General features: G+C 73.9%; 63 protein-coding genes and 1 pseudogene (2 of these 64 cut by a window edge). 27 read left to right on the top strand and 37 right to left on the bottom strand.

What is annotated here, in order from left to right; all coding sequences use genetic code 11:
- Positions 1–537, bottom strand: partial view of a CGNR zinc finger domain-containing protein gene (locus tag CHF15_RS31850; RefSeq protein WP_089227368.1) — the 5' portion only. 99 nt of this gene lie to the left of the window's left edge; the window shows 537 of its 636 coding nt (coding positions 1–537); its start codon is at positions 535–537; its stop codon lies off the left edge, out of view.
- A 62-nt stretch (positions 538–599) separates the two neighbouring features.
- Between CHF15_RS31850 and CHF15_RS31855 the strand changes: the two genes are divergently transcribed.
- Both CHF15_RS31855 and CHF15_RS31860 read left to right on the top strand, forming a co-directional pair.
- Positions 600–1,532 (top strand): 2-dehydropantoate 2-reductase, encoded by a 933-nt coding sequence (locus tag CHF15_RS31855; protein WP_089227369.1) that lies wholly within the window; start codon positions 600–602, stop codon positions 1,530–1,532.
- Positions 1,533–1,607: 75 nt separating this feature from the next.
- Positions 1,608–1,868 carry an acyl carrier protein gene (locus CHF15_RS31860; protein WP_089227370.1) on the top strand — a complete coding sequence of 87 codons (261 nt, stop codon included), beginning with the start codon at positions 1,608–1,610 and terminating at the stop codon, positions 1,866–1,868.
- 42 nt (positions 1,869–1,910) lie between these two features.
- Here the strand turns inward: CHF15_RS31860 and CHF15_RS31865 are convergent, their stop codons facing one another.
- The 3 genes from CHF15_RS31865 to CHF15_RS31875 form a co-directional block, all read right to left on the bottom strand.
- A complete protein-coding gene (locus CHF15_RS31865; RefSeq protein ID WP_089227371.1) occupies positions 1,911–2,702 on the bottom strand; it encodes a class I SAM-dependent DNA methyltransferase in 792 nt (263 codons plus the stop codon).
- A gap of 158 nt (positions 2,703–2,860) precedes the next feature.
- Positions 2,861–4,264: a Si-specific NAD(P)(+) transhydrogenase gene (gene sthA / locus CHF15_RS31870; protein WP_089227372.1), complete on the bottom strand. Its 1,404-nt coding sequence runs from the start codon at positions 4,262–4,264 to the stop codon at positions 2,861–2,863.
- 163 nt (positions 4,265–4,427) lie between these two features.
- On the bottom strand, positions 4,428–5,672 hold the full coding sequence (locus CHF15_RS31875) for a glycoside hydrolase 5 family protein (protein ID WP_089227373.1): 1,245 nt from the start codon (positions 5,670–5,672) through the stop codon (positions 4,428–4,430).
- Positions 5,673–6,115: 443 nt separating this feature from the next.
- On the opposite strand from CHF15_RS31875, the gene CHF15_RS31880 reads away from it, so the two are divergent.
- Positions 6,116–7,147, top strand: coding sequence for a LacI family DNA-binding transcriptional regulator (locus tag CHF15_RS31880; protein WP_179280058.1), 1,032 nt, complete (start codon positions 6,116–6,118; stop codon positions 7,145–7,147).
- A 25-nt stretch (positions 7,148–7,172) separates the two neighbouring features.
- Here CHF15_RS31880 and CHF15_RS31885 read toward each other — a convergent pair whose 3' ends face one another.
- A complete protein-coding gene (locus CHF15_RS31885; RefSeq protein WP_245939142.1) occupies positions 7,173–7,694 on the bottom strand; it encodes a hypothetical protein in 522 nt (173 codons plus the stop codon).
- 68 nt (positions 7,695–7,762) lie between these two features.
- Complete coding sequence (locus CHF15_RS31890) at positions 7,763–8,248, bottom strand: winged helix-turn-helix transcriptional regulator (RefSeq protein WP_089227374.1); 486 nt, start codon at positions 8,246–8,248, stop codon at positions 7,763–7,765.
- A 98-nt stretch (positions 8,249–8,346) separates the two neighbouring features.
- On the opposite strand from CHF15_RS31890, the gene CHF15_RS31895 reads away from it, so the two are divergent.
- Together CHF15_RS31895 and CHF15_RS31900 are read left to right on the top strand one after the other, a co-directional pair.
- Positions 8,347–9,939 (top strand): MFS transporter, encoded by a 1,593-nt coding sequence (locus tag CHF15_RS31895; protein ID WP_089227375.1) that lies wholly within the window; start codon positions 8,347–8,349, stop codon positions 9,937–9,939.
- 38 nt (positions 9,940–9,977) lie between these two features.
- Positions 9,978–10,394 (top strand): PaaI family thioesterase, encoded by a 417-nt coding sequence (locus tag CHF15_RS31900; protein ID WP_089227376.1) that lies wholly within the window; start codon positions 9,978–9,980, stop codon positions 10,392–10,394.
- 58 nt (positions 10,395–10,452) lie between these two features.
- Here the strand turns inward: CHF15_RS31900 and ddaH are convergent, their stop codons facing one another.
- From ddaH to CHF15_RS31915, 3 genes are all read right to left on the bottom strand, one after another.
- On the bottom strand, positions 10,453–11,289 hold the full coding sequence (ddaH, locus tag CHF15_RS31905) for a dimethylargininase (protein ID WP_089227435.1): 837 nt from the start codon (positions 11,287–11,289) through the stop codon (positions 10,453–10,455).
- A 123-nt stretch (positions 11,290–11,412) separates the two neighbouring features.
- Positions 11,413–11,916, bottom strand: a complete 504-nt coding sequence (locus tag CHF15_RS31910; RefSeq protein WP_089227377.1) for an Lrp/AsnC family transcriptional regulator — start codon at positions 11,914–11,916, stop codon at positions 11,413–11,415.
- 15 nt (positions 11,917–11,931) lie between these two features.
- Positions 11,932–12,903, bottom strand: coding sequence for an ArsR family transcriptional regulator (locus CHF15_RS31915; RefSeq protein ID WP_089227378.1), 972 nt, complete (start codon positions 12,901–12,903; stop codon positions 11,932–11,934).
- Between the two features lie 74 nt (positions 12,904–12,977).
- On the opposite strand from CHF15_RS31915, the gene CHF15_RS31920 reads away from it, so the two are divergent.
- Positions 12,978–14,192, top strand: coding sequence for an MFS transporter (locus CHF15_RS31920; protein WP_089227379.1), 1,215 nt, complete (start codon positions 12,978–12,980; stop codon positions 14,190–14,192).
- Here CHF15_RS31920 and CHF15_RS31925 read toward each other — a convergent pair.
- From CHF15_RS31925 to CHF15_RS31950, 5 genes are all read right to left on the bottom strand, one after another.
- Positions 14,146–14,832, bottom strand: coding sequence for an alpha-ketoglutarate-dependent dioxygenase AlkB family protein (locus CHF15_RS31925; RefSeq protein ID WP_089227380.1), 687 nt, complete (start codon positions 14,830–14,832; stop codon positions 14,146–14,148). The genes CHF15_RS31920 and CHF15_RS31925 overlap by 47 nt on opposite strands.
- Positions 14,829–15,665, bottom strand: coding sequence for an Ada metal-binding domain-containing protein (locus CHF15_RS31930; RefSeq protein ID WP_245939143.1), 837 nt, complete (start codon positions 15,663–15,665; stop codon positions 14,829–14,831). Before CHF15_RS31930 ends, CHF15_RS31925 begins: the two co-directional genes overlap by 4 nt.
- Positions 15,662–16,399, bottom strand: coding sequence for a 2OG-Fe(II) oxygenase (locus CHF15_RS31940; RefSeq protein WP_089227381.1), 738 nt, complete (start codon positions 16,397–16,399; stop codon positions 15,662–15,664). Before CHF15_RS31940 ends, CHF15_RS31930 begins: the two co-directional genes overlap by 4 nt.
- Before the next feature lie 11 nt (positions 16,400–16,410).
- Complete coding sequence (locus CHF15_RS31945) at positions 16,411–16,926, bottom strand: methylated-DNA--[protein]-cysteine S-methyltransferase (RefSeq protein ID WP_089227382.1); 516 nt, start codon at positions 16,924–16,926, stop codon at positions 16,411–16,413.
- Positions 16,927–17,053: 127 nt separating this feature from the next.
- The gene (locus tag CHF15_RS31950) at positions 17,054–18,517 is read right to left on the bottom strand and encodes an AlkA N-terminal domain-containing protein (protein ID WP_089227383.1); all 1,464 of its coding nucleotides are present in this window, start codon (positions 18,515–18,517) and stop codon (positions 17,054–17,056) included.
- A gap of 271 nt (positions 18,518–18,788) precedes the next feature.
- On the opposite strand from CHF15_RS31950, the gene CHF15_RS31955 reads away from it, so the two are divergent.
- Together CHF15_RS31955 and CHF15_RS31960 are read left to right on the top strand one after the other, a co-directional pair.
- Positions 18,789–19,310, top strand: a complete 522-nt coding sequence (locus CHF15_RS31955) for a hypothetical protein (RefSeq protein WP_089227384.1) — start codon at positions 18,789–18,791, stop codon at positions 19,308–19,310.
- Positions 19,311–19,405: 95 nt separating this feature from the next.
- A complete protein-coding gene (locus tag CHF15_RS31960) occupies positions 19,406–20,371 on the top strand; it encodes a YihY/virulence factor BrkB family protein (protein WP_089227385.1) in 966 nt (321 codons plus the stop codon).
- Positions 20,372–20,432: 61 nt separating this feature from the next.
- Here CHF15_RS31960 and CHF15_RS31965 read toward each other — a convergent pair whose 3' ends face one another.
- A complete protein-coding gene (locus CHF15_RS31965; RefSeq protein WP_245939147.1) occupies positions 20,433–21,527 on the bottom strand; it encodes an NAD-dependent epimerase/dehydratase family protein in 1,095 nt (364 codons plus the stop codon).
- A 169-nt stretch (positions 21,528–21,696) separates the two neighbouring features.
- Positions 21,697–22,863: a MalY/PatB family protein gene (locus tag CHF15_RS31970; protein ID WP_089227386.1), complete on the bottom strand. Its 1,167-nt coding sequence runs from the start codon at positions 22,861–22,863 to the stop codon at positions 21,697–21,699.
- A 149-nt stretch (positions 22,864–23,012) separates the two neighbouring features.
- Between CHF15_RS31970 and CHF15_RS31975 the strand changes: the two genes are divergently transcribed.
- Positions 23,013–23,669, top strand: coding sequence for an SAM-dependent methyltransferase (locus CHF15_RS31975; RefSeq protein WP_089227387.1), 657 nt, complete (start codon positions 23,013–23,015; stop codon positions 23,667–23,669).
- Between the two features lie 70 nt (positions 23,670–23,739).
- Here the strand turns inward: CHF15_RS31975 and CHF15_RS31980 are convergent, their stop codons facing one another.
- Together CHF15_RS31980 and CHF15_RS45155 are read right to left on the bottom strand one after the other, a co-directional pair.
- A complete protein-coding gene (locus CHF15_RS31980) occupies positions 23,740–24,855 on the bottom strand; it encodes an SRPBCC family protein (protein WP_089227388.1) in 1,116 nt (371 codons plus the stop codon).
- A gap of 4 nt (positions 24,856–24,859) precedes the next feature.
- On the bottom strand, positions 24,860–25,645 hold the full coding sequence (locus CHF15_RS45155) for a histone protein (RefSeq protein WP_179280059.1): 786 nt from the start codon (positions 25,643–25,645) through the stop codon (positions 24,860–24,862).
- 112 nt (positions 25,646–25,757) lie between these two features.
- Here CHF15_RS45155 and CHF15_RS31990 point away from each other — a divergent pair, with 112 nt between their 5' ends.
- From CHF15_RS31990 to CHF15_RS32025, 8 genes are read left to right on the top strand one after another with little or no spacing between them, the layout of a single operon-like run.
- Positions 25,758–26,096: a gas vesicle protein GvpO gene (locus tag CHF15_RS31990; RefSeq protein ID WP_089227389.1), complete on the top strand. Its 339-nt coding sequence runs from the start codon at positions 25,758–25,760 to the stop codon at positions 26,094–26,096.
- Positions 26,097–26,122: 26 nt separating this feature from the next.
- Positions 26,123–26,593 carry a gas vesicle structural protein GvpA gene (locus tag CHF15_RS31995; protein ID WP_089227390.1) on the top strand — a complete coding sequence of 157 codons (471 nt, stop codon included), beginning with the start codon at positions 26,123–26,125 and terminating at the stop codon, positions 26,591–26,593.
- A 2-nt stretch (positions 26,594–26,595) separates the two neighbouring features.
- Positions 26,596–27,309, top strand: coding sequence for a GvpL/GvpF family gas vesicle protein (locus CHF15_RS32000; RefSeq protein ID WP_179280065.1), 714 nt, complete (start codon positions 26,596–26,598; stop codon positions 27,307–27,309).
- A gap of 40 nt (positions 27,310–27,349) precedes the next feature.
- Positions 27,350–27,604, top strand: coding sequence for a gas vesicle protein GvpG (locus tag CHF15_RS32005; RefSeq protein ID WP_089227392.1), 255 nt, complete (start codon positions 27,350–27,352; stop codon positions 27,602–27,604).
- Positions 27,605–27,634: 30 nt separating this feature from the next.
- Positions 27,635–28,090, top strand: a complete 456-nt coding sequence (locus tag CHF15_RS32010; RefSeq protein ID WP_089227393.1) for a gas vesicle protein — start codon at positions 27,635–27,637, stop codon at positions 28,088–28,090.
- Entirely contained in the window at positions 28,083–28,910 is an 828-nt protein-coding gene (locus CHF15_RS32015) for a GvpL/GvpF family gas vesicle protein (protein WP_089227394.1), read from the top strand. Before CHF15_RS32010 ends, CHF15_RS32015 begins: the two co-directional genes overlap by 8 nt.
- Positions 28,907–29,122, top strand: a complete 216-nt coding sequence (locus CHF15_RS32020; RefSeq protein WP_089227395.1) for a gas vesicle protein — start codon at positions 28,907–28,909, stop codon at positions 29,120–29,122. Before CHF15_RS32015 ends, CHF15_RS32020 begins: the two co-directional genes overlap by 4 nt.
- Positions 29,119–29,517, top strand: coding sequence for a gas vesicle protein K (locus CHF15_RS32025; RefSeq protein ID WP_089227396.1), 399 nt, complete (start codon positions 29,119–29,121; stop codon positions 29,515–29,517). The genes CHF15_RS32020 and CHF15_RS32025 overlap by 4 nt, the downstream gene beginning before the upstream one ends.
- 16 nt (positions 29,518–29,533) lie before the next feature.
- Here CHF15_RS32025 and CHF15_RS32030 read toward each other — a convergent pair whose 3' ends face one another.
- Positions 29,534–30,298: a YqjF family protein gene (locus CHF15_RS32030; RefSeq protein ID WP_089227397.1), complete on the bottom strand. Its 765-nt coding sequence runs from the start codon at positions 30,296–30,298 to the stop codon at positions 29,534–29,536.
- 415 nt (positions 30,299–30,713) lie between these two features.
- Between CHF15_RS32030 and CHF15_RS32035 the strand changes: the two genes are divergently transcribed.
- Complete coding sequence (locus tag CHF15_RS32035) at positions 30,714–31,151, top strand: ATP-binding protein (protein WP_089227438.1); 438 nt, start codon at positions 30,714–30,716, stop codon at positions 31,149–31,151.
- Between the two features lie 171 nt (positions 31,152–31,322).
- Positions 31,323–32,534: a PP2C family protein-serine/threonine phosphatase gene (locus tag CHF15_RS32040; RefSeq protein ID WP_089227398.1), complete on the top strand. Its 1,212-nt coding sequence runs from the start codon at positions 31,323–31,325 to the stop codon at positions 32,532–32,534.
- A gap of 205 nt (positions 32,535–32,739) precedes the next feature.
- Here CHF15_RS32040 and CHF15_RS32045 read toward each other — a convergent pair whose 3' ends face one another.
- The 3 genes from CHF15_RS32045 to CHF15_RS32055 all read right to left on the bottom strand — a co-directional run bounded on the left by CHF15_RS32045 (position 32,740) and on the right by CHF15_RS32055 (position 34,319).
- Positions 32,740–33,186 carry a winged helix-turn-helix transcriptional regulator gene (locus tag CHF15_RS32045; protein WP_089227399.1) on the bottom strand — a complete coding sequence of 149 codons (447 nt, stop codon included), beginning with the start codon at positions 33,184–33,186 and terminating at the stop codon, positions 32,740–32,742.
- Between the two features lie 90 nt (positions 33,187–33,276).
- Positions 33,277–33,915 (bottom strand): SRPBCC family protein, encoded by a 639-nt coding sequence (locus tag CHF15_RS32050; protein WP_089227400.1) that lies wholly within the window; start codon positions 33,913–33,915, stop codon positions 33,277–33,279.
- Positions 33,912–34,319, bottom strand: a complete 408-nt coding sequence (locus CHF15_RS32055; protein ID WP_089227439.1) for an ArsR/SmtB family transcription factor — start codon at positions 34,317–34,319, stop codon at positions 33,912–33,914. Before CHF15_RS32055 ends, CHF15_RS32050 begins: the two co-directional genes overlap by 4 nt.
- 398 nt (positions 34,320–34,717) lie before the next feature.
- On the opposite strand from CHF15_RS32055, the gene CHF15_RS46470 reads away from it, so the two are divergent.
- Together CHF15_RS46470 and CHF15_RS32060 are read left to right on the top strand one after the other, a co-directional pair.
- A complete protein-coding gene (locus CHF15_RS46470; protein WP_265737416.1) occupies positions 34,718–34,840 on the top strand; it encodes a hypothetical protein in 123 nt (40 codons plus the stop codon).
- 160 nt (positions 34,841–35,000) lie between these two features.
- Positions 35,001–35,216: a hypothetical protein gene (locus tag CHF15_RS32060; protein WP_143681691.1), complete on the top strand. Its 216-nt coding sequence runs from the start codon at positions 35,001–35,003 to the stop codon at positions 35,214–35,216.
- 5 nt (positions 35,217–35,221) lie between these two features.
- Here the strand turns inward: CHF15_RS32060 and CHF15_RS32065 are convergent, their stop codons facing one another.
- The 8 genes from CHF15_RS32065 to CHF15_RS32100 form a co-directional block, all read right to left on the bottom strand.
- Entirely contained in the window at positions 35,222–35,785 is a 564-nt protein-coding gene (locus CHF15_RS32065) for an Rv1733c family protein (protein ID WP_143681692.1), read from the bottom strand.
- Positions 35,786–35,881: 96 nt separating this feature from the next.
- Positions 35,882–36,835, bottom strand: coding sequence for a DMT family transporter (locus CHF15_RS32070; RefSeq protein WP_143681693.1), 954 nt, complete (start codon positions 36,833–36,835; stop codon positions 35,882–35,884).
- 67 nt (positions 36,836–36,902) lie between these two features.
- Positions 36,903–38,519 carry an alpha/beta hydrolase gene (locus CHF15_RS32075; protein ID WP_089227404.1) on the bottom strand — a complete coding sequence of 539 codons (1,617 nt, stop codon included), beginning with the start codon at positions 38,517–38,519 and terminating at the stop codon, positions 36,903–36,905.
- 216 nt (positions 38,520–38,735) lie between these two features.
- Positions 38,736–39,647 carry a hypothetical protein gene (locus CHF15_RS32080; RefSeq protein WP_143681694.1) on the bottom strand — a complete coding sequence of 304 codons (912 nt, stop codon included), beginning with the start codon at positions 39,645–39,647 and terminating at the stop codon, positions 38,736–38,738.
- Positions 39,648–40,060: 413 nt separating this feature from the next.
- A complete protein-coding gene (locus tag CHF15_RS32085; protein WP_089227406.1) occupies positions 40,061–41,005 on the bottom strand; it encodes an endonuclease/exonuclease/phosphatase family protein in 945 nt (314 codons plus the stop codon).
- A 125-nt stretch (positions 41,006–41,130) separates the two neighbouring features.
- Positions 41,131–41,643 (bottom strand): molybdenum cofactor biosysynthesis protein, encoded by a 513-nt coding sequence (locus CHF15_RS32090; RefSeq protein ID WP_089227407.1) that lies wholly within the window; start codon positions 41,641–41,643, stop codon positions 41,131–41,133.
- 47 nt (positions 41,644–41,690) lie between these two features.
- Positions 41,691–42,500 carry a DUF427 domain-containing protein gene (locus tag CHF15_RS32095; RefSeq protein ID WP_089227408.1) on the bottom strand — a complete coding sequence of 270 codons (810 nt, stop codon included), beginning with the start codon at positions 42,498–42,500 and terminating at the stop codon, positions 41,691–41,693.
- Between the two features lie 99 nt (positions 42,501–42,599).
- Complete coding sequence (locus CHF15_RS32100) at positions 42,600–43,571, bottom strand: LysR family transcriptional regulator (protein WP_089227409.1); 972 nt, start codon at positions 43,569–43,571, stop codon at positions 42,600–42,602.
- Between the two features lie 30 nt (positions 43,572–43,601).
- Here CHF15_RS32100 and CHF15_RS32105 point away from each other — a divergent pair, with 30 nt between their 5' ends.
- Positions 43,602–44,498, top strand: a complete 897-nt coding sequence (locus tag CHF15_RS32105) for a serine hydrolase (RefSeq protein WP_089227410.1) — start codon at positions 43,602–43,604, stop codon at positions 44,496–44,498.
- Between the two features lie 83 nt (positions 44,499–44,581).
- Positions 44,582–45,592, top strand: coding sequence for an MBL fold metallo-hydrolase (locus CHF15_RS32110; RefSeq protein ID WP_179280060.1), 1,011 nt, complete (start codon positions 44,582–44,584; stop codon positions 45,590–45,592).
- Positions 45,593–45,608: 16 nt separating this feature from the next.
- Here the strand turns inward: CHF15_RS32110 and CHF15_RS32115 are convergent, their stop codons facing one another.
- A complete protein-coding gene (locus tag CHF15_RS32115) occupies positions 45,609–46,118 on the bottom strand; it encodes a DinB family protein (protein WP_089227411.1) in 510 nt (169 codons plus the stop codon).
- 139 nt (positions 46,119–46,257) lie between these two features.
- On the opposite strand from CHF15_RS32115, the gene CHF15_RS32120 reads away from it, so the two are divergent.
- A complete protein-coding gene (locus CHF15_RS32120; RefSeq protein ID WP_089227412.1) occupies positions 46,258–46,641 on the top strand; it encodes an ArsR/SmtB family transcription factor in 384 nt (127 codons plus the stop codon).
- The gene (locus CHF15_RS45160) at positions 46,638–46,793 is read left to right on the top strand and encodes a DUF6126 family protein (RefSeq protein WP_179280061.1); all 156 of its coding nucleotides are present in this window, start codon (positions 46,638–46,640) and stop codon (positions 46,791–46,793) included. Before CHF15_RS32120 ends, CHF15_RS45160 begins: the two co-directional genes overlap by 4 nt.
- Here CHF15_RS45160 and CHF15_RS32125 read toward each other — a convergent pair.
- From CHF15_RS32125 to CHF15_RS32140, 4 genes and pseudogenes are all read right to left on the bottom strand, one after another.
- Positions 46,781–47,170 (bottom strand): annotated as a pseudogene (locus CHF15_RS32125) (glycoside hydrolase family 3 C-terminal domain-containing protein); the annotation flags it as partial. The gene CHF15_RS45160 and the pseudogene CHF15_RS32125 sit on opposite strands and share 13 nt — an antisense overlap.
- A gap of 9 nt (positions 47,171–47,179) precedes the next feature.
- The gene (locus CHF15_RS32130) at positions 47,180–47,590 is read right to left on the bottom strand and encodes an ATP-binding protein (protein ID WP_089227413.1); all 411 of its coding nucleotides are present in this window, start codon (positions 47,588–47,590) and stop codon (positions 47,180–47,182) included.
- Positions 47,591–47,601: 11 nt separating this feature from the next.
- The gene (locus tag CHF15_RS32135) at positions 47,602–48,048 is read right to left on the bottom strand and encodes a pyridoxamine 5'-phosphate oxidase family protein (protein ID WP_245939144.1); all 447 of its coding nucleotides are present in this window, start codon (positions 48,046–48,048) and stop codon (positions 47,602–47,604) included.
- Entirely contained in the window at positions 48,045–49,721 is a 1,677-nt protein-coding gene (locus CHF15_RS32140; protein ID WP_089227414.1) for a SulP family inorganic anion transporter, read from the bottom strand. Before CHF15_RS32140 ends, CHF15_RS32135 begins: the two co-directional genes overlap by 4 nt.
- A gap of 555 nt (positions 49,722–50,276) precedes the next feature.
- Here CHF15_RS32140 and CHF15_RS32150 point away from each other — a divergent pair.
- Both CHF15_RS32150 and CHF15_RS32155 read left to right on the top strand, forming a co-directional pair.
- Entirely contained in the window at positions 50,277–50,879 is a 603-nt protein-coding gene (locus CHF15_RS32150) for a TetR/AcrR family transcriptional regulator (protein ID WP_089227416.1), read from the top strand.
- Positions 50,880–50,905: 26 nt separating this feature from the next.
- Positions 50,906–51,340: an Rrf2 family transcriptional regulator gene (locus CHF15_RS32155; protein WP_089227417.1), complete on the top strand. Its 435-nt coding sequence runs from the start codon at positions 50,906–50,908 to the stop codon at positions 51,338–51,340.
- Between the two features lie 51 nt (positions 51,341–51,391).
- Here CHF15_RS32155 and CHF15_RS32160 read toward each other — a convergent pair whose 3' ends face one another.
- Together CHF15_RS32160 and CHF15_RS32165 are read right to left on the bottom strand one after the other, a co-directional pair.
- Positions 51,392–52,249 carry a TIGR03620 family F420-dependent LLM class oxidoreductase gene (locus CHF15_RS32160; RefSeq protein ID WP_089227418.1) on the bottom strand — a complete coding sequence of 286 codons (858 nt, stop codon included), beginning with the start codon at positions 52,247–52,249 and terminating at the stop codon, positions 51,392–51,394.
- 109 nt (positions 52,250–52,358) lie between these two features.
- Positions 52,359–52,914, bottom strand: the 3' portion of a protein-coding gene (locus CHF15_RS32165; RefSeq protein WP_089227419.1) for a glucose 1-dehydrogenase. Its footprint extends 194 nt past the window's final position; only the last 556 of its 750 coding nucleotides appear in the window; the start codon falls outside the window, past its right edge — the gene reads right to left on this strand; it ends in the stop codon at positions 52,359–52,361.

Below are 52,914 nucleotides of genomic sequence, written 5' to 3' on the forward strand. Positions count from 1 at the left end.
GCGCGGCTTTCCGTTGCCGGGGTCGAGGTAGACCATGCCGCAGACCTCCGCCGCGCAGGTGCGCAGCCGGTCCCGCAGGCGGGGGTCGGTCACCAGGGCGATCAGGTCGCGGGCGACGACCGAGAGCAGTTGGGCGGAGGACAGCGGTTCCGTGCCGGCGGCCGGACGCCCCTCGGAGTCGACGCGGAGACGGGGTGCCGGCGGCTCGACGCGCGCCAGGTCGTTGAGCCGACGGACGGATTCCGGTCGGGGCGCGCGGCCGCCCACGGCCGCGGTGGCGACGTCGGTGGCGGCGGAGCGCAGTTCGTGGAGGGCTCCGAGCAGGGCCGTCGGGTCCTCGCCGTCCCGCACGGTCAGGCCGGTGCCGTGGCACCAGGCGCGGAGCCGGTCGTGGTCGCCCAGTCGCTCCACGGGGGTGCTCGGGCGGCGGCCCACGGTGGCGACGAGGTCGAGCGACAGCGAGCCGCCGTCGAAGCGCAGTTCACGGGCCCTGGCCGTGACGCGGGTGCGGGGAGTGGCCGGTGCGCGCTCGCTCATGTGACAATAGTAACCCTGAAGACGGTCACCAAGCCATCGGCCGAACCGGGAAGGGACATGCCATGCGCATAGCGGTCGTGGGAGCGGGCGGTGTCGGGGGCTACTTCGGCACCCGTCTCGCGCAGGCGGGCAACGAGGTCACCTTCGTCGCCCGCGGCAGGCATCTGGAGGCGATCCGTGCCAACGGCGGCCTGGTCGTCCGCAGTCCGCTGGGGGAGTTCCGGGCACCGGCCGACCGGTTCGTGCCGGACATCGGCGACGTCGGCCCCGTCGACGTGGTGCTGGTCGCGGTCAAGTTGTGGGACACCGAGGACGTCGCGGAACGACTGCGCGGCCTGGCCGAAGCGGGCGCGCGCGTGATCTCCCTGCAGAACGGCGTCCGGAAGGACACCGTTTTGCGCCGCCACCTGCCGCCCGAGGCGGTGTGGGGCGGGGTCTGCTACATCTCCGCAGTCATCGAGGAGCCCGGCGTCGTCTCCCACCGCGGGACGATGCAGAAGCTGGTCTTCGGTCCGTACGACGGGGAGGGGACCGCCCGGGCGGAGGAGTTCCGCGCGGTGTGCGAGAAGGCCGGCGTCGACGCGGAGGTCAGCGCCGACATCGCCCGGGTCGTGTGGGAGAAGTTCGTGTTCCTCACGGGGCTGTCGGGCACCACGTCGGCCGTGCGGCAGCCGATCGGCGTCGTCCGTGCCGACCCCGCGACACGCGGGCTGCTGCGCGACGTCATGGCGGAGGCCGTCGCCGTCGGCCGGGCCTCGGGCGTACGCCTGGAGGAGTCCTTCGTCGACGAGCAACTGGCCTTCTGCGACACGTTGCCCGCCACGATGACCTCCTCCATGCACAACGACCTGGAGCGGGGCAACCGCCTGGAACTGCCCTGGCTCAGCGGAGGCGTCGCCGACCTCGGCCGGGAGCTGGGCGTCCCCACCCCCCGCAACCGCACCCTGGCCGACATCCTCGCGCCCTACGTGCCCGGCCGGCCGCGCCTGCCGTGACCGACCGCGGCCGGGTGCGTCCTGCGCCGCCGGCGGGGTAGACGTACCGGGCAGTCACCGGAGGGGAGAGGGAACATGGCCGAGGACGTCGCCGGGATCGTGCGCAGGGTGGTCGCCGGGTGCGCGCACGTGGCGCCGGAGGAGATCGGGCCGGACACGACCTTCGCCCAGCTGAGCCTGGGCGACCGGGCCAAGCAGCGTGCCGCCGACGCCGTCGAGCGCGAGGTCGGCGTGATGCTGCTCGCCGACGAGGTCGAGCGGATGGGCACCGTACGGGACCTGGTCGAGCACGTCGCCGGCAAGCGCGCCGAGCAGGAGGCCGCGGAGGCCCCCTGACGCCCGTGCTCCGCGGGGTGTCCCGTACGGCCCCGGATCCCCTCAGGCGGAAGCGGCGGCGGCCGCGTGGACGCGGATCTTCGACTGGCCGTGCCCGCGCAGCTCCCAGTCGTCCATGAAGCGGGCGCGCAGCCCGTGCCGGGCGGCCAGCCCCACCAGCGTCTCGGTGCGGTAGTAGAAGTCCTCGTGCAGCACGTGGTGTTCCTTGCCCTCGGTGCGGTCGAACGTGAAGTCGAACCACCCGCCCGGGGCCAGGATCCGGGCCACGTGGGCCAGGCACTCGTCGATGACCTCCAGCGGCGAGTGGGAGAAGACGCTGTGCGCGTGGACCACGTCGAAGTGGCGGTCCGGCAGGAAGTCGAAGGTCAGGTCGTGGGTGAGCGTGAGGTACGGCAGCTTGCGCTGCAGGCCCTGCGCGGTCACGGTGCGCTTGGCGGCGATCAGGATGTCGGGGGAGATGTCGATGCCGTAGTAGTGGCCCGCGTCGAGGTAGTCGATGAGGAGCCGGCCCGCGCGCAGGTTGCCGCAGCCGATGTCCAGCAGCCGGTGCCGCGGCGACAGGCCGTGTTCGCGGAGGTAGTCGAACTGCATCGCGCCCAGCGCCAGCCAGCGGTCGTGGCTGCCGCTGCCGACGGCGGCCTCGGGGTCGCGGGCGGTGTCGCTCGCCATGACGGCCCGGTAGTACGCCACGTGGTCGCGGTGCCGGTGGGCGAGCCAGCGGTCCCGTGCGGCCCGGCGCGCGTGCGCGACGACCCGCGTGGGGTGCCGGAGGGCGTAGCCGACCTTGTGGGTGAGGCTCGTCCGGTCGGCCCGGAGGTTCTTCCTGGTGGCCATGCGGGTGCTCCCTCGGAGGGTCACGGGACGGGTGTGCTTTCGTCCCCTCCCGGGAGGCTGCCACGCGGCGCCCTCGTCGTTCCCCCGCCGAACGGGTGGTGCGGATACGTGTGCGGGGCGCCCCCGGCCGGGGGCGCCCCGCACACGACGGACCCGGCTCAGCCGGTGAGGCGGTTGATCTGGCGGAGCTTGTTGGTGGCGTCCAGGGCCGCCACCTTGTACGACTCGGCGAGGGTCGGGTAGTTGAACACCGCGTCGACCAGGTAGTCGACCGTGCCGCCGCAGCCCATCACCGCCTGGCCGATGTGCAGCAGCTCGGTGGCGCCGGTGCCGAAGCAGTGGACGCCCAGCAGGGTGCGGTCCTCCGTCGACACCAGCAGCTTCAGCATGCCGTGCGAGTCGCCGATGATCTGGCCGCGGGCCAGCTCCCGGTAGCGCGAGATGCCCACCTCGAAGGGCACGTTGTCGTCGGTGAGCTGGTCCTCCGTACGTCCGACGAAGCTGATCTCCGGGATCGTGTAGATGCCGATCGGCTGCAGCCCGTGCATCGCGTTCACCGGTTCGCCGCAGGCGTGGTAGGCGGCGAGCCGGCCCTGCTCCATGGAGGTGGCCGCGAGCGCCGGGAAGCCGATGACGTCGCCGACGGCGTAGATGTGGGGCACGGAGGTGCGGTAGTGCTCGTCGACGGATATGCGGCCCCGCTTGTCGGCGGCGAGTCCCGCCTTGCCGAGGTCGAGGGCGTCGGTGAGGCCCTGCCGTCCGGCCGAGTACATGACGGCGTCCGCGGGGATCTTCTTCCCGCTCTGCAGGACGGTGAGGGTGCCCGTCGGATGCCGTTCCACGGCTGCCACGGTCTCGCCGAAGCGGAAGGTCACGGCGAGGTCCCGCAGGTGGTACTTGAGCGCCTCGACCACCTCGACGTCGCAGAAGTCCAGCATCCCGTCACGCTGTTCGACCACCGTCACCTTGCTGCCCAGCGCCGCGAACATCGAGGCGTACTCGATGCCGATGACGCCTGCGCCGACGATGACCATGGAGCGCGGCACCCGGTCCAGGTTGAGCACGCTGTCGGAGTCCATCACCGTGCGGTCGTCGAACTCCACGGTCGACGGGCGGGCCGGGCGGGTACCGGTGGCGATGACGATGTTCTCGGCGGTCACCAGCACCTCGCGGCCGGACGGGTCCTCCACGGCGACCGTGTGGTCGTCGGTGAAGCGGCCGGTCCCGGTGAGCATGGTGACGCGGTTGCGGGAGAGCTGACTGCGGATCACGTCCACCTCGCGGCTGACCACGTGCTGGGTGCGCGCGGTGAGGTCCGCGATGGTGATGTCCTCCTTGAGGCGGTAACTCTGGCCGTACAGATCCCGCTGGGTGAGCCCGGTCAGGTAGAGCACGGCCTCGCGAAGGGTCTTGGACGGGATGGTGCCGGTGTGGATGGAGACCCCGCCGACCATGTCGGGGCGGTCGACGACGGCGACCCGGCGGCCCAGCTTGGCCGCGGCGATGGCGGCCTTCTGGCCACCCGGGCCGGATCCGATGACGAGCAGGTCGAATTCGGTCACCGGACGAGTCTGTCAGGCCACGGCGCCCCCGGGAAAGGGCTGACGGAGATGCGGCCGGGAGCATCCCCGAGCCCCCCGGCACGGGTACGTGACCCGTGCCCGGGGGCCCGCCGGGGGACGGGGTATGCGGGGTCCGGCCGGGCCGGGGTCCAGCGGTGGGGTTTCAGCGGGCCTGGGCGGGGGTGACGACCTCGGTGATGCCGCGGGCGGCCAGGTGCTCGGCGTCCGCGGCCCGGTCGGCCAGCACCAGGGCGGGCCGTACGCCCTGAGCGGTCAGCGCGGCCCAGGCCTCGAACACCTCGCCGCCGGGGGCGCAGCCGGCCCGCCGGGGGGCCGTCAGGCTGTCGCCCACGTCGACGACGAGCGCGGTCGTCCGGGGCCGCGGCGCGTACCCGCGGTCGCGCAGCTCCGCCACGGCACGGGCCACGGCGGTGCCCGCCGGCTTGATCTCGCGGTCGTTGGTGAGGAGCCCGAGCGTGTACTCGAGTTCGGGGAAGTCGGCGAGCGACCGGGCGACGTCGTGCGAGCACCACCAGGTCACCCCCCACACGTCCGCGCAGTCCAGGGCGCCCTCGATGGTGGCGGTGGCGAACGCCGCAGCGTGCTCGGGCGGCACCACGGGCGCGGGGGCGCCGACCTCCTGCAGCCAGACCGGGCGGTGCGGATCGGTGGCCCACGCCTTGGACAGCTCGATCATGTACGCCGCGTGGTGCTCGGTGGCGACGCCGGCGTGGCCGTGACGCTGGGCCGTGCCGTTGAAGACCCAGGAGTGGACGGCGGTCGCGAAGCCGAGCCGGGCGGCCTGCGCGGGGGTGAAGGCGTGGTCGTCCTGGTACCAGGCGGCGTCGTACTCGGCGTGCAGGTGGAGCTTGCCGGGCGCGCCCCGCTCGCAGGCGTCGAGCATGAGGCGCAGCCAGGCGTCCGCCTCGGCCGGACCGATGGGGTCCGGGTCCGGGTGCGGCGGGCCGGAGAACTGGTTGATCTCGTTGCCGACCGTCATGCCGAGGAAGTTGGGCCGGTCGGCGAGCGCGGCGGCGAGGGTGCGCAGGTACTCGGCCTCGGCGGCGACGACGTCCGGGTCGGTGAAGATGTTCCGGCGGTGCCAGGTGGCCGTCCAGGAGGGCAGGAAGTCGAAGCTCGACAGGTGGCCCTGCAGGCCGTCCACGTTGACGTCCAGGCCGTGTTCGGCCGCGGCGTCCACCAGCGCGACCAGCTGCTCGACGGCGCGCGGCCGGATCAGGGTGCGGTTGGGCTGGAACAGCGGCCACAGGGGGAAGACCCGGATGTGGTCCAGACCGAGGCGGGCGACGGAGTCCAGATCGGCACGGACGGCGTCGATGTCGAAGTCGAGCCAGTGGTGGAACCAGCCTTGGCTGGGCGTGTAGTTGACGCCGAAGCGCGGTGTCATGGCGGTTCCCGTGTTCGTACGAGCTGGGCGGGCGCGCGGCGGCAGGCCGGTGGTCGCGGGGCGGTCGGGGGATCCGTCCCGTGACCGGCGCGGCTGGGGGAGTCGCCGCCGCGCGCCCACGACAAGGTGGCACCGCGCCCCGGGAAAGTCAACTCGCCTCTCTCACTTGTTCCTTGGGGTGAAGAAGTAGCAGGTCAACGGTGTGCGGCCGGAATTCGGGCGTCAGCACTAATGCGCTTTAGGGACGCGTCGCTCAAGCGCTTTAGTACGCGGCCTTCCCCGGCTGGGGGATACTGGTGCGCGCGTCGCGCCGCCCGGGGCCCGGCGCGCACGACGTCACGCGGACGATCCTGAGGGGGCCCACGATCGCGGCGCACGAGCCACCGGTGGAGCCGCCGCCCGCTGCCCGGACCGGACGGCGCGTCCCCGCCCGGCGCCCCACGATGAAGGACATCGCCCGGCGGGCCGGCGTCTCCGAGAGCGCCGTGTCCTTCGCCCTCAACGACCGCCCCGGGGTCTCCGAGACCACCCGCAGCCGGGTGCGCAGGGTCGCCGACCAGCTCGGCTGGCGGGCCAGCACCGCCGCGCGGGCCCTGTCGGGGGAGGGCGCCGCGACCGTGGGCCTGGTGCTCGCCCGCCCGGCGAGCTCACTGGGCATCGAGTCGTTCTTCCTCCAACTCGTCTCGGGCATCCAGGAGGTGCTCTCCGAACGCCACCTCGGCCTGCTCTTCCGGGTGGTCGCGGGAGCGGAGGAGGAGTGCGCCGTCTACCGCAGGTGGTGGGCCGAGCAGCGGGTCGACGGGGTCATCGTGGTGGATCCGCGGATCGGCGATCCCCGGCCGGCCCTGCTGGACTCCCTGGGCCTGCCCGCGGTGGTGGTCGGCGGCCGCGAAGTCGACCGCGAGCCGCAGGAGCCCGTCCCGTACCCGGTGATCTCCACCGTCCGGGTGGACGACGCGGCCGCCATGGGCGCGATCGTCGAGCACCTCGCGGGGCTGGGCCACCGCCGTGTCGTGCACGTCGCGGGCCTGGCCGGTCTGGCGCACACCACGCGCCGGGTCGCCTCGCTGCGGGCCGGGGCGGCGAGCCTGGGGATGTCAGCGGTCCGCTCGGTCACGACCGACTACTCCGAGGGCCAGGGTGCCGAGGCCACCCGCCTCGCGCTGGCCGGGCCCGAGCCGCCCACGGCGATCATCTACGACAACGACGTGATGGCGGTCGCGGGCGCCGGTGTGGCGCTCGGCATGGGCCTGTCCGTGCCGCGCGACCTGTCCGTCGTCGCCTGGGAGGACTCGGCGCTCTGCCGCGCCACGCACCCCCGCCTGACCGCACTTGACCGCGACGCGACGGCCTTCGGCCGGCGCGCGGCGGAGGAACTCGTCGGCCTGCTCGGCGGCCGCCCGGCCCGTGACGTGGCCCAGCCGACCCCGGAACTCGTCGTCCGCGACAGCACGGCGCCGCCGCTGCGCGGCTGAGCGCCCGGCCGGGCACGTCGGGCGGTCAGTCTCCGGATATGCCGAAGAAGCCGACGTGCGTGGGTTCTCCGTCCGAGTGGAGAAGCACATAGTGCCCGGTCCAGCGCAGCTCCTGCTCGTGGATCAGAGTCGTGTCCTCAGCTCTTCTTGACCTGCGTGACCTACGTGACCTGAGGGAGGAGGGGTCCTTGGCACGCGCCATGGCGTCCTCGAACTGCTGTGGGGTCGGCTCTGCCGTCCCGAAGTGGTGCACCAGCCTTTCGGGGCGCAGCGGGCGCAGCGTGCAGTAGTCCCAGTCGCCCCTGCCGGGGCCCGCGGGTGTGTCGACGATGCGGTGGACGTCCAATATCGAGTGGGTGCCCGAGTCCGCCATCGACTCGTCGGCGTAGAGCTCCGCGCGATCGCGATACTCCTCACCGTCGCCGTAGAGCTCCTGGAAGACCTGCTCGTGCAGCCCTTCGAGCGTGGCTTCGACGCTCCCGCGGTACGGCGTGACGTAGTCCCAGCCGGTGGCGCCCATCGCCTGTCTCCCATCGTCAGCGATCATCCCGCCTCACGGTAGGGCGCCGGTCTGACAGCGGGCATGCCCGCGTCCCGCGTGCGGCGCGGGTCCGCTCAGGCCGGTACGTCCGCGGTGGGGCGGGGCCGGGCGCTGGGGCCCGGGGTGCGGTCGACCTCTTCGGGGGCGCCGATCACATGGCCCTCGTCGCAGACCAGCCGGGCCCGTACGGGCGCGCCGCAGTCGTGGTGGGTGGCCAGCAGAGCCGGGCCCTCGGGGTCGGCGAGGTACTTGTCGCCCCACTGCCGCAGCGAGGTGAGCAGCGGGTAGAGGTCCCGGCCCTTCTCGGTGAGCACGTACTCGGCACGCCGCCGGGCGCCGGGCTCCTGGTACGTGTGCAGTTCGAGGAGCCCGTGGTCGACCAGGCCGCCCAGCCGGTCCGCCAGCACCGAGCGGGAGACACCGAGGTGGTCCTGGAGGTCGCTGAAGCGCCTGATCCCGCGGGTGACATCGCGAAGGATGAGCAGCACCCAGGACTGGCCGACGAGCCCGACGGCCCGCCCGACGGAGCAGTTCGAGGTGTCCTGGTCGAGGTATTCCATGCTCGGATCCTACCTGAGTTCTCAGATAGAACTCAGGCGTGGTAGCGTGCCCGTCAGCTAGGTTCGAAAGTCGAACTCAGCCGGGAAGGGAACAGCTCATGAGGAGCCCGAGCGCCGCCACGGACCAGGCCGTCAGTGCGGGTGCGTCCGACGCCGCGACCATCGTGAGGACACCGGAAGCGGGGGAGGCGAGGAAGCGGTGGATCGGCTTCGTCGTCGCGAGCCTCGGCCAGATGGCGATGTTCGTGAACATCACCCAGACCACCGCCGTCCTCGCCCCGCTCCAGCAGGACCTGCGGGTGTCCGGCGCCCAGCTGGTGTGGATCGCCGGGATCTACTCGATGATGGTGGCCAGCTTCGTGCTCTCCGCCGGGACCGTCGGCGACCGCTTCGGCCGCCGGCGCGTCTTCGCCCTCGGCATGGTGCTGCTCGGCGGCGGCAGCCTCGTCACCTCACTGGCCTCGGGAGCCTCGGGCGTCATCGTCGGCCAGGCCCTCATGGGCCTCGGCGGCGCCGCCATCCTGCCGAACAGCCTGTCCCTGGTGACGGGCATGTTCGCGGAGCCGCACGCCCGGACCCGGGCCGTCGGCATCTGGGTCGCCGTCTCCGGCATAGGCCTGGCCTTCGGGCCGGTGGCCGCGGGGCTGATCCTCGAGCGTTGGTCCTGGCACGCGGTGTTCCTGGTCAACGTCGTCCTGGCGGTGCTGGTCCTGGTGCTGACGCCCCGGTTCGTCACCGAGAGCCGGCAGCCCGGACGCCACCTCGACCCGCCCGGTCTCGTGCTCGCGGTGCTCGCCATCGGCGCGCTGAACTACGGCCTCGTCGAGGGCGGCCACACCGGCTTCGGCACCACCCACGCGATCACGGCCTTCGCGGTCGCCGCCGCCTCGCTCGCCGCCTTCGTCGTCCACGAGGCGCGCACCCCCACGCCCATGCTCAAGCTGCGGCTCTTCCGCGGCCGCTCCTTCGCCACGGCCAACGTCGTCGCGATGGTCGCCCAGTACGCCTTCGTGGCCACCGCCTTCGCCCAGGTGCTGTACTTCGAGCGGATCCGGCACGAGTCCATCCTCGACGCGGGCCTGCTGCTCCTGCCGCTGATGGGCTCCTACGTGCTGGTCAGCTACGTGGCCGCGGCGATCGCCCGCCGCATCGGCTTCAAGGCGACCCTGGGCATCGGCGCCCTGCTCGCCTCGGCGGGTACCCTGCTGATGACGGTCCAGACGCCCACCTCGTCGACGGAGGTGATCGTGCTGCTGATGGCGATGTTCGGTGCCGGCGCGGGCCTGGTCCTGCCGCCGAGCACGGCCGTGGCCGTCATCAGCGTGCCGCAGACCGACGGCGGCATGGCCAGCGGCACCGTCAACCTCTTCCGCCAGGTCGGCGGCACGCTCGGGGCGACCGTCACCGGCACCGTGCTCACCAGCGGCCTCGCCTCCCGGCTGCCCGGCGAACTCTCCGACCGCGGCGTCCCCTCCCGCCTCGCCGACCAGGTGACCCAGGCCGTCGGCACCGGTGCCCAGGGTTCCACCCTGCCGGCCGGGCTCCGGGACACCGTCACCGAGGCCGTCGGCGGCGCCTTCACCGGAGCCCTGCACCTGGCCGTGCTCATCCCCGGCGTGGGCCTGGCGGCCGCCGCCGTCGCCGCCCTCGTGCTGGTCGGCAACCGGCCCGCCCCGCAGCAGGCCCACTGACCCCGCCCGCGTCACAGGACGAACAGGAGAGAGCCACGATGACGGAGACCACCGAACCGGACCTCGACCCTGAGGCCGCAGGAGCCTTCCTGCGCGCCGTCGGACTGCACTACGACAAGATCAGCGCGCAGGAGGTCACCGCCCACCTGGAGGCCACCGAGGAGCACCACACCCCGTGGGGGATCACCCACGGCGGCCTCTACTCCACCGTCATCGAGAGCGTGGCGAGCGTCGGCGCCTCCTACGCCGTGCGGTCCGAGGGCCGGTTCGCCGTCGGCGTCGGCAACCAGACCGACTTCCTGCTCCCGTACGTCAGGGGCCGCCTCGACGTCCGCGGCACCCCGCTCCAGCAGGGCCGGAGCCTGCAGTTGTGGCTGGCGGTGATCACCGACGCGGCGGGCCGGCCGATAGCCCGCGGCCAGGTGCGGCTGTTCAACCGCTCCCTGCCCGTCTGACGGCGGGCAGGGAGCCCCGGGGCGCAGGGAAGCCGGGCGGCGGCCCCGTTCCCGCCCTTCAGGGCGCCGGGCGGATCTCCTGTGTGCAGCACTTGATGCCCCCGCCGGCCTTGTGGAACTCCGTGAGGTCGACGGGGACGGGCACGTAGCCCCGCCCCGCGAGCTGCTCGGCCAGCCCCGTCGCGGCGGGGGCCACGAACACGTGGAGCCCGTCCGACACCGAGTTGAGGCCGAACGCCAGCGCGTCGTCCGCGGTGGCGACGACCGCGTCCGGGAACATCCGGCGCAGCACCTCGCGGCTGCCGGGGGAGAACGCCTCCGGGTGGTACGCGATGTTCGCCGGCCCGCCCGCGGCCCCGTCGTCGAGGACGAACAGCGCGGTGTCCAGGTGGTAGAAGCGCGGGTCCACCAGCTGCAGGCCGATCGTCGGCACACCGAGGAACTCCTGCACCTCGTGGTGCGCCGCCCGGACGGTGCGGAAGCCCGTACCGGCCAGGACGAAACCGCCGACCGGCACCAGGTCGCCCTCCCCCTCGCAGACCGACACCGGGCGGTGCACGTCGAAACCCGCCGCCTTGAACCAGGCCGCGTACTCCTCGGCCTCCGGGCGGCGTTCGGGCGCGTGGAAGGACGAGCCGAACACCCGCCCCTCCACCACGAGCGCCGAGTTGGCGGCGAACACCATGTCGGGCAGCCCCGGGACCGGCTCGACGGACTCCACCGTGTGACCGTGCTCCCGGTAGGCCCGCACCAGCGCGGCCCACTGCTCACGGGCGAGGGCGGTGTCGACCCGCACGCCCTCCCGCATCCACGGGTTGATCGCGTAGCGCACATCGAAGTGGTCCGGCGGGCAGACCAGATAACGCCGGGGGCGGGCCACACGGTTCTCGGGCACGGCGAACTCCTCCGCTTCCTGCGGCAAGGCCGGGGGAACGGCTCAACGGTAGGAATCGGGGGCCGTGGGCGACAAGATCCGGACGCTGCGCGCACACGCAGCGATGCTGCGTCGAACAGCCCTTCAACGCAGGTCTGCTGCGCCCTCCGCGGCGGGCCGCGCCGCCCCCGCCTCCGGACTGTCGGGCAGCAGGTGCGACAGCACCATGTAACTGATCGTCTTCCGGATGAAGGGCTCGGTCCTGATCCGCTCCAGGACCTCCTCGAAGTGCTCGACGTCGGTCGCCCGGACGTGCAGCAGGGCGTCCGCGCCCCCGGTCACCGTCATCGCCGCCGTGATCTCCGGGTGGTTCCTGACGACCTCGGCCAGCCGCCGGGGCGGCGCCGCGCCCTCGCAGTACACCTCCACGTACGCCTCCGTCCGCCACCCGAGGGCCGCGGGCCGGACGGTGGCGGTGAACCCGGTGATGATCCCGGACTCGCGCAGCCGGTCCACCCGCCGCTTGACGGCGGTGGCCGACAGGCCGATGTCCGCGCCGATCTCGGCGAAACTCGTCCTGGCGTTCGCGATCAGAGCCGCGACGATCTTGCGGTCGAGCTCGTCGAACGGCACGGGTCTGTGGACCATGCCCCGCTCCTTCCCTCAGCCGTCCTGCTGGGCCGCGACCAGGGCGTCGCCGGTCTCCGTCCGGTAGTAGAGCACGGAACGCCCCGCCCGCCGGCGCCGCACCAGACGGGCGTCGAGCAGCACTTTCAGATGACGTCCCACCGAACCCAGCCCCTGGCCGGTCAGCGCGACCAGCTGGGTGGTGCTCATCGGCGTCGCGAGCAGCACCAGGACGGCCGCGCGCGCCGGGCCGAGCAGCGCGCCCAGCGCCTCGGGAACGCGCTGCCGGCCCGCCTCGGCCAGCGCCCCCGAGCACGGGTAGACCACCGCGTACCGCACGGGCTCGTCCCAGGACACCCAGCCGGTGCGCGGGGTGACGGGCACGAACATCAGCCGGGCGCCGGACAGGTCGCGCGGCGGGTAGTCCCGCGTGTTGATCTGCAACCGGCCCTCGCCGAGCCAGCGCATCCCCCGGCGCATGTCGTCCAGCGCCTCCGCCCAGCCGCCGCGGCCCAGTTGGGCGGTGCGCGCCACGATGTCGGCCTCGATGACCCGCCTGCGGCGCGGCCACTCCGGCAGCACCGTGTGCGTCCACACCCAGGCGACGAGGTCCGCCGCGCGCTCCGGCAGGTCCGCGCGGCGCAGCGGGTCGGGGAGCGGACCGCCGAGCGACACGGACAGATGCTCACGGGCGGCGTCCGGCGGGGTCTCCCGGATCCGCTCCAGCTCCTCCTCGAAGCCGGGAGCGCCCTCGCCGGAAGGCGTGGGAGTCAGGAAGTCGGCGTTCCAGGTGCGCCCCAGAGCGGCACGCACCAGCAGCCCGGTCACCGGGTCGGCGGCCAGCCGCTCCCGGTACGCCGGCAGGTGCGCGCCGAGCCAGCCGCGCTCCCCGGGGTGCGCGGCCGTGCCCCGGTCGAGCAGCTTGAGGGCCGCGATGGCCTCGGCCAGCGGGGAGACGACGAACCGGCTGCCCACCAGCGTCTCCGCGTTCACCACCCACCAGCCCATGCCCCGCCCTCCTCACCTTTCGCGCTCGCGCGAAACATTAACCGCCCGATCCGGCGCCGCCGAGACTCGGGTCCATGCGCACCTACCAAGAGCTCTTCCGCACACGGGAGTTCACCCCGCTGTTCCTGGTCTCCACCGGCCAGGTCGCGGCGCAGACGGTGAGCGGGCTGGCCCTGAGCACCCTGGTCTACGACGCCACGGGCTCGCCGCTGCTCTCCGCCGTCGCCATGTTCGGCCCGTCCCTCGCGCAGGTGGCGGGGGCGACGACCCTGCTGTCGGCGGCCGACCGGCTGCCGCCGCGCGCCGCGCTCGCCGCGGTCGCCCTGATCTTCGCCCTCGGCACCGCCGTACTGGCCGTCCCCGGCCTGCCGATCTGGGCCGTCTTCGTCATCCTTCCGGCCGAGGGACTGGTGGCGTCCCTGGGCGGCGGGGTGCGCTACGGACTGCTCCACGAGATCCTCCCCAAGGGCGGCTTCCTGCTGGGCCGTTCCGTGCTGAACATGGCGACCGGCACCATGCAGATCTGCGGCTTCGCCGCCGGCGGTCTGCTGCTCGCCGCCCTGTCCCCGCGCGGGGTCCTGCTCGCCGGCGCGGCCCTCTACCTCGCGGCCGCGGCCGCCGCCCTGACCGGACTGCGCCCCAGACCGCCGCGCGCGGGCGGCCGCCCCTCGGCGGCCGAGACCTGGCGGACCAACGTGCTGCTGTGGTCCGCCAGGCCGCGCCGCTACGTGTACCTCGCGCTCTGGGTCCCCAACGGCCTGATCGTCGGCTGCGAGTCGCTGTTCGTGCCCTACGCGCCCGAGAACGCCGGGCTGCTCCTGGCCGCCGCGGCCTGCGGCATGCTCGTCGGCGACACCATGGCCGGCCGGTTCGTGCCGCCATGGTGGCGGGAACGCGCGGGCGCCGCCCTGCGCCTGCTGCTCGCGGCCCCCTACCTGGTCTTCGCCCTGCACCCGGCGCTGCCCCTCGCGGCGGCCGTCGTCGCCCTGGCCTCCGTCGGCTACGCGGCGAGCCTGCTGCTGCAGGAGCGGCTGATGGCCCTCACCCCGGACGAACTCAGCGGTCACGCCCTCGGGCTGCACTCCTCGGGCATGCTCGCCTGCCAGGGCCTGGGCGCCGCCCTGGCCGGCGCCGTCGCCCAGCACACCTCCCCGGCGACCGCGATGACGGTCATGGCCGCGCTCTCCGTCACCGTCACCTTGGTGCTGGCCCCCGGCCTGCGCCCCGGCCCCGGCGGTGCCGTCACGCCCGCGGCGCCCGGCCCCGCGACCCGTCGTCCAGTCCCGTGACCCGCATCGTGATGTTCAGCCGGCCGGAGGCGAGACCGGTGGCCGGGTCGCCCGTGCCCGGGTGGACCTTCGGCACGGCGTGGTAGGCGAAGCGGGACGGGCCGCCGAAGACGAACAGGTCGCCGGAGGCCAGTTCCAGGTCCGTGTACGGGCGGTTGCGGTTCTCGGTGTTGCCGAAACGGAAGACGCAGGTGTCGCCGATGGTCAGCGACACGACGGGGGCGTCGCTGCGCTCGTCCTTGTCCTGGTGCATGCCGAGCCTGGCGTCGCCGTCGTAGAAGTTGATCAGCGCGGTGTCCGGGGTGTAGCCGTCGCCCGCCGCGGGGTCCTCGTAGGCCGCGACCAGGGCGCGGCGGCCAAGCTCCACCATCCAGTCCGGGAAGGGCGCGACCCGGGCGCCGTTCACGTCGTCCGCGGTACGGGTGTACCGGTACGGCTGCCAGTGCCAGCCGATGCAGACCGTACGCACCGACATCACTCCGCCGCGAGGGAGGCGGGTGTGCCGGATCGGCACCGGGCCCATCGCCCAGGCGCGGCAGGCGACGACCAGCTCACGCTGCTCGTCCAGGGTGAGCCAGCCCGGCACGTGCACCGCGCCCGGTGCCACCCGCAGCCGGGGCCGGGGGATGAGCGCGCTCACCGGGCACCGCCCTCGCCCGGGGCGGCCGCGGTCACCCAGCCCCGGTCCACGTGCCAGGTCCGGCCGTCCGGGGTCGCGCCGCGCAGGCCCTGGAGCGTCTCCGCCCCGGCGGCGGCCACCACGCGCGCGTCGCCGAGACGGGCGAAGCCGTACGTACGCGCCGGGTCCCATTGGGTGCTGCGCCGCAGCCTGCGGGCCAGCTGCGCCCACCCGGCCGGCGCCGCGGCCACCACCCAGGCGTCGGGCGCCGGCGCGGTCAGCCTTTGTGCGGCCCGCAGCCAGGAGGCGGCCCGTTCGGGCCAGTCCACGACGGCCGCGACGGTGCCACCCGATGCCTGCCACGCCGCGGCGAAGGCCTCGGCGGCGGCCCGGGAGGCGGCGTCCCGGCTGTGGCCGAGGGCGACGGCGCTCACCCTGGGGCGGGCGTCACCCAGCAGGCGCAGCAGCGCGGCGAGTTCGGTCCCGGTGTGCGGCGCCGGTCCCGGAACGCCGTCGAGCGCGGCCAGGTCCTCGGGCGGGACCAGCGGCGAGGCCGGTGCCGCTGCGGGTGCGTCGGGGTGGGTCATGGCGTTCCGCTCCGTCGGTGTCGCCTTCCATTGTCGGTACCGCTGCGGGAGGCAGCGGGCGCAGGGCCGGTACCCCGCGGCGACCGCCGTCGCCACGTCCGCGAAGAACACCCGCTCCCGCACGTATCCGCCGCGGGCGATGGCTCGCAGAGCGGCCGGGCAGTCGAGGCGGCCGTACAGCCGGCCGCGCCGGTGCCCGCCCAGCGCCCCGGGGACCGCGCTGCGGTACGGCAGCCCGTCCGGGCCGGTCAGCACGTACCGCGTCACGCCGCGTCGTGGAAGACCAGACCCAGGGTGTGGCGGCGGCCGTCGCGCACGGTGCTCACCCCGTGCCGCATCGGGCCTGCCGACCAGCCGCGGGCCGAGCGCACCGGCCGGTCGCGGGTGGTGAAGACCAGCGCGTGGCCCTGGGGCAGGGTGGTGGACGAGCCCCGGGTCTGCGCCCGCGGCCGCTGCTCCGTCATCAGGAACTCGCCGCCGCTGTAGTCGTCGCCGGGGACGTCGAGCCCGATCACCACCTGGAGCGGGAAGACGAGGTCCCCGTACAGGTCGCGGTGGAGCGCGTTCCAGTCGCCCGCGCCGTAGCGCAGCAGGATCGGCGTCGGGCGGGTCTGGCCGCCGTCGTGGCACATCGCCAGCCACTCGTCGAGGCTGTCGGGCCAGGGCGCGGGCTGCCGCAGCCGGGCCGCCCAGTCGCGGGCGATCGGCAGCAGCCGCGGGTAGAACGCCGCCCGCAGGGCCCGAACGGGCTCGGGGACGGGGTAGGCGAAGTAGCGGTACTGCCCCGAGCCGAAGCGGTGCCGTGCCATGTCGACGGTCGAGCGGAACCGCCCGGGCTCGTCGTAGAACGCGGCGACCGCCCGGCACTCGGCGGGGGAGAGGACCGGACGGGAGGTCAGGGCGCTCCCGTGGGCGTCGAGTCCGGCGGCCAGCGCCGGCCATTCCTCGGCGTCGACCCGCTCGCGCGGGGCTGCCGTGGGGTGTGTTGCGGCGGTGGTCATGGCGGTCGTTTTCATGCCGTCCCGCGCCCGGCCTCGAGGTCCAGCAGCAGCCGCTTGCGCTCCACGCCGCCCGCGTAGCCGGTGATCGCGCCCTTGGCGCCGACCACGCGGTGGCAGGGGCGGACGACCAGCAGCGGGTTGCGGCCGATCGCGGTGCCGACCGCGCGTGACGAGGTCCGCGGGATGCCCATCGCCTCGGCGACGTCCGCGTAGGTGAGCGTCGTGCCGTAGCCGATGGTCTCCAGGGTCTTCCACACCTGCTGCTGGAAGGCGGTCCCCGCGATGGTGAACTCGATGTCGAAGTCCGTCAGTTCACCGGCGAAGTACGCCCGGAGCTGGCGGGTGACCTCGGTGAACGCGGCGCCGTCGGCACGCGCGCCGTCCGCCAGGTCCGCCGCGACGACCCCGCCCTTCTGGTCCGGCACCGACAGCGAGGTGAGCGCGGTGCCGCCCTTCGCGGTCGGTGACTCCTCGCCGACCAGCAGCAGTTCGCCCAGCGGGCTGTCGAGCGTCGTGTAGACCGTCATCGGTCCTTCCCTTTCCTCATGTCTTCAGTGACATCTACGATTCTGCGGCGGTTCGTCACCCATGTCCGGCGGGATTCGGACGTCGCATTCCCGCCGCCCCCGCCCCTCCGGATCGCGCCTGTCCCGGTCAACCGGCGCTCCACAGCAGGTGCATCGCGTAGGTGCGCCACGGCCGCCAGCCCTCGGCGTCCTCCAGCGGGACACCGGCACGCGCGGCCCCCGCGCGCACCGCGACATCGCCCTCCAGCAGCACATCGGGATCGCCCAGGGCGCGCATCCGGATGTAGCCGGCCGTCCACGGCCCGATGCCCCGCAGCGCGAGCAGGTCCTTCTCCGCGCCGTCCCGGTCCGCGCCCGGATCGAGCAGGACCTCGCCGACGGCGAGGGCGCGGGCCAGGCCGCGCAGCGTCTCCCGCCGGGCCCGGGGCATGCCGACGGCTTCCAGCGAGGCACCGGCGAGCGTGTCCGCGTCGGGGAACAGATGCGTCAGACCGCCGCTCGGCGCCGCCAGGGGCTCACCGTGGGCGGCGACCAGCGCCACGCCGAGCCGGCGCCCGGCCGCCACCGACACCTGCTGGCCCAGCACCGCCCGCACGGCGAGCTCGTGCGGGTCCGCCGCCCCGGGCGCCCGCAGCCCGGGGCGGGCCCGGGCCAGGGCCCCCATCGCCGGGTCCGCGGCCAGCCGTTCGGCGACCGCGTACGGATCGGCGTCCAGGTCGAACAGGCGCCGCACGCGCTGCGTCCCGGTGGTCAGGTCGCGCAGCGCGGTCAGGTGCAGCCGGCACTCGAGCCAGTCGCCGCCCCTGCCGGGCGCGGCCTCCTCCACCTCGGCGACCGCGGGCCCGTGCGGCAGCCTGAGCGTCCGCCGGTAGACCCGCCGGCCGCGGGTCCCCGTGATCTCCTCGGCACCGGCGATCGCGCGGGCCGCCAGGTAGTCGAAGACCCGTCCGGTGTCGTACGGCCCCCGGTACGACAGCCGCAGCGGCACACCGGCGGCGGTGCCGGCGGCCGTGTGCCGGGCGGGGCGCGCCTGCCGCAGCGCGGTCGGCGTGAGCGCGTACACCTCGCGGACCGTGCCGTTGAACTGCCGTACGCTCGCGAAACCGGCCGCGAAGGCGATCTCCGCCGCCTGCATGTCCGTGGTCTGCAGCAGGATCCGGGCGGTGTGCGCCCGCTGCGCACGGGCGAGGGCGATGGGGCCCGCCCCCACTTCCGCGTTGAGCTGCCGCTGCACCTGCCGCGCGCTGTAACCGAGCCGCCCGGCCAGCCCCGCGACGCCCTCCCGGTCGACGACGCCGTCGGCGATCAGCCGCATCGCGCGGCCCACCACGTCCGCCCGCGCGTTCCACGCGGCGGAGCCCGGCACCGCGTCCGGGCGGCATCTGCGGCAGGCCCGGAAACCCGACCCCTGGGCGGCCGCCGCCGTACGGAAGAACCGGACGTTGCGCCGCTTGGGCGTGACCGCCGGGCAGCTGGGGCGGCAGTAGATCCCCGTCGTCGTCACCGCGAAGAAGAACTCGCCGTCGAAGCGGGCGTCGCGGCTGCACACCGCCTCGTACCTGCTGTCCTCGTCGGTCGTGTCGGTCGTCACCCCTCCACTGTGCGGTATCGCGGCGGCGGGCCGCTCGCGGGAATCGGACGTCGCGTTCCCGGGCCGGGCCGGGCCGAGTCGCCGTCCGTGCCGTTGTGCCCTTGACCCGGAGGAGGCGGTACCCGTGACGGGCGAGACCCCGGGGACGCCCGTGCACGGCCTCGGAGCGCGCATGCTGGAGGCCCTGTTAACGGAGTCCGTGGGGGTCCGCCGGGCGCGGCGGCTGCCGTGCGACCGTGCGGGGCCGGGCCGCCTCGGTGATCCTGAAGGGATGACAGCCGGCTCCGCCCCACGAGACCTCACCGGCCGGGAGGCCCCCGGCACGGGCCGCGCCAACTACACGGGCGCCGTCTACGGATCGCTGCTGGCCGCCTCGGTGGTGGCCGGCGCCGGTTCGGCGGGCCCGTACCCCCGGGTGGAGCTGGTGCTGCTGCTGATCTGCACCGGTCTGGTGTTCTGGGCCGCCCACGTCTACGCGGGGTTCGTCGGCGACCGCCTGCGCAGGGGGAACGTCTCCTGGCAGGAGATCCGCCGGGTGTGCGTCGGCGAGTGGCCGATCGTGCAGGCCGCGCTGCTTCCGGCGGCCGCGGTCGCGGTGAGCCCGCTGCTGGGGCTCGGGCTGGAGGGCACGGCGTGGCTGGCCCTGGGGGTCGCCGTCGTCCAGCAGGTCGGGTGGGCCAGTGCCGCCGTCATCCGGGTGGGCGCGTCCCGCTGGGCGGTGGTGTCCGTGGGGATCGTGAACCTGGTGCTGGGCCTGGTCATCGTGGCGGCGAAGGTCGCGCTCCAGCACTGAGCGGTGGCGCCGCGGGTGTGCTGTGGTGGGCCCTGTATGGAGTGGTTTGTCAGTTTTTTCTGTGGGGCAGGTGTGCCCCGAGGCGGTGAACGCGCATGGCTCGCCACACGCAGACCGGCGCCCGCAAGCCCACCGAGCTCCCTCCGGAGTCCTGGCGCGTGGTGCTCCGGCGCACGGTCAAGGAGTTCTGGGCGGACCATCTGACCGACTGGGCCGCGGCGCTGACGTACTACGCCGTGCTGTCGGTCTTCCCCGCGCTCCTCGTCATCGTCTCCGTCGTCGGTCTGCTGGGCGGCCCCAGTGTCAAACCCCTGATCGTCAACGCGAGCGGGCTCGCGCCGGGACCGGTCCGCGACACCCTGACCGGCGTGCTCGGGCAGTTGCAGCACGGCGTCGGCCGAGGGGGACTGGCCCTCGCGATCGGCGCGGCGGTCGCCCTGTGGTCCTCCTCCGGCTACGTGGCGACCTTCATGCGGGCCGCCAACGCCCTCTACGACATCGACGAGGGCCGGCCCGTGTGGAAGACCCTGGCCGACAGGTTCGTCATCCCCTTGGTGCTGCTGGTGGTCACCGCGCTCATCGCGATCGGCGTGGTCTTCACCGGAGCGCTGGCCCGCAGGACGGGCCAGGTGCTGGGGGCCGGCGACGCCGCGCTCGGCGTGTGGGGCATCGTCAAATGGCCCGTGATGCTCGTGCTGTTCGGACTGGTCCTCGCGCTGCTGTACTGGGCCGCCCCAAACGTGAAGCACGGCGGCTTCCGCTGGGTGAGCCCCGGCAGCGCCCTGGCCGTGGTCATCTGGGCCGCCGCCTCCGCGCTGTTCAGCCTCTACGTGTCCAACTTCGGCAACTACAACAGGCTCTACGGCAGCCTGGCGGCGATCATCGTCTTCCTCGTCTGGCTGTGGATCTCGAACATTGCCGTCCTCCTCGGCCTGGAGTTCAACGCCGAACTCGAAAGGGCCCGGGCACGGCCGGACGGCGGCCCGGACGACGGCCCGGACGACAGGCTGCCGAAGGCCGAACCGCAGGACACCGAGCGCCTCAGCGCCGAAGACGGGTGACGACGGGACGGCGTGACGCGCCCGTGCCGTCAGGCGCCCCTGCCGTCAGACCGCCGCGCCCTCACGGCCGGGAGCCGACACCGGTCGCCACCTCGTGCAGCCGGCTGCCGGCCCCGCCCGGCGCCAGGGGAGCGGTCGACGGGTCGCCCGCGCCCTCGCGCAGACCCTCCAGGAACTCCTCGATCGCCTGGGTGGCGGCATGGCGGGGCTCCCAGCCAAGTTCACGGCGGGCCCGTGAGGTGTCCATCAGCGGCAGCCTGACCACGGCGTCGAACAGGCCGGGCGACGACGGCACCAGGTGCAGCCGCCACGCCCCGGCCAGCGCCGCCCGTACCGCGCTCCGCGGCATACGGACGACCTGCGCCCCGAGCAGCGCGGCGAGTTCCTCCGCGTCCAGCGGCGGATCGGCCGCCAGGTTGAAGGCGCCGTGCACCGGACGGTGCAGGGCCAGCCGGTAGGCCTCGGCCGCGTCGTCGGAGTGGAGCGCCTGGAAGCGCAACCCGCGCATGTCCGGGACGACCGGTACCAGGCGGGGGCGCACGAGCCGGTTCGGCAGGAACGGCCCCGCGAACAAACGGCGCTGCTGGGCGGCGGACTCCCGCTTGAAGACGAACCCCGGCCGCATGCGCACCACGCGGATGTGCGGGTTCTCCCGCTCGAAGGCGTCGAGGCAGCGCTCGACGTACGCCTTCTCCCGGCAGTAGGCGGCCCCCGGCCAGCCGTGCGTGGGCCACGACTCGTCGACCGGGTACCGCTTGGGGCCGGGGGAGTACGCCGCCACCGACGAGGCGTGGATCAGGGCCGGCACACCGGCCGCGGCCGCCGCTTCGAAGACGCGGATACCGCCCAGGACGTTGGTGCGCCACGTGATCGACGGGTCGTGGGTGGGCTGCAGCAGCCAGGCCAGGTGCACGACGGCGTGCGCGCCGCGCAGGTGGTCCACCAGGCGCGTGCGGTCGTCGCCGATGTCGGCGTGCACCCATGTGGTGCGGGCGGGGCGCCAGTCCTGGGGGATCCTGCGGGCGATGCCGACGATGCCGGCCACCGCCGGGTCGTCGACGAGGGCCCGCACCAGGCTCGTCCCGACGTTTCCGGTCGCCCCTACGACGACGACGCGCAGGGCGCCGCCGGCGGGCGCGAAGTCGTTCGTCACGATCCTCGCCTCCCTCGGCCACCGGGAGCGCCCGGGCACCGCCGGTGCCGGGCGGGTCGCCCGGCACCCCCGGCACCCCCGGCGGCCTCGTCCGATGTCTGTCCCGGTCTTCGGGGCGGCTACCCGGCGGGGGACGTTTCAGACCTCGGCCGCGGGGCGTCGGCCGACCGCGTCAGCCGACCGCCTTCGCCATCCGGCGCACCGCCTCCGTGAGCACCTCGGGCGTCGTCGCGAGGTTCAGCCGTGCGTGGCCGTCGCCGCCCGTGCCGAAGTCGGACCCCGCGCTGAGGGCGACCCTTCCGCGGGCGAGGAAGGCGGCGGCCGGGTCGTCGCCGAGGCCCAGCTTCCGGCAGTCCAGCCAGGCCAGGTAGGTGCCGGGGCCCGGCTCGTAGGCGATTGCCGGTAGCTGCTCGGCCAGCAGCGCGGCGAGCAGCCGGCGGTTCTCGGCGAGGTCGTTCAGCACGGCGTCCAGCCACCGCCCGCCCTCGCGCAGCGCCGCCGTGTGCGCGATGACGCCCAGGTGGCTCGGTCCGTGGCCGACCTCCTCCGGCATACGCGCCAGGTCGTCCGCCGCGGCGGGCCCGGCCAGGGCGAGCGCGGCCTTCAGCCCGGCCAGGTTCCACGCCTTCGACGCGGACATCAGCGACAGGCCGCTCTCGCCGCCGGGCACGCTCAGGTACGGGACGAACGCCGCCTCGGCGGTCACCAGCGGCGCGTGGATCTCGTCCACCACGACCCGCACCCCGTACGTCCCGGCCAGCGCCGCCACCGCGGACAGCTCCTCGGCGGTGTGCACCGTGCCGGTCGGATTGTGCGGGCTGCAGAGCAGGTAGGCGGCCCGGCCGCCGTCGTCCGTGGACCGGGCGAAGGCCTCCTCCAGCGCCGCGAGGTCCAGTCGCAGGCCGGGGCCGAACGGGGCCTCCACCACGCGTCGGTCCATGTGCGTCACGAACTGGTAGAACGGCGGGTACACCGGGCAGTTGACGATCACCGGATCCCCGGGACCCGTGACCAGCCGCAGCATCTCGACGACGCCCAGCATCACGTCGGGCACGATCGAGGCGCGCTCCACGGCCAGGCCGTCCCACCCCCACCGCTCGCGGGCGAAGTCCGCCAGCGCCTCCGCGTACGCGGTGCCCGCCGGATAGCCCGTGTCGCCGATCGCGATCGCCTCCGTGAGCGCGCGGGCCACGGGCGCGGCCAGCGGCACGTCCATCTCCGCCACCCACAGGGGCAGCACGTCGTCCGGATGGGTGCGCCACTTCATGCTCGTCCGGCGCCGCAGCTGGTCGAGCGTGAGGCGCCGCAGCGGGTGGTCGTCATTCGACGCGATGTCCATGACATCAACATAGGTGCGCACCCGCCGCCGGGGCAGGGGGCGGCAGGGCGCACGTGTTGCCGAACCGGCAAGAAGGCTTGCCCGGCGGATGCGCCGGGCCGCATCGTCGGGGGCAGGTCCACACCCACGGCACAAAGGAGACGACATCCATGACCGACGGCACCACCAGCGCGACCGGCGCCGGACCCGAGGCGGAGTTCTGGGACGCCCGGTACGCCGGCAGCGACCGCGTCTGGAGCGGCAACCCCAACAACGTCCTGGTCAGCGAGGTCGGGGGCCTGAAGCCCGGCACCGCGCTCGATCTGGGCTGCGGTGAGGGCGCCGACGCGGTCTGGTTGGCCCGGCAGGGGTGGCGGGTGACCGCCGTCGACATCTCCCGCGTCGCACTGGAGCGGGCCGCCGGCCATGCGAAGGCGGAGGGCATCGCCGAGGGGCTCATCGACTGGCAGCGCCACGACCTGGGCGAGACGTTTCCCGAGGGCACCTACGACCTCGTCTCCGCGCAGTTCCTGCACTCGCCGAACGACATGCCCCGCGAGCGCATCCTGCGCGCCGCCGCGGCGGCCGTGGCGCCCGGCGGTGTGCTGCTTGTCGTCGGGCACGCCGGGTTCCCGGCCTGGGAGACCGATCCGCACCCTGAGATGCACTTCCCGACGCCGGACGAGGTGCTGGAGAGCCTCGGGCTCCCCGACGGGGAGTGGGAGGTGGTGCTGACCGACGAGCACGAGCGCATCCAGAACGATCCCGACGGGCGGCCCACGACCCGCGTGGACAACACCCTGGAGATCCGCCGCCTGGCGCCGTGAGACACGGCGCGGCGGGCCGTGGCGACCACGGCCCGCCGGCGCGCGCGGGTGCGGGGGGAGTGACGGGGCGTCATCGACGTGCGTCCTCGTACTCCTCCTCGTCCTCTTCGTCGTACTCCTCGTCGTCGTACTCCTCGTCCTCGTCCTCCGGTTCTTCCTCGTCCTCCGGTTCTTCCTCGTCCTCGGGTTCTTCCTCGTCCGCGGCGTACTCTTCGTCCTCCTCGTCTCCCTCCTCTTCTTCGTCCTCGTCCTCGTCCTCGGGGTAGCCCTCGTCCTCAGGCTCTTCCTCTTCCTCGTCCTCGGGGTACTCCTCCTCGCCCTCTTCAGCCTCCTCCGCCTCCAGGGCCTCCTCGTGCGTGCGCACGACCTCACCGTCGCGGATCTCACCGCGCCAGCCCTCGGGTTCCTCGTTGGTGAGCGAGACGTACCGCTGGAAGTGCTTGAAGTCGAGCCGCAGACGGCGTCCTTGCGCGCGCCAGATGTTGCCCGTCTTCTCGAACAGGCCGGAGGGGTAGTACTCGACGACGAGGACGATGCGGGTCAGGGACGGCGCGAGCTCGTGGAAGCTGACGCAGCCGCGTGTGGTGCCCTTGGCGCCGTCGGAGTGCCAGATGATGTGTTCGTCGGGGACCTGCTCCACGACGGTGGCCTTCCAACCGCGCGTCGACGGGCCGACCTTGACCTTCCAGTCGCTCGATGTGTCGTCGCCTTTGGAGACGCTGCGGACGCCCTTGGTGAAGGCGCTGAACTTCTCGAACTGGGTCCAGTGGTCGTAGGCGAACCGGAGGGGCACCCCGACGTCCAGGACCTCGACGATGTTCGTCACCTTCTGCGTCCCGGACTTGCGGCCCTTGCCCTTGCCGCCCAAGAGCTGTTTCGCCTTGTCCAGGATCCCGCCCCCTCCCCCGCCGCTGCCGCCGCCGAACGCCTGTTTGGCCTTGTCGAGCATCCCGCCGCCGATGGCCTTGAGGGGAGAGTCGCCCTGGAGGATGCGCAGGCCCGCTTTGGGCAGGACCCCGCCGTTGTCGGCCACGTCCTGCAACTGGCCGGTGAGGCCGGCGACCTTGTCGCCCGCTTTGTCGGCCAGGTTCCCCACCTGGGCCCCGACGAAGCTGGCGAGTTCGTCGCGCAGCAGGTCCAGGCCGGAGGCCTGGCCGTTACCCGTGTCCTGTGCCGTCCTGGCCATCGGGCTACCTCCGCCGTGTGGACGTCTTCTTGGCCGCTGCCTTCTTCGCCGGGGCCTTGCGCGCCGTGGTCTTCCTGGCGGGCGCGGAAGTCTTCTTCGCCGTACGCTTCGCCGGTGCCGCGGTCTTCTTTGCGGCGGTCTTCTTGGCGGCGGCGGACTTCTTCGCGGGCTGCGCCTTCTTGGCGGGTGCCTTCCTGGCCGCCGGCTTGCGCTCCGGTTCGCGGTCCGGCTCGCGCTGAGGCCTGGGTTGCCGGCGCTGCGCGGTACGGCGGCGCCTCGGCGGTTCCTCCTCCTCTTCGTCCTCCTCCTGCTCCTCTTCCTCCTCGTCCACGGCCTCCTCGTCCTCGGGTTCCTCCTCGGCCCGGGAAGGGCGGCGCCGCTTCGACCGCGACCGCGGCTTCTGTGCGGCCTCCTCTTCTTCCCCTTCGTCCGGTTCGTACTCCTCTTCCGTCTCCGCTTCCTCGCCGTCTTCCTTCTTGGCGCCGATCCGGGCCGTGCGGTCGTGCAACACGCCCGCCAGATCTGCCAGCTTGCGGTCCGCGGCCGCAGTGACCGCCTTGCGTCCGGCGTCCATCAGCTCGCCGCGCACCTGATCGCCGAGGTCGGCGATCTGCGGTACGTCCTGCAGCCTGCGAATACCCTCGGTGAGCAGTTGTTGCGGATCGAGTCCGGCGCGGCGGCCAGCGAGGAAGGTCGCCATCGCGAAGGCGAGCCGCCCCTTCTTGGCGCGACCGAGCACGTAACCACCGGCGACTGCGGCGGCAAGAGCGATCTTGGTCGTGTCCTTCATCAGTCGTTCCCTTCGGAAAGCGACCCGGCGCCGCACACACGTTGTGGGGTGTATATGCTGAAATAGTACGTTTCTTAGTGGGGGTGGCGCTCCTCCGGAACCGGAGAAGGGGATGGCCGCAAGCGACAGGAACGCCCGGAGCAGAAGCACCAGGCGCGGCCGGGACGGCGAACGAGCGGAGCGGCCGCGCAAGCGCTCCGCCGCGTGGGCGATGCGCTCCGCGGCCGATCAGCTCTTCGAACTCCTGGGCCGCAGGCCGGAGTCCGTCTCGGCGGTCAAGCCCGTCGACGAGGGCTGGGAAGCCGACGTCGAGGTGCTGGAGTTGGAGCGTGTGCCCGAGACCACCAGCGTGATGGCCACCTACCACGTGAAGCTCGACGAGGAGGGAGACCTGGTGGCGTACGAACGCACCCGTCGTTACACGCGGGGCCAGATCGACCGGCGCTTCTGAGACGGGAAGCACTGAAGGGAGGCGCCATGACCGTGGTGCCGCAGGGTGGCGGCGGTATCTCCAGGGGCGGCACGGGGAGCCTGTACGACGTCCTGGAGCTCATCCTGGACCGAGGGCTCGTCATCGACGTGTTCGTCCGCGTGTCCCTGGTGGGCATCGAGATCCTGAAGATCGACGCCCGCATCGTGGTGGCGAGCGTCGACACCTATCTGCGCTTCGCCGAGGCGTGCAACCGGCTCGACCTGGAGTCCGGCCGCAAACAGCCCGCCCAGCTCACCGACCTCGTCGGTGAGATCACCGAGAGCGGCGCGAAGGGCAAGTCCAAAGGCGCGCTCTCCGGCGCCGTGGAGGCCGTAACAGGGGCCCTGAAGGGCGGCGACCAGGACGAGGAGGACGACTACGAGGAAGAGCCCGAGGAGGAGGAAGCGGAGTACGAGGAGGAGCCCAGGCCGCAGCGCAGGAGCACCAGGCGCACTTCCCGGCGGGAGAGGGAATGACCATGGCCGTCTACGTCTACTCCATCACCTCGAAGGGCCACCCGGTGCGCCTGGACGGCCTCACGCCGGTCGGCGGGTCGGGCGAGTCGTTGCGGACGGTGACGAACGGAGACCTCTCCGCGGTCGTGAGCGACGCCCCCCAGGACCTGCGCCCCCGGCGCAGGGACGTGCTCGCCCACCAGGAGGTCCAGGAGCGGCTGATGGCCGACGGTGCCGTGCTGCCGCTGCGCTTCGGCTTCACGGCCCCCGACGAGGACGCCGTGCGCGGCGTGCTGGAGGACCGCGCGGAGGAGTTCCGCGAGCAGTTGAAGAACCTGGAGGGCTGCGCCGAGTACCACCTGAAGGTCTCGTGGGACGAGGACTCGCTGCTGCGCCGGATCCTCGACGAGAACGACGAGGTACGCCGGCTGAACGAGGAGATCCGCGGCGGATCCGCCTCCCCAGACATGCCGCTGGTGCTGGGCGAGCTGATCTCCAACGAGGTGCAGGCCCGCCAGCAGGCCCTCGGAGCGGGCATCGTCGAGGCGCTGCGCCCCTTCGTCCGGGACGACGTGGCCACCGCGCCGGCCGGGCAGGACTTCCTCAGCGTCTCCTTCCTGGTGGACGACGCCAAGGAGGAGATGTTCCTCGCCACCCAGCTCAGCCTGGCCAACCAGGTGGGCGAGGAATGCGATTTCCGGCTGCGGGGACCGCTGCCCCCGTACAGCTTCGTGTGACGAGGACGAGGACGAGGACGAGAACGAGTGAGGAGGCGTCATGGGACTGTTCACGCAGATCGTCACCCTCCCCCTGGCGCCGGTGCGCGGGGTGGGCTGGGTCGTCGAACGCGTGCTGGAGGCCGCCGAGCAGGAGTACTACGACCCCGAGCCCGTCGAGCGCGAACTCGCCGCCCTGGAGAAGGAACTCCTCGCCGGACGGATCGACGAGGAGACCTTCGAGGCGCGCGAGGAGGTGCTGCTCGACCGCCTCGAGGAGATCGCCGCCTTCCGGCGCGGTGAGGCCATGCCCTAGGGGGGCCACGCCCTGAGACGAGGTGACGCTGTGACGGATTCCCCGGCCGGCCGGCTCGGTTCGTACCCCAGCAGGGCCGCTCCGCAGCCGTCCCCCTACGGGCAGGGTTCGTCGGCCAACCTGGCGGACATCCTGGAGCGTGTCCTGGACAAGGGCATCGTCATCGCGGGCGACATCCAGATCAACCTGCTCGACATCGAACTGCTCACCATCAAGCTGCGGCTCCTGGTGGCCTCCGTCGACAAGGCCAAGGAGATGGGCATCGACTGGTGGGAGCACGACCCCTCGCTGTCCTCACGCGCCCACGGGGAGAGTTCGCTCGCGGAGGAGAACCGGCGGCTGCGCGAGGAGATCGAGGCGCTGAAGGAGGGACGGGAGCTGACGGACACGCCACGCGGCAGCGTGGCCTCCCGCCACCGCACCCGGTCCTCCTCGGCGACGCCCCGCCGCCGCGGCGGCGGAACCGGGACGGACGACGATGGATGACCGGGTCAGCTACGCGTACGCCGTGCTGCGCACAGACGGCGTGCCGGACGGCACCCTGGGGGCGCTGACGGGCGTCGCCCGGGCGCCCGTAAGGCTCGTGACGTCCGGTCCGCTGGCCGCCGCGGTCAGCCCGGTGCCCGCCGCGGACTTCGACGAGGACGCCCTCCGCCGGCACCTGGAGGACCTGGACTGGCTCGAGGCCGTCGCCCGCGCCCACCACACCGTCATCGAGGCGCTCTCCGCGCACACCACCGTGCTGCCGCTGCGGCTGGCCACGGTCTACCTGGACGACGAACGCGTGCGCCAGGTGCTGCGGGACGACGGCGCGGCGTTCACGGAGGTCCTGGAACGGCTCACCGGGCACCTCGAATGGGGCGTCAAGATCTATGTGGACGCCCCGGCGGCGGCCGCCGAACCCCCCGTCCCCGCCGAGGGACTCAGCCCCGGCCGCGCCTATCTGCGCGCCCGCAGCGCCCAGCGGCACACCCGCGACGAGGCCTACCGCGCGGCGGAGGAGGCCGCCGTACGGGTCGATACGATCGGCCGCGAACTGGCCGCCGCCCACGCCCGCCACCGCGCCCAGCAGGGCCGACTCGCCGCGGGTGCGGGGGAGAACGTCCTCAACGACGCCTTCCTCGTCGCGCACGGACAGGCCGAGGCCTTCCGCAGCCGCGCCCTGGCCGCCGGCGAAGGACTTCCCGGGGTGCGCGTCGACGTCACCGGTCCCTGGGCCCCGTACTCCTTCGCCGCCCTTCCCGGCGCCACCCGGTCCGGAGCGGACGCGGCGGACCCCGCGGACGCGGCGGACGCGGCGCCATGACCGCGGCCGACCGGGCCCCAGAACCCCTGGCCGAACGTCAGGTGGCCCTCGTCGACCTGCTCGACCGCCTCCTCAGCGGCGGAGTCGTCCTCACCGGCGACGTGGTGCTCTCCATCGCCGACATCGACCTCGTCCGCATCTCCTTGCGCGCGCTGATCGTCTCCGTCAGCGAACGCAACCCCGCGCCGTGGGGCCCGGAGCCGGGCCCATGACACCCCCCGCGTCCCCGGGCGGCGACCACCCCCCGGACCGCTTCGGCGAGGTCGCCGACGCCGCCGCCCGCGCCTTCCGGCTTCTTCCCGCCGTCCCCCGCGACACCGCGTCCCCCCGCCCCGCGCGCCGGATCAGTACCGACCCCGACACGGTCGAACGCGACCTGATGAGGCTCGTCCTGACTCTCGTCGAACTCCTCCGCCAGCTCATGGAGCGGCAGGCCCTCCGCCGTGTCGACGCAGGGGACCTCACCGATGAGGAGGAGGAACGCCTCGGCGCCACCCTGATGATCCTCCACGACCGCATGGAGGGGCTGTGCGCCCAGTACGGCCTGTCCATGTCCGACCTCAACCTCGACCTGGGCCCCCTGGGCACGCTGCTCCCGCCCGACTGAGCGTGCGCAGGAGGCCTCAGGGCGTGGGGATGCCGCCCGGGCGGGAGGGGCGGCCGAAGCGGACGGGGACGCCGGGGGAGTACAGGACGCTGACCGGCGGGCCCACGGGGGCGGGGAGGCCGGCGGCCGTGATCAGGGTCTCGTCGCAGTCGAGGAGTTCGGCGCGGTGGAGGGGCCAGCGGGGGTGCGAGTTCGGAAGGTAGACCTGCCGCTCGAAGAACGTGTTGTGCAGGCCCCAGCGCGCGGTGAGGAAGTGCTCGAGCTCGGTGGGTTCCGCGACGGGTTCGCCGACGCGCACCGCTATGCGGGAGTGCGCCCCGCGGGGGCCCGGCCACCGGCGGGTGCTGGTGTACGTGAGGGTGTCGCCGTCGTGGCGGATCGCCATCCTCGACCACAGGTACGGCAGACGGAACGCGGCGCGCGCCACCGCCACGGGTATCAGCCGGGACGCGTCGAGCGAGCGGAAGACGACCCCGCGCCGCCCGTGGGCGTCCACGGAGTACAGCCGGACGTTCGTCTCGGGGAAGGTACCCAGGTAGGGGACCCCGGGGAGACGGAACCAGCCGACGCGGTGCATGCGGAAGGCGACGAGGCCGACGTAGGTGACGCCGTCGAGGGTGTCGGGGACGGTGCCGGCTGGCAGGTGCGGAGCGATGTCCGCGGGGTCGGCCGCCCAGTGGAGGAACGCCAGGTCGAGCCACGACTGGGTGAGCAGCGGGACGGCGGCGGCGTCGGGCGGCTCAGCGGTGATCGGTTCCGGGGTGGTCTGCGGGGGCGGCACCCGACCAGGATCGCAGACGGGTGAGGGGCGCCGGAGGGGGGCCGCACCGGGCGGGGTGCGGGGCTCGGACATCCGTACCGCGCGGGCTGGTTCACCGGCGGTCGTGCCGTGCGCGACGAGGCACGGCGTCATCGCGCGGGTGCGCCCGGGGGTGCGTCAGAGGGGTGCGCCGAGCGGCGCCGCGGCCGCTCCGGGTCCGCGGGGCGGGCCGACCGCCGGCCCCCGTCGCCCCACCGGCACGGGGCCCCGGAGGGCCCGCCGGAGCACTCCTGTGACGCGTGGGGTTCAGGGGGTGACAGCGGGGTACACCATGGGGGCGGGTGCCGGGGCCCCGCATCCGTTGGGGACGGACAGGGGGCCCTTCCCCCTACCGGTGACGCTGCGGAGCAGCCCTTCGGCGTGGGGAGTGATGGAGATGACGCACTGGTACGCCACCTCGTCACCTGCGGTCCGTACCGACGTGTACGTGTGCGAGCTGGAGCACCGCGCCGTGGCCGTCGCCGTCGCGCGACGCACCGCGCGCACGGTGCTGAGCGGCTGGTCGGTGCCGGAGGAGGCCGTCCACGACGCTGTTCTCGTCGTGTCGGAACTGGTCACCAACGCCGTGGAGCACGCGCTGCCGCCGGTCGCCCTGCGCCTGCGGCTGCGCCGCGGAGAGGTCGACGGCACGGCGATCATCCGCGTGGAGGTCACGGACGGCGGGCCCGCGCCGCGGCACGGCGCCTGGGCCGCCAGCTGCGGACCGGGCGAGCACGGCCGTGGCGCCGCCATCGTCGACCGCCTCGGAGTCGGTTCCGGCATCGGCGCCCGCAGCCGCGGCGGCGCCCGCTGGGCGGAGCTGCTGGCCGCCTGACCTGGGCAAAGAACCGCGCCGACCTGCCGCGCGCACCCCGGGGCCCCTGAGCGTGGATTTGCTTACGCGAATTTTGTCCGGAAGAAAACGAAATACCCTTATGTTGAGATCGCCCAGAGGGAGGGCTGTCGTGGTCGCACCCGGCCCGGGTGCGGGAAGGGAGGCACCCGCATGGAGTTCGGGTCCCGTCTCTCGGCGATGCAGGATCCCGTCGGATCGGGTTGCAGGGTCTTCGTCGCCGTGATGATCGCGATCATCGCGGCCGTGCCGATCGCCGACCACTTCCTGCCGGAGGACATCCACCTCGCCCACGTGCTCGTCATCCCCGTCGCGCTCGCCTCGGCGTTCGCGGGAGCCGTGCGCGGTGCCCTGACGGGACTCGCGGCCGTAGTGGCGCTCGTCGCGGCCGGCGCCGAACGGCACACCCTTTTCTCGGAGAACGTCCTTGTCCAGCTCGGCTCGCTGGTGATGCTCTCGGTCCTGCTCGTGCTCATCAGCGCCCTGCGCGAGCGCCGCAGACACGAGCTCCAGGAGCTGCGCGAGGTGTCGCGGGCGACCCAGGGCGTGCTGCTGCGGCCGCTGCCCACCCGCGCCGGGCCGGTGACCATCGCCACGGCCTACCGAAGCGCCGGGGACGGCGACCGCATCGGCGGCGACCTGTACGCCGTCGCGCGCACCGCCCGGGCCACCCGCCTGCTCATCGGCGACGTACGCGGCAAGGGGCTGTGTTCCATCGGCGACACCGAGACCGTCCTCGGTGCGTTCCGCGCCGCCGCGCACCGGCAGGCGCCGCTCGCGGAGCTGATGAAGTCGCTGGAGGCGGGCGTCCGCTGGGAACTCACCGAGTCATGGGACGGACCGAACGAGACCGACATCGGGGAGCGCTTCGTCACCGCGGCCGTCGTCGAGATCCCCGACGACGAGCCGTACGTGCGCGTGGTCAGCTGCGGGCACCTCCCGCCGATCCTCCTCCACGACGGGACCGTCACCACCCTCGACGTACCCGAACCGGCGCCCCCGCTGGGCCTCGGAGGGCTGACCGGCAGCAGCTACGCCCCCACCGCCTTCCCCTTCGCCCCCGGCGACCGGCTGCTGCTCTACACCGACGGCGTGACCGAGGCCCGGAACGGCGCCGGGGAGTTCTATCCGCTCATGAGCCGGGTCGCGGAATGGGCCGACCGGCGCCCCGACCAGCTCGTGCGGAAGATGACCGACGACCTGCTCGCCCACGTGGCCGCCCCGCTGCAGGACGACATGGCCGTGGTCGCGATCGTGCGCGACGCCCTGGGGGGACGGCCTCCGCACGCACGGGCCCACGCCGGTGCCGACACGGCAGCGGACGCCGGGGAGCCGGACGTTCGGCCCGCCGGCCGCGGACTCTGACGACGACCGCCACGACGCCGCAACCCCCCCAGGTACCAGTGGCGGTGTCCGCCGCCCCAGGGCTGCGGCTGCCTGATCCCGTCGACCGGCCGTGCCCGGTGCCGAGGAATGAACCGCGCCGTCGCGGACAGACGTGCGGTGCGGGCGCCGGACCGCGTTCCCCCCGTCGCGGTCCGGCACCCCGCGGTCGTCAGGGCGCCGGTGTTCAGGGCGCCGGGGCGCGCACCTCGACGTCGTCGGGCCCGAGCGGCCGCCCGTCGGCGTCGCGCATCTCCAGCGGGGCCAGCGGACGGCCGCTCGCCCGGTCCACCGCGGTGGTGCGGCGCTCCCCGGGCTCGAAGAGGTTGTCCTCGCCCCACTGGCGCAGGGCGAGCAGCACCAGCCGCAGCCCCTTGCCCTCCTCGGTGAGTTCGTACTCCCGGTACGGACTCCCGTCCGAGGCGGGGACCGTACGCAGCACCCCGTGCTCCACCAGCTTGGCGAGGCGGCTGCTCAGGATGTTCTTGGCGCAGCCCAGGCCGCGGTGGAAGTCGTTGAACCGGCGCACTCCGTTGAGCGCGTCCCTGACGATCAGCAGCGACCACCAGTCGCCGACGACGCCCAGGGTCCGCGCGACCGGGCACGGTCCGTCACTGAAGTCCTTCTTCTGCATCTCCCTCTCCCGGTTTCGACATTAAACCGAGAGGGCGGGCGGGGCAAACATCGGTGGCGGGTGCTGCCCGGGCACCGGCCGGGTACGGGCCTATTCCGGACGTGCGGGGACGTAGAAGCCGGTCGTGGCGTCGACCGCGGCGGCCACGGTGTCCTCGGGGGCGCCCGAGGCGGCGTACGCGGTGCCCCATGCCCGGCTGCTGCGGATCATGAAGTCGCGGGCCTCGTCGGAGTACTGCCACTGCTCGGCCATCTCCGGTCCGCTGGGCTCGCCGGCGAGGTACAGGCCGAGGCCCAGCAGCCCCAGGTCCCAGCCCACGCCGACCGCTCCGGGCCCGAACTGGTCCCACATCCCGGGCGGCACGACGGCGACGTGCTCCAGTTCCAGGACCGTGCGCTCCGCGTCCTGCGCGGTCAGCCGCACCTCCACCTCGCTGAACCCGGGGGCCTCGCCCATGACCCAGCTGACCCGGAGGAGCTTCGGGGGCTCGCAGCGCAGGACCTCCCCGCCCGCGTTGCCCTGCAACTGGTAGCGGCCGCCGAGCCGCAGCTCGCCGGTGACCGGCAGGAACCAGCGACCGATCCGCTCCGCGGTGGTGCAGGCGTCCCACACGTCCTCGACAGGGGCGTCGTACGTGCGGCGCAGCAGCACCGTGCGCGCCTCCTCGCCGGAGACGTCCCGGCTGCCGGTCGCGCGGTGGATGGCGTTGATCTCGTCGACGATGTTCATGCGGTGTCTTCCCGTTCCCTTCCGGAGTCCCGGGCCTGTCCCGTCCCCGGTCGCTGCTGTTCCTGTGCGAGACGCCGTTCGCGGCGCCCCCGGGCGAGCTCGGTGCCGAGCGCGTCCAGCCGCTGCTCCCAGAAGCCGCGGAAGCGCTCGAGCCATGCGTCGACCTCGCGCAACGGCGCGGCCTGCACGGCGTAGAGCCTCCTGGTGCCCTCCGCCCGCACCACGGCGAACCCGTTCTCCCGCAGGACCCTCAGATGCTGGGACACGGCGGGCTGCGAGATGCCGAATTCCTCCCTGATGACCTCGGTGATCGCGCCGGACGGCTGCTCCCCGGAGGCGAGGAGCTCCAGAATCCGGCGTCGCACCGGATCGCCGAGTACGTCGAATGCGTGCACGTCGGCCACTATGACAGCAGCCACTTATATAAGCAAGGAGTTAGATGATCTCGGGGACTCCGCTGCCCACGGGAGGCATCCGCTTCTCCTCGGCCTCCTGAGCAGCGGCGACGCGCCCCGCAGCGCGCCTCACCCCAAGGGGGGAGGAACGAACCGGGCATAGGGGTGGCTTCAGGGACGTTCTCTGACGCGGGCCCCCGGGTCCACGGCGTAGGACTTGAAGGGTCCGCCCTGCACGGGCCGCGTTTCCGAAGGAGTGATGACCATGCGCCGCATCCGCGTCCAGCGACCGAAGAAGCCGGCGCCGTCGCGCCCTCCGATCGACCTGCGGACACCGTCCGGAAAGCCCCTCCCGTACTGACGCCCGCCCCGACGCACACCGTGCACGTCCAGAAGGGTCGCCCGAGATGAGCGACACATCCCGCCGACCGGGCAGTACCGTCCCGGCCTTCCGCCCCGTCTTCGCCTACGTGGTGAGGCGGCTGCGCTACCTCGCCGAGGGCTTCCGCCGCGCCGCACCGGCCGGGTGACGGAACCGGGGAGCCCGGAGTGCCGCCGGCGGCACTCCGGGCTCCCCGTGACGAGTGGCGGCCGCGTCCCCCGGACGGCCCACACGGGGCGCTGTTGCGCGTCGGCGCCGACCGGGCGACCCTTGACGTGATTCGGGTGCACCGGAACGCGAGGTGGGCCATGGTCGAGCCAGCAGTGACGATCCGGCAGGACGGCGAAGGTTATGTGGTCACGTGCCCGGGGACCGACGCGGTCGGGCGCGGGCCCACGGAGACGCAGGCGTGGACCGACTTCTGGGCCGCCCTGCACGCCGACTGGAAACCCCCGGAGGAGCTGAAGGCGGGCCCCGGTGAGGACCACGCACGAGGTCTACGGGTCCTGCGGCTCTTCCTCTGACCCGGTCAGGGCGCCCGGCCGGACCACACCGGCTCGACGCGTTGCCACTCCCGCTCCCACGACCGCAGCCGCCCGCGCAGCGCCAGGGCGGCCACCGCGTGGTGCACGCCCCAGGCGAGCGCGGACCACAGCAGGAAGCACGTGACACCCAGGACGAGGGCGGCCCCCCGCGCACCGGCCGTACTGCGCGGCTCCGGCACCGGCGCGCCCCGGTCGTCCACCCAGATCCGTATCCGGTCGCCCGCCTCGACGGGCCGCCCCACCGGGACCCGCCCGGTGTGCGGGCGGCCGGGCGGGTACTCCCAGCCGGCACTCACCGGCGGCAGCGAGCGCATGCCGTGCTCATGGAAGACCGGTCCCGTCGCGTCCAGGGCGGTGCCCGCCACGAGGTGCCGGTGGCCCCGTTCGGCCAGCGCCTGAGCGCGCTCCGCCCGGTGCACGGAGAACCCCACGCACGACGAGGCGACCACGGCCAGCACCATCAGCACCGAGGCGGCCAGTCGCGGCAGGGTGTGCGCGCACGGACGGCACCCGACCGGCAGCGCGGCGGGACAGGCACAGAGCAGCATGGGACCCTCCTCGGACGAGGTGCGCGGCCCGGCCTCGACCGGACTGCCGACATGCTGCACCCACGGGGCCCTCGGGCGCCGGGAATTCGCCTCCTTCTAGTCGGCGACCGCGGGTGACGCCGGCCGCGCGCCGGGAACCCGGCGCGCGCGGCCCCCCGAGGGCGTCGGCCGGGACAGCACGACCACGCCCCGCCCGGCCGCCAGCGCCCCCGCCAGCGCCACCGCGAGGCCCACCGAACCGCCCCGGAAGCCCTCGCCGAGCAGCAGCACACCCACGCATCCCGCCACCAGGGGGTTCGCCAGCGTGACGGCCGCCAGCGCGACGCCCAGCCCGCCGCGGTACGCCTCCTGCGACCACACCATCCCCGCGATCGCCAGGACGCCGGTGCAGCCCGCCGCCACCAGGAGCATCGGGTCGTCGACGGCCGCCCCCAGCCCTTGCGCGGCCAGGTGCACCGCGAGGCCCTGGGTCAGGCACGAGGCGATCCCGAACGCCGCGCCCGCCGCCGTCGCGAAGCGCAGTGCGCGCAGCACGGACCGGTCGGCCCCCCACGGCAGCCGGGTCAGCGCCAGTGCCGCCGCCGCCGTGATCGCGGCCAGCAGGACCAACTCGGTACCGTCCAGCGCCCGTTCCGTGCCGGGTGGCGCGGTGCACAGCAGGAGCGTCACCAGCCCCAGCACGGTCAGAGCCGCCCCGCGCCACTCCCGGGGCCGTACCCGGCGCCGGCCGAGGGCGGCGTGCAGCGGCAGCGCCAGTACGAGGGTCAGCGCGCCCAGCGCCTGGACCACGGTCAGCGATCCGTATCGCAGCGCGACCGCGTGCAGTCCGGCCCCGGCCGCCTGGAGGGCCAGAGCCAGCGTCCACAGCCCGCCCGTCGGCTTCCGCCCGGCGGCGGCCGTGCGTTCCTGGGCGACGGCCGCCGTCGCGTAGCAGACCGCCGACAGCAGGGCCGCCGCCAGGGACAGCACGCCGCCGTTCATACGAACGCCCTCCGAACGGGCATGGGGCTCCTCCTGGGGTGCGGGGGCGGTGGCGAGTGCCTCCAGCACATCGTGCGCGCCGCCCCCGGGGCATCAGGGTCCACCCCGAGCCGCCCCCCAACCCTTCCCGGGGGTGTCAGGTGCAGACCGTGCCGGCGGGCGGCAGCTGACCGCGGGTCAGATAGCCGTCGACGGCGTCGTCGACGCAGCCGACCGACCTGAGGTACGCGGTGTGGCCGTCGCCGTCGTAGGTGAGGAGCCGGCCCGAGGAGAGCAGGCGGGCCAGGGCCCGGGCCTCGGTGTAGGGGGTCGCCGGGTCGCGGGTGGTGCCGACGACCAGGATCGGCGGCGCGCCGGGCGCGGTGATGGGACCGGCCGGCTGGTCCGCGGGGACCGGCCAGTGGGCGCAGGTCGACAACTGGTCCGCGAAGTACCGCCCGAAGCGGGGGGAGGTCCGTACGAACTCGGGGAGCGCGGCCCGGGCCTGCGCGGGGGTGGCGCGTGCTCCCAGACTTCCGCTCAGGCAGGTGATCGCGACGTACGCGTCACCGCTGAAACCGGAGTCCTCGAAGGCCCCGCCGAGTTCCTGCACGGTGGTGGTGTCACCGGTGCGCACCTCGCGGAGCGCGGCGCGCAGTTTCTCCCACGCGGGCGCCATGAGCGCGGTCGTGACCGCGCTGATGAGGCTGTCGCCGTCGACGACCACGTCCTTGCCCTGCCGCAACGGGGCGCGGTCGAGGGCGTCGACCAGCGCGTCCAGCGCGGGGCCGGCCTCGGCGGCGGAGCGGCCGACGGGGCATGCCGGGCGGGCGGCGCAGTCGGCCGCGAAGGAGTCCCAGGCGATCTGGTAGCCCCGGGCCTGGCCCAGCAGGCTGTGGACGCCGTCGAGGGTGGGGTCGACGGCGCCGTCGAGCACCATGCGGCCGGCGCGGGACGGGAAGAGTCCGGCGTAACTCGCGCCGAGGTAGGAGCCGTAGGAGAAGCCGAGGTAGTGCAACCGCTCGTCGCCGAGGAGGGCGCGGACCAGTTCCAGGTCCCGGGCCGAGTCGAGCGTGCCGACGTGCGGGAGCAGCCGCCCCGCGCCGCGCTCGCACGCGGTGGCGGTCTCGCGGGCCGCCTTGTCGGCGGCCGCGAAGTCCGGCCCGTTCGCGTCCGGCCCGTTCTTGTCCGGCCCGTTCTCGTCCGGTCCGCCCGGGCCGCGGGGTCGCCGTACCGCCGCAGGGGTGCCGGCCGTGTCGTCGCCGCAGTTCACCGGGGTGCTGGAACCGACCCCGCGGGGGTCCACGGCGACCAGGTCGTAGGAGGCCCGCACGGCCGGGGAGAAGGCCCCGGCGAACGACCACAGCGAGGTGATCGCGGGTTCGCCGGGGCCTCCGGGGTTGAACAGCAGCGAGCCGATGTGCCGGGCGCCGGTCCCGGTGGCCTTCTTGCGGGTCGCGGCCAGGAAGATGTCGCCGGCCTCCGGACGGGCGTAGTCCAGCGGGGCCCGCAGGGTGGTGCACTGGAACGAGGGCTGCTCCGCGCAGGGCGTCCACCGGAGCTTCTGCCGGTAGTGGCCGGCCAACCCGGGGGGAACGGTCGTGGCGGTGGTGCCGGGGGGTTCCGCGGGGCCGTGGCCCATGCGTTGCCCCGGCGGTCCCGCCGCGCAGCCGGTCAGCAGGAGTGCGCAGGCCCAGAGCACGGCGAGCGCCGTGTGGTGGGGTCCGCGCCGGGGTCCGCGGGATATGTGGCCGGTGGTCCGGGCTTCCTTCATCGCCACGTCTCTCCTTCACCTTCCGGTGCGTGATCAGTGCACCACGCAGCGTGTCCGGCGGAGGTGTTCGCCTAGGCCGGCGGAGTGAACCGCCGCGGGCGTACCAGGGGCCCACCGCGTAGGTGCGGCCGCTCGGTCGGCCGACGGCGGACGGCACCGCGCCCCGGACCCGTGTGCGGGTCCGGGGCGCGGTGCCGTGAGGGGGAACGCGGGGCGTCAGGCCTCGCCGCCCTGGGTGCGACGCCGGCGCAGGAGGAACACACCGCCCGCCGCCGCGGCGGCCAGGAGGGAGGCGCCGGTGAGGCTCTCGGCGGTGTTCATACCGGTCGAGCCGCCGAAGCCGGTGTCGGGCGCGCCGCCGTTGTTGTCGTTGTCGTTGTTGTCGTTGTCGCGGTCGTTGCCGCGGTCGTTGTCACGGTCCCGGTCGTAGCCGTGGTGGCGCTTCTTGTAGCACTTGCGGTCGTTGTCGCGGCCGCCGTAACCGCCGCGGTCACCGTAGCCGCCCCGGTCGCCGTAACCGCCGCGGCCGTTGTCGTCGTCCCCGCGGTCGTCACCGCGGCCGCCGTGGCCGCCCCGGCCGTGGCCGCCCCACGAGCACTTGTCGCGGCCGTGGCCGCCGCGGCCGTAGTTGCCGTAGTCGTCCTCGTAGTCGTCCCCGTACTCGTCGTCGCCGTTGTCGTCGTTGTGGTTGTGGTTGTTGTTGTTCGTGTTGGTGTTCGTGTTCGTGTTCGTGTTGGTCCCGCCGTCGCGGTCACCGCTCGTGCTGGTCGTGCCGGGGACGGTGAGGGTGCCGACGCTGCCCTGGTCGGCCTTCGGGCCGATCATGCAGCTGACGGTGATGGTGTAGGTGTTGGCCGGCGCGTCGTCCGGGATCGTGAAGGTGCCGGTCAGCGGACCGCCCGGGGTCGTCGCGTTCAGGGCCAGGGCGTTGCGCAGCAGGCCGGACGGGAAGGCGTTGGCGTTCACCATCGCGCCGGGCGCCTGGCAAACCTCCGAGCTGGCGGTGACGGTGACGGCCCGTCCGTTCTGCGCGACGTTGACGTCGACCACGGCGAAGGCCTGCGAGTTCGGAAGGACGACCGCCGCGGCCGTCATCGTCGCCATCGCCAGGATGCGAGCACCACGCATGGAGCTGAACCTCCTTGTGGACGGGGCAGGCGGGATGTGGCCCCCGGCACGACTGCCAACGCGTCCTCGAGACCTATATGGCGATCATCCGCAGTCGCTCCGCACCCCGAGAGCGGCGGAGGTGTACGGCCGAATGGGGTGGGGCCGTGGCGCCGCGCGGGGCGTTTTCGCAGGTGAGACGCGGTTTGGTGGCCCGGATAAGAAAAATGTGAAGAGATGTCCAACCGGGTGACGGAGCATCAGTTAATCTTGCGTCAGCAAGGCGGCGGAGGCTCGGTCCTCCGGGCGCCGATCGGACTGACGGATCGTCAGCGTGCTTCGCCGTGCCCGCACATGGATCCAGGGTCGCATCGAGGCCGGCTCCGACGAACCGTCAGGAGCCTTGTGAAGCACCAGGATTCACCCGTCCGGGCTCAGAAACGGATACGTGCGGCGACGGGCAGGTGGTCGCTCCCGGTGGCGGGCAGGGTCCGTACGTCCGAGACCGTCGCGGAACGCGCCAGGACCTGATCGATCCGGGCCAGCGGAAAACGTTCCGGCCAGCTGAACGCGAGCCCCGACTCCGGGACGCCCAGGCGCGAGGTGAGCGGGGCGAGCCCCCGGTCGTCGACCGTGCCGTTGAGGTCCCCGAGCAGGATCACCCGGTCCAGCCGCTCCGCCGCGATCTCGGCGCCGAGGAGGGCCGCGCTCTCGTCCCGCCGGGCGGAGCCGAACCCGGTGGGGCCGAGGCGGAGCGAGGGCAGGTGGGCGACGTACACGGCGACGTCCCCCTGCGGGGTCCGGGCGGTCGCCCGGAACCCGCGGTCCCAGTCCTCGCCGAGGCCCGCGGGCCGGATGGCGATCCTGCGCCCGTCGACGAGGGGGTATCGGGACCACAGCCCGACCGTGCCGAAGGACACGTGATGCGGGTAGGACGCGCCCAGCACGGCGCCGAACTCCGGCAGCAGGGAAGGCGTCAGCTCCTGCAGGGCGATCAAGTCCCCCTCCGCGGCCGCCAATTGCCGTGCCGTGCCCCTCGGATCCGCGTTCACGTCACTGACGTTGTGCTGCACCGCGACGAGATCGTGCGCGGAACCGCCCTGCGGGCCCGCCAGCCCCCCGAAGACCGCGAACCAGGCCGCCGACGGCACCAGGAGCGCGCACAGGGCGACCCCCGAGCGCCGCAGCAGGGCCACGCACAGCACCAATGGGACGCCCAGTCCCAGCCACGGCAGGAACGTCTCCAGCAGGCTCCCCCAGCGGCCGGGGCCGTTAGGCACCGCGGCGTGGCACACGAGCAGCAGCGCCAGCAGCAGCGGAAGCGCCGCCAGGACCCCGTCCCACCGCCGCCGGCCCCGCCACTCGCGGCCGCTCCGCACCGCGCCCTCCCGCCCGCGAACGGCCCGCCAGTGATCCTTCCGCCCCAGTGATCGCACGCAGCAACCACGCGGGGCCGCGCGATCCGGTTCCCGTACCGCGCCGTGACGGTGCCCACACGCCCCGGCTACGACGCCTCCCTCGCGTCCTCCACGACCCGGAACTCCGCCGGGCCCAGCGTGAGCACACCGTCGCTCAGCGGCGTGCACCGCACTCCGCCCTTGCCGCGCAGCGCGCGCTGCGCCCCCGGACCGATGACGGCGTCCATCCAGGCGCACGGCCGGGCGGGGCGCCGCACCGCGAACAGTACGGGTCCCGCTCCGGTGTCCAGCGCCACGGTCGCGCCCACGTAGGCGTCGATGTCGACTCCGCGGAGCAGCACGTTGCGGCGGGTGTGCCGCAGGTCGGTCCCCGGGGCGATGTCCAGCGGGAGGCTCTCGGCCGCCATGAGCGTGACGGCGGCGTCGCGATGGGCGGGCCGCGCGTAGTAGCGGTCGCCCACGAGTCCCAGCCCGCTCCGCACTTCGGCACGTCGCACCAGTTCCCCGTCCGGCGCCGCCGACGGCCCGTCCGAGGGCCGCCCCATGTACCGGTGCGCGGGCGACACCAGCAGTTGCACGACTTCGACCTGCTCAGACATGCCGCCAGCCTAGAACGCCGCCCGCGGTCTCCCGCGTGGTCTTCGTCTCAGGGCCGCCCGAGGTGACGCCGGTCCCACGCGGCCCGGGACATCGCGACCGGGCGGCGCAGGGGCGTGCCGTCGACGTACAGGTCGACGCGCTCGTTGTAGAACGCGACCATGCCCGCGACCGGGGCGCACGCCACCGTGGGGAAGTCGTACGCCCAGGCGATGTCCTCGTGGACGGCGCCGTCGGCGTCGAAGGACCAGTAGCCGCTGGTCGTGCCCTTGTACGGGCAGCTCGTGACGGTGTCCGAGGGACGCAGCCGGGTCCAGTCGACGTGCACGCGCTCGAGGTAGTAGCGGGTCGGCAGGCCCGTCTCGAAAAGGGTCACCGCATGCGGCGCGTCGGCGAGGACGATGCCGTCGATCTCCACGCGGACGCTGCTGGAGGAGCGCAGGGCGTCCACCCGGGTGTAGGGGCTCCGCGGGTGGACGAAGACCTGCTCGTCCTCCTCGTACCAGGCGTCCAGGGCCTCCCAGCGGAACCGCGCGGTGCCCAGGAGCCGGTCGGGGGCGCCCTCGTCCCACACCCAGGCCGCGCCCTCGCGGACCTCCGAGCCGACGCGCAGCGAGTGGCGGCGCGCCGGGCCGGGGCCCAGCCGGCCGGCCCGGCCGTCGTCGGTGAGCTCTCCCTCGGTCAGGTCCTCCACCGGGATGCTGTACTGCGGATAGCCGGGCCACTCCCACACGTACAGGGCGCGCCGGGTGTCGAGGACGGTACGGCCCCCGACCTGCGCCCGGATGCGCCGTGGGACGGGCTCGACCTGTCCGACAGGGACGATCAGACCCGGGTGGTTCACGCTCTCGTCCGCCATCGGTGGTCACCTCGGTCCGTTCACGGGCTTCCGTACGCCCAGCTTCACCGGCGCCCGCGCGATCGGCCACCCCGGCCGTGTCCTCGGGACACCGCCGTCTCAGCCGAACACCACCGACCACGGCCGCGGCGGCCCCTCCGATGGGGGCGAGGTGCCCGCGTGCCGCCCGGCCGCGGCCCCGTGCCGCGCCAGCACGCGCGCGGCGAGCGCCGCGAAGCGCGGGGCCGCCGGGTGCGCCGAGGGGCCGGCGGGCCAGGCGCCGCCGATCCGGCGGACGAGGGGGGTCCCGGACAGCGGCCGCCAGGCCACACGGGGCTCCCGGCGGGCCGCGGCACCCTGGTCGAACGCGACGCCGTTGCCCGCCGCGACCAGGGCGAGCAGGAACTCGGGGCTGGACGCGTGCCGGACGCCACCCGGGACGAAGCCCGCGGCGCGGCAGTTCTCCAGCAGCCGGTCGTACCAGCCGGGAGCCTCGTCGCGGGGGAACACGACGAGGTCCTGGCCGGACAGGTCGGCGAGGGACACCCGCGGCCCGCGGGCCAACGGCGAGGTACGGGGGAGGACCACTCCCAGCTCGGACGAGGCCTCCGGGCCGAGCCGCAGCCCGGTCGCCGCCGCCACCGGCCGGTGGACGAGGCCGACGTCGAGACCGCCCGAGCCGAGGAGCCGCAACTGCTCCGCGGTGGTGGCCTCCCGCAGCTCGACGGCGGGCTCCGGGGTGTGCTCCGCGCACGCGGCCAGCAGCGCGGAGACCGCCGCCGCCGTGGTGCCGGTCGGGACGGCGGCCCGCAGGGTGCCCAGGCCGCCGTCGGCGGCACGCCGCGCGAGTGCCCGCAGACGCTCCTCGCGGGCGAGGAGTTCCCTCGTCTCCTCCAGCAGCAGCGCCCCCGCCGAGGTCAGTGCGGTCCGGTGCCGCGACCGGTCGAACAGCTCCGCGCCGAGTTCCCGCTCCAGCGCGCGCACGGCCTGGCTGACCGGCGGCTGTGCCGTGCCCAGCCGGTCGGCGGCGCGGCCGAAGTGCAGTTCTTCCGCCACGGCGACGAAGATACGCAGGTGGCGCAAGAGATCCACGGTCAAGGACCCTACGCGAGGAGGCTGTTGATGGTCGAGGAGGAGATCCGGGCGGTGTTCGCGGCGGCCGGCGCCGAGGGGCGGCTGCACGCCGTACCGATCGGTGCCGGAGCCGGCGAGGCCGCCGAGGTCGCCGTGGACGCGGACGAGTCCGTCGTCCTCGCGTCGGTCGTGAAGATCCTCCCGGTGCTGGAGTTCGCCCGCCAGGTCGCCGCCGGGCAGCTCGACCCCCGCGAGCGGGTACGGATCGCCGCGGCCGACCGGCTCGGCGGCTGGGGTACCGCGGGCTGCGCCGACGACGTCGAGCTCTCGCTCCGCGATCTCGCCCACTTCGCGATGTCGGTCAGCGACAACACCGCCGCGGACCTGCTGCTGGCCCGGGTCGGGCTCGACACCGTACGGCTTCTCGCCGAGGAGCTCGGGCTCACCGGCATCCGGATCGTGGGCGGCCCCCGCGACGTGCTGGAGTCGATGCTCGACGAGGTCGGGGCCCGCACCGAGGGGGAGTTCGCGGCCCGCTGGCCGGCGCTTCCGGACGAACGGAAGAGGCGGCTCGCCGTCCTGGACCCCGCGCGGACCAACGCCGGCACCCCTCGTGAGATCACCCGGCTGCTCCGGCTCATCTGGCGTGACGAGGCCGGCCCGCCGCAGGCCTGCGCCTGGGTCCGGGAACTGATGGGCCGGCAGGTCTTCCGGCACCGGATGGTGTCCGGCTTCCCCGACGAGGTCACCGTGGCCGCCAAGACCGGCACGCTGCCCGGTCTGCACGCGGAGGCGGGGGTGGTCGCCCACCCGGACGGCGGGCGCTACGCCGTCGCGGTGTTCGCCCGCACCCGTGAACTGACCGCGACGCGCCCCGCGGTGGACTCGGCGATCGGCGCCGCGACCCGGATCTCGGTGGACTTCCTGCGACGCGGCCTGCGCTGACCTGCGCTCATACCGGATCGCATATCGAGCGGGCGGGATTCCGGTCTTGGACGGGGGCGACGCGGCCCTGATCTTCTGAGGCCATGAGCGACGACACTGACGCACGAGGTGTGAAGAGGTTCGGACGGCGCACGATGCTGCGGGGGGCCGCGCTGTCCGCGGCCACCCCGCTGCTGCCCGGCACGCTGCCCACGGCGGCCGCGGCACCGGTGGCCGCAGCGGTCCGGCGCGGGGACGCGGGCGCCGGCGCGGCCACGTTCCGCTGGCTGGGCACGGCCGGCTGGCGGATCGACGTCGCCGGCAGGACCGTGCTGTTCGACCCCTACGTGACACGCTTCCCCACCGGGCTCTTCACCGGGGCCTTCGACCCCGCGACCCGGTTGTGCACCGACGAGGCCGCCGTCCGGAAGCGCGTGGGCCGCCCAGAACTCGTCCTGGTCAGCCACTCCCACTGGGACCACCTCGCCGACGTGCCCTACATCGCCGCGTCCACCGGCGCCAGGGTCGTCGGCACGGAGACCACCTACCACCTGCTGGTCGCGCTCGGCGTCGACCCGGCGCGGATCTCGGTGGTGAAGGGCGGTGAAGTGCTGGACTTCGACGGGATCGTGGTGGAGGTCGTCGCGAGCCTGCACAGCCGCAACAAGCAGCACTCCTACTTCGCCCCCGGCAGGCTCGCCGGACCGCCCCCGGCACGCCCGGAGACGATCGGCGACCTCCCCGAGGGCGACACCCTCGCCTACCAGGTGACCGTCGGGGACGACGGCCCCTCGGCCTTCCTCATGGGTGCCAGCGACTTCGGCGAGCGCGCGGCCCGGGGACTTCGCCCGGACCTCGCGATGGTGGCCGTACCGACCAGCACCTCGACACACCGCTACGTCCCCCGGCTGCTGGCCGCGCTGGGCGACCCGGGCGTCGTGGTGCCCGTGCACTGGGACGACTTCGAGCGGCCGCTGGACCTGCCGCCGCGCACCGACCCGTCGGCGGACCTCGACGCCTTCGCTGCCCTGGTCCGCCGCGAGTCGCCCGCGACGCGCGTCGTCGTCCCCGACTACCGCACCCTTTACGGCGCCGACATGCGGCCGGTCTCCTGACGCCCGCGTGGGGGCGTCAGGCGCCTACGGTGCCGTCGACGCCCTCGCGCAGGAAGTCCGCGTGCCCGTTGTGGCGGCCGTACTCCAGGAGCACGTGCACCATCACCATCCGCAGGGAGACGTCCTCGCCCCAGCGCGGCTGGTGCCCGGTCAGGTCCAGGGACCCGGCCGCCTCCTCGATCCGGCGGGAGTTCCCGACCTCGGCCTCCCAGGCCGCGAAGGCCTCGGCGCGGGTGGACGCGCTCGCGTCGTAGGCCGCCTGGAAGTCGATCCTGTCGGACCACACCATGGGCGCGTCGTTGTCCTCGAACACCCGGCGGAACCAAGCGCGTTCCACCTCCGCCATGTGCCGGACGAGCCCGAGCAGCGACAGCGTGGACGGAGGCATCGACCGCTGCCGCAGCTCCTCGTCCGAGAGCCCCCGGCACTTCATGGCCAGCGTGGCGCGGTGGTAGTCGAGGAACGCCCGGAGCGTCTCGCGCTCCCCGCCCAGCAGCGGCGGGCCCACGCGGTCGTCGTCGGTCACTGGTTGCTCTCTTCCTGCGTTGCGGACAGCGGGGGCCACCCTCTCACCCCTGCCGCCCGGCCGGCCCGGGAATTACGGTGGGCTAGGATTGAAGAGTTCTTCAATTGACGAATCTCTCCAGAGGGTACGGGTGGTCCGAGTGCAGGTTCCGCTCTACCAGGCCAAGGCGGAGTTCTTCCGCATGCTCGGGCACCCCGTGCGCATCCGCGTCCTGGAACTCCTGCAGGACGGCCCCAAGCCGGTGCGGGACCTCCTCAACGCGATGGAGATCGAGCCCTCCAGCCTCTCCCAGCAGCTCGCCGTACTGCGCCGATCCGGCATCGTGACCGCCACGCGCACCGGCTCCACCGTGGTGTACGAGCTGGCGGGCGGCGACGTGGCGGAACTGCTCCGGGCGGCCCGCAGGATCCTCACGGAGCTGCTGACGGGGCAGCAGGGCCTGCTGGCCGAGCTCCAGCAGACCGAGGAAGGCCCCGTCGTCCGCGGGGAGGGCGCGACGGGCACGACGGGCGACGCCGCGTGAGTGCCGGGACGGACTCGCGCAAGGACACGGGCGGCGAGAAGTACAAGCAGCGGGCGGTGCTGCTGCGGGTCCTCGTCTACGTCTTCGTCACCCACTTCATCGCCGGTTTCATCACCTTGCTCTTCTACCTGGGGCAGCACGCCCCCAAGTGAGCCACGGCCCGCCCGAGAGCGTAGGGGCGGCCGGCCGGCAGGGTGAGCACGACGGGCGTCCCCGTGTCGAGGAGCGCGTCGAGCAGCCGCTGCTGCACGCCGGGCCGGGTGAGGGTCTCCGCGTCGCAGCCCTCGCCGCTGGTGCCGCGGCCGAAGAGCCCGGCGCGGTCGCCGAGCGCCGCGACGACCACGTCGGCGTCGAGGGCCGCGCGTACGGCCGTCGCGATCCCGGAGACATCGCTGTCGCCGATGCCGCAGCCGGCGACGGTGACGATCTCCGAGCCGGGGAACTCCGCCACCAGGGCCTGGCGCAGCGTGGGCAGGTCGATGCCGACCGGGGTGTCCGGGTGCTGCGCGCCGACGTGCACGGGGAAGGAGCCACCGGCTCACGCCGGCTCCAGCGGCAGGGTGACCCAGATGCCCTTGCCGCCGGTGCCGGGGTCGGGGTGCACCGCCGCTGTGCCCCCGCACTCGGCGGTGACCTCGGCGACCATGGCCAGCCCGCCGCCGGCCGCGGCGGCCCGGAGCAGGTCCGGCCGGTGGGGATGCCGGTCGTAGACGGCGAAGGCGAGTACCCCGCCGCCCGTCGCGTAGACGACGTCCAGGCTGGGGGAGACCCCGGCGGCGTGCCGCACGCTGTTGGCGACCAGCTCGCTGAGGATCAGCAGGGCCCGGTCCAGCACCGTGTCGCCCGGGGCGACGCCCCAGGAGGTGTAGACGTACTCGCCCGTCCTGCGGGCCAGGGCCACGGACAGGGGCGCCGCAGGCAGGGTCAGCACATGGCGGCGCTGCAGCATGGCACGGGCGGTCACCGGGTGCCGGGCCCGCCGTCGGCAGCGGTGCGGGCGCCCGTGCCGGCGGTGCCGCCGAGCCGGTGCCCCTGGACCGTGAGGGGGTGGATCCGCAACAGGGTGTCGTGCGGGCCGTGGACCCATCCGGTGAGCGTGCGCCGGTAGTGGGCGGTCTCGTGGGCGTTGGCGAGTTCCTGGGCGGGACCGGTGGCCGTGACCGACCAGCCGGTGCCCGAGGTGCGGTGGAGACGTTCGCAGTGGTACGTCACGTCGCCTCCCTGCGTCACCGCCGTGAGGGGGACGGGGGCGCGGACGACGAGCGCGCCGTACTCCAGGACGTGGACGGCGGGGCGGACGAGCACCGTGCCGCGCAGTACGTAGACCAGGCGGCCGCTGCGGGCTCCTTCCAGCAGCCACAGCGCCTCCGCCCCCGTCAGGTCGGTCATGCGGTACGCGGGGCTCATCCGGCGGCCTCCCCCTGGAGTACTCCGGCCCGGAGCAACCGGGTGCGGGCCGCGCGGACGGCCTCCGGGGCCGTGGCGTGCACCAGGTCCGCGCCCCGCAGCGCGTCCAGCACGCCCAGCGCGTCCAGTGCGTGCCGCTGCTCGGGCCGGAGACCGGACGCCAGCACCGTGATGCCCCGCCGGTTCAGCCGGTCGATCGCGTCCTTCAGGGCCAGGGCGCCGGTGGCGTCGATGTGGGTGACACCGGAGAGGCGCAGGATGACCACCGACACGTCGGCGACCTCGGTGAGTTCGAGCAGGGAGCGATGGGCGGTGGCGAAGAACAGCGGCCCGTCGACGCGGTACACCACGATGTGCTCGGCGAGCAGGGCGTGTTCCCCGGCGCCCTGCCCGTCCGGCGGGCCCTCGTGCAGCGGCACCTGATCGAGCCGGACCTGCCGCGCGACCGCGCGCAGAGCCAGGGCCCCGGCCACCACCAGCCCGATGACGACCGCGTACACCAGGTCAAGGGCCAGCGTGGCGGCCGCGGTCAGCAGCAGCACCGCGCCGTCGGCGCGGGTCGCCCGGGCCATCGCCCGCAGCGAGGCGACCTCGACCATCCGGATCGCGGTGGCGAGCAGCACGCCCGCCAGCGCCGCCAGCGGGATCCTCCCGACCAGCGGAGCGGCGAGGAAGACGATCGCCGCGAGGACGGCGGCGTGGGCCAGCGCGGCCAGCCGCGAGCCCGCGCCCGTACGGACGTTGACGGCGGTGCGGGCGATCGCCGCGGTGGCCGGTACCCCGCCGAACAGCGGGACGACCAGGTTGGCCAGGCCCTGGCCGAACAGTTCCCGGTCCGGGTCGTGGCGGCGGCCGTGCGCCATCCCGTCCGCGACGGTCGCCGACAGCAGCGACTCCAGCGCGGCCAGGGCCGCCACCGCCACGGCCGGCGCCAGCAGCGAGGGGAGGGCGGCCGGGTCGAGGAACCCCAGGGAGGGCGTGGGCAGTCCGGACGGCAGGTGCCCGATGCGCGCCACCGGAAGGCCCGCGGCCTCGGCGGCGATCGTGGCCGCGGCGACGGCCGGCAACGAGAACGGCACCCGGGGGCGCCACCGGGCTCCCGCCAGGATGATCCCGGCCACCGCGGCCGAGAGCGCGAGGGGCGCCCAGCTAGGGTGGGCCAGGAACTCCCGTACGGCCCGCAGGGCTACGGCCGCGACCTTCTCGCCGTCGGGCGTGGGTACTCCGAGCGCCGCGGGCACCTGCTGCAGCCCGATCACGCACGCGATCCCGAGGGTGAAGCCCTCCACCACGGGAGCGGGCACGTAGCGCATGTACCGGCCGGCGCGCAGCAGGGCCAGCCCGATCAGGAGCGCACCCGCCATCAGCCCCACGGTCAGTACCCCGCCGGGCCCGTACCGGGCGACGATGGGCACCAGCACGACGGTCATCGCCCCGGTCGGCCCGGAGACCTGCACGTCCGATCCGCCGAACAGGGCCGCCACGGCTCCGGCCACCACTGCCGTGGCGAGTCCGGCCTCCGCCCCGAGGCCCGAGGAGACTCCGAACGCCAGCGCGAGCGGCAGGGCCACCACCGCGACGGTCAGCCCGGCGAGCAGGTCCTGACGGGGCTGCCGCCGCATCGCCGTCAGATCGGCCCGCGCGGGCAGCAACGCGCGTACCGAGGCCCACATCCGCCCTGCCAGCCAAGTCACCGTGCGCAGACACCGGCCCTGTCGTCCATCGTCCCGGCCGGTTGCCTGGGACGGTCCGTAGCCGTGCCCGGGTCTCGCCCGACGACACGGCGGGATCATCATGTAGCGAATTGAAGATTTTTGCAATTTGTGGATCCGGTGGGTTGTGTGCGACCCACGACGCGTCCCCGGAGCCTCGGCGACCGCGACCGGCCCGCCTCGGGGTGCCGCGGAGGGTTGCGGGTCCGACCCGCACCGGCGCGGCTGCTTCCTGGCCGGCAGCACCTCGGAACTTCACCGCCGGGACCCGGACGTGGCCGAGCGCTCCCGCCGCGCGACCTGCCGGGAGGGAGGCCCGGATCCGGCGGCCGATCCGCAGGAACCCGGCCGGCTGCTCCTGGCCGTACCGCGGGGGGCGGGGTTCCTCGCCAAGACCGCACGGGCCCGGCGGGGCTGCCGCGGATCGGCCGGGCGGCGCGGCCCGACCGCCCCCCGCCCCTGACCGGCGCGGTATTATAGCGTCCGTTACAGATCGATGGGGCAGGAGGCGCCACCATGGCAGGAGGACGGCCGCGGGCCTTCGACGTCGACGAAGTGCTGGACCGGGCGCTCGAGGTGTTCTGGCGCCAGGGGTACGAAGGCACCGGGATCTCCGACCTCACGCGGGCCATGGGCATCAACCCGCCGAGCCTGTACGGGGCGTTCGGCAACAAGGAAGGCCTGTTCAAGCGGGTCCTCGACCACTACGCCGACGGGCCCGCCCGCTACATCCGCGAGGCGTTCGCCGAGCCCGACGCGCGCCGCGTCGTCGAGCGGCTGCTGCACGGTGCCGCGGACGCCACGACCCGGCCCGACTGCCCCCCGGGCTGCCTCACCGTGCAGGGCGGGCTCGCGGCCTCGGCCGGGTCGGAGGCCGCGCGCGACGAACTCACCGCACGCCGGGCGGCCGGCGAGGTGGCGCTCCGCCTGCGGCTGGAGAAGGCGCGGGCGGACGGGGAGCTCCCCGCCGACGCCGATCCGGCCGATCTCGCCCGCTACTTCATCACCGTGTACCAGGGCGTCGCCGTCCAGTCCGCGGGCGGCGCGACCCGCGAGGAACTGCACCGGGTCGTCGACCTCGCGATGGGCGCCTGGCCCGCGGGGCCGGCGGCCGGCTGACATCGCCGAGGAGGAGGTCCGCGGGCATGAGCGCCAACAGCAGGCTGACCATCGCCGTCCATGTGCTCACGTGGATGGCCCTGGACCGGCGCGACGACGGCCCGGCGGCCACGTCGGAGCGGATCGCGGGCAGCGTCAACACCAATGCCGTGGTCATCCGGCGCTGCCTCGGCGACCTGCGCAGGGCCGGACTCGTCGAGTCCCGGCGCGGCGCGGGAGCGGGCTGGAGCCTCGTACGGGAGCCCGCGGCGATCACCCTCCTCGACGTCTACGGCGCCGTCGAGGAGGGCACGCTCTTCCGGCTGCACCCTGCCGCGCCGAACGCCGACTGCCCCGTCGGTCACGGCATCGGTCCCGCCCTGCGGCAGGTGTACGACGGCCTCCGCCACGGCGTCGAGCGGGAGCTGGCCGCCACCACCATCGCCGACGTGCTCCGCGACACGCTCGCCCGGCGGCGGTGACCCGCGGACCGGCGCGACCGGATGCGCGGGAACGGCGGGGCACCTGCCGATTCAGCCCGCGAGCGCGGCGAGTTCCCGCCACTCGGCCAGCGGAACGCCGGAGTCCGCGCCGACGACGTGCAGGCAGACGTGGTCGGCCCCGGCCTGGTGGTGGGCGCGGACGCGGGCACCGATGGCCTCGGTGTCCCCCCAGGCCACGACGGCGTCGACGAGCCGGTCGCTGCCGCCGCCGGCCAGGTCCTCCTCGGTGAAGCCCTGGCGGAGCAGGCTGCGGGCGTAGTGGTCCATGGCCAGGAAGGTCCCGAGGAAGCCGCGGGCGGCGGCACGGGCCCTGGCGGGGTCCCGCTCCGGCACGACCGCCTGGTAGGGCGCCAGGAGGGGGCCGGGACCGAGCAGTTCCCTGGTCGCGGCCGAGTGCTCGGGGGTCACCATGAACGGGTGCACACCCGCTGTGCGCCGTCCCGCGAGCCGGATCATCTTCGGGCCCAGCGCGGCCATGACGCGTTCTCCGGCCGGTACGGGAGCCGGGGCCCCGTCGAGCTCGTCCAGGTAGGCGTCCATGTCCGACAGCGGCCGGTAGGCGCGCCCCGCGCCGTGCGCGGCGGCCGCGTCGCTGACGCCGAGGCCGAGCAGGAGGCGGTGGCCGTACCGCTGCTGCAGGCGGGCGTGTCCTGCCGCCATCTCCGCGGCCCGGTGGCGCCAGATGCTGAGCACGCCGACCGCGATGCGCACGCTGCGGGTGGCCCCGAGCAGCCGTTCGGAGTCGCCGAGGATGTCGCCGCCGCCGAGTCCCGGGATCCACAGGGCACCCCAGCCCATCGCGTCGAGCTCGGCCGCGGCGTCCTCGATCGCTCCGGGATCGGCGGTGCGCAGCTCGATGCTCCAGATCCCTGTCCGTCCCAAGTCCATCGTGTGTCCCGTCTGTGCTGGTGGTGGCGGTGCGTGCGGTTGTCGCCCGAGGCGGAGCCGGACACGGCAGTACCCGGCCCCGCCTGGGGTGAAGTGGTCCCGGTGGTGCTCAGACCTGGTTGGCCCCGCCGTCGACGAAGAGTTCGATGCCGGTGATGAAGGTGCTCTCGTCCGAGGCGAGGAAGACGGCCGCGGCGGCGACCTCCTCGGGCCGGCCCATCCGGCCGAGCGGCACCTGGCCCGCGAGGAAGCCCTTGAGCTGAGCCCTCCCCTCGGCGTCGGCCGCGAGGCCGTCGATGCCGGGTGTGTCGATCGGGCCGGGGCTGATGGAGTTGACCCGGATCGAGCGGCCCCTGAGTTCGTTGGCCCAGGTCCTGGCGAGGGAGCGCACCGCCGCCTTGGACGCGCCGTAGACGCCGAAGGCCTCGCTGCCGACGGTGCCCGCGGTGGAGCCGGTGAGGATGACCGAGGCGCCGTCGCTGAGGTGCGGCAGCGCCTTCTGGACCGTGAACAGCAGGCCCTTGACGTTGCTCCCGAAGATCTCGTCGAAGTGCTGCTCGGTGACCTGCTCCAGGGTGGAGAAGCTGCCGCCGCCCGCGTTGGCGAACAGCACGTCGACGCGGCGCCCCTGCTGGGCGACGGCGTCGTAGAGCCGGTCGAGGCCC

The organism is Actinacidiphila glaucinigra, assembly GCF_900188405.1.
GTDB classification, from domain to species: domain Bacteria; phylum Actinomycetota; class Actinomycetes; order Streptomycetales; family Streptomycetaceae; genus Actinacidiphila; species Actinacidiphila glaucinigra.

Bases quoted from the DNA above. Each gene is read 5' to 3' on its own strand.
- CHF15_RS31945 (WP_089227382.1), bottom strand. From the start codon at position 16,926: ATGACGGTCTACACGACGCTCGACAGCCCGCTGGGCGAACTGCTGCTG.
- CHF15_RS31910 (WP_089227377.1), bottom strand. From the start codon at position 11,916: ATGGTCCACAGACCCGTGCCGTTCGACGAGCTCGACCGCAAGATCGTC.
- CHF15_RS32110 (WP_179280060.1), top strand. From the start codon at position 44,582: ATGAGCGACGACACTGACGCACGAGGTGTGAAGAGGTTCGGACGGCGC.
- CHF15_RS32150 (WP_089227416.1), top strand. From the start codon at position 50,277: ATGGCAGGAGGACGGCCGCGGGCCTTCGACGTCGACGAAGTGCTGGAC.
- CHF15_RS32020 (WP_089227395.1), top strand. From the start codon at position 28,907: ATGACCGCGGCCGACCGGGCCCCAGAACCCCTGGCCGAACGTCAGGTG.
- CHF15_RS32160 (WP_089227418.1), bottom strand. From the start codon at position 52,249: ATGGACTTGGGACGGACAGGGATCTGGAGCATCGAGCTGCGCACCGCC.
- CHF15_RS32025 (WP_089227396.1), top strand. From the start codon at position 29,119: ATGACACCCCCCGCGTCCCCGGGCGGCGACCACCCCCCGGACCGCTTC.
- CHF15_RS32155 (WP_089227417.1), top strand. From the start codon at position 50,906: ATGAGCGCCAACAGCAGGCTGACCATCGCCGTCCATGTGCTCACGTGG.
- CHF15_RS32080 (WP_143681694.1), bottom strand. From the start codon at position 39,647: ATGCGTGGTGCTCGCATCCTGGCGATGGCGACGATGACGGCCGCGGCG.
- CHF15_RS45155 (WP_179280059.1), bottom strand. From the start codon at position 25,645: ATGAAGGACACGACCAAGATCGCTCTTGCCGCCGCAGTCGCCGGTGGT.
- CHF15_RS31855 (WP_089227369.1), top strand. From the start codon at position 600: ATGCGCATAGCGGTCGTGGGAGCGGGCGGTGTCGGGGGCTACTTCGGC.
- CHF15_RS31960 (WP_089227385.1), top strand. From the start codon at position 19,406: ATGGCTCGCCACACGCAGACCGGCGCCCGCAAGCCCACCGAGCTCCCT.
- CHF15_RS31865 (WP_089227371.1), bottom strand. From the start codon at position 2,702: ATGGCCACCAGGAAGAACCTCCGGGCCGACCGGACGAGCCTCACCCAC.
- CHF15_RS32130 (WP_089227413.1), bottom strand. From the start codon at position 47,590: ATGCTGCAGCGCCGCCATGTGCTGACCCTGCCTGCGGCGCCCCTGTCC.
- CHF15_RS32015 (WP_089227394.1), top strand. From the start codon at position 28,083: ATGGATGACCGGGTCAGCTACGCGTACGCCGTGCTGCGCACAGACGGC.
- CHF15_RS31900 (WP_089227376.1), top strand. From the start codon at position 9,978: ATGACGGAGACCACCGAACCGGACCTCGACCCTGAGGCCGCAGGAGCC.
- CHF15_RS32135 (WP_245939144.1), bottom strand. From the start codon at position 48,048: ATGAGCCCCGCGTACCGCATGACCGACCTGACGGGGGCGGAGGCGCTG.
- CHF15_RS31885 (WP_245939142.1), bottom strand. From the start codon at position 7,694: ATGATCGCTGACGATGGGAGACAGGCGATGGGCGCCACCGGCTGGGAC.
- CHF15_RS32040 (WP_089227398.1), top strand. From the start codon at position 31,323: ATGGAGTTCGGGTCCCGTCTCTCGGCGATGCAGGATCCCGTCGGATCG.
- CHF15_RS31875 (WP_089227373.1), bottom strand. From the start codon at position 5,672: ATGACACCGCGCTTCGGCGTCAACTACACGCCCAGCCAAGGCTGGTTC.
- CHF15_RS31940 (WP_089227381.1), bottom strand. From the start codon at position 16,399: ATGACCACCGCCGCAACACACCCCACGGCAGCCCCGCGCGAGCGGGTC.
- CHF15_RS31995 (WP_089227390.1), top strand. From the start codon at position 26,123: ATGACCGTGGTGCCGCAGGGTGGCGGCGGTATCTCCAGGGGCGGCACG.
- CHF15_RS32090 (WP_089227407.1), bottom strand. From the start codon at position 41,643: ATGTCTGAGCAGGTCGAAGTCGTGCAACTGCTGGTGTCGCCCGCGCAC.
- CHF15_RS32005 (WP_089227392.1), top strand. From the start codon at position 27,350: ATGGGACTGTTCACGCAGATCGTCACCCTCCCCCTGGCGCCGGTGCGC.
- CHF15_RS32105 (WP_089227410.1), top strand. From the start codon at position 43,602: ATGGTCGAGGAGGAGATCCGGGCGGTGTTCGCGGCGGCCGGCGCCGAG.
- CHF15_RS32095 (WP_089227408.1), bottom strand. From the start codon at position 42,500: ATGGCGGACGAGAGCGTGAACCACCCGGGTCTGATCGTCCCTGTCGGA.
- CHF15_RS32060 (WP_143681691.1), top strand. From the start codon at position 35,001: ATGGTCGAGCCAGCAGTGACGATCCGGCAGGACGGCGAAGGTTATGTG.
- CHF15_RS31920 (WP_089227379.1), top strand. From the start codon at position 12,978: ATGCGCACCTACCAAGAGCTCTTCCGCACACGGGAGTTCACCCCGCTG.
- CHF15_RS31990 (WP_089227389.1), top strand. From the start codon at position 25,758: ATGGCCGCAAGCGACAGGAACGCCCGGAGCAGAAGCACCAGGCGCGGC.
- CHF15_RS32065 (WP_143681692.1), bottom strand. From the start codon at position 35,785: ATGCTGCTCTGTGCCTGTCCCGCCGCGCTGCCGGTCGGGTGCCGTCCG.
- CHF15_RS32045 (WP_089227399.1), bottom strand. From the start codon at position 33,186: ATGCAGAAGAAGGACTTCAGTGACGGACCGTGCCCGGTCGCGCGGACC.
- CHF15_RS31890 (WP_089227374.1), bottom strand. From the start codon at position 8,248: ATGGAATACCTCGACCAGGACACCTCGAACTGCTCCGTCGGGCGGGCC.
- CHF15_RS31970 (WP_089227386.1), bottom strand. From the start codon at position 22,863: ATGGACATCGCGTCGAATGACGACCACCCGCTGCGGCGCCTCACGCTC.
- CHF15_RS31955 (WP_089227384.1), top strand. From the start codon at position 18,789: ATGACAGCCGGCTCCGCCCCACGAGACCTCACCGGCCGGGAGGCCCCC.
- CHF15_RS32075 (WP_089227404.1), bottom strand. From the start codon at position 38,519: ATGAAGGAAGCCCGGACCACCGGCCACATATCCCGCGGACCCCGGCGC.
- CHF15_RS31880 (WP_179280058.1), top strand. From the start codon at position 6,116: ATGAAGGACATCGCCCGGCGGGCCGGCGTCTCCGAGAGCGCCGTGTCC.
- CHF15_RS31975 (WP_089227387.1), top strand. From the start codon at position 23,013: ATGACCGACGGCACCACCAGCGCGACCGGCGCCGGACCCGAGGCGGAG.
- CHF15_RS32000 (WP_179280065.1), top strand. From the start codon at position 26,596: ATGGCCGTCTACGTCTACTCCATCACCTCGAAGGGCCACCCGGTGCGC.
- CHF15_RS31915 (WP_089227378.1), bottom strand. From the start codon at position 12,903: ATGGGCTGGTGGGTGGTGAACGCGGAGACGCTGGTGGGCAGCCGGTTC.
- CHF15_RS31860 (WP_089227370.1), top strand. From the start codon at position 1,608: ATGGCCGAGGACGTCGCCGGGATCGTGCGCAGGGTGGTCGCCGGGTGC.
- CHF15_RS46470 (WP_265737416.1), top strand. From the start codon at position 34,718: ATGAGCGACACATCCCGCCGACCGGGCAGTACCGTCCCGGCCTTCCGC.
- CHF15_RS31895 (WP_089227375.1), top strand. From the start codon at position 8,347: ATGAGGAGCCCGAGCGCCGCCACGGACCAGGCCGTCAGTGCGGGTGCG.
- CHF15_RS32050 (WP_089227400.1), bottom strand. From the start codon at position 33,915: ATGAACATCGTCGACGAGATCAACGCCATCCACCGCGCGACCGGCAGC.
- CHF15_RS32140 (WP_089227414.1), bottom strand. From the start codon at position 49,721: ATGTGGGCCTCGGTACGCGCGTTGCTGCCCGCGCGGGCCGATCTGACG.
- CHF15_RS32035 (WP_089227438.1), top strand. From the start codon at position 30,714: ATGACGCACTGGTACGCCACCTCGTCACCTGCGGTCCGTACCGACGTG.
- CHF15_RS31980 (WP_089227388.1), bottom strand. From the start codon at position 24,855: ATGGCCAGGACGGCACAGGACACGGGTAACGGCCAGGCCTCCGGCCTG.